Here is a 57,671-nt window from a genome sequence, read left to right as displayed (position 1 = left end):
TGCATGCGGATCACGACGCGTCCGCGCGTGCCGGCGGCGACTGCCTCGTAGGCTTCGCGTGCGCGGGCGAGCGCAAACTCCTGTGCGATCGCCGGGCCGCTCAGCTTGCCGTTGTCGAAACCTTCGACGAGCGCGGTCATCAGCGGTGCCGATTCCGCGACGCCGAGCTTCGCGCTATCGACGCCGAGCAATTGTGTCTCGTTGTGATAGAAATCGATCAGATCGAACTCGACGCGGCGCTTGCCGGTCCCGCTGATTTCGAGCACGCGGCCGCGCCGCTTCGCAAGGCTCAGCGCGGTCTCGAACGCCACGCCGCCGACCGCGTCGTAGACGACTTGCGCGCCCGCGCCACCGGTCAGCTCGCGCACTCGTTCGGCCGCATGTTCGTCGAACGGCACGTAGGCGTCGATCAGGCGCCCCGCGGGCGTGGCGGGATCGAGCGGCCGACGGTCGACCGCGATCACGCGCGCTCCGCGCGCTTTCGCGATCTGCACGACCGCGCCGCCGACACCGCCGCCCGCGCCAAGCACGGCAATGGTCTCGGTGGCCTGCAACTGCGCGTATTCGACCGTGCCGAGCCACGCGACCACGAAGTTCACGCCGATCGCCGCCGCCTCGGCATGGCTCAACGCAGCCGGCTTGCGCGACAGCGCCGCGACCGGAATCTGAATATATTCGGCGTGCGTGCCGTCGCGCGTGAAACCGATGTCACCGCCGGTGCCCCACACGTCGGCGTTGAGCCACGCGGCCGGCCCGTCCACCACCACGCCGCTGAAATCGCGCCCTGGCGTGCGCGGCAGCACCGTGTGTTCGAAATGGCCGGCGACGTTCTTCACGTCGCTCGGATTGACCGAGGCCGCCAAAACCCGCACGACCGCATGGCCCGCGTCGGCCTGCGGCATCGGCAGATCGACGTATTCGAGTACTTCGGGGCTGCCGAAGGATTTGAACTGGATCGCTTTCATCGTGCTTCGCTCCGATAGGTTTTACGCCGCGCTACGCGGCGAACGCATACAACCAGGGCCTAAACTGCCTGTCCCGCCTCATCCGCCTTCGGCGCCTGGGCATGCCGCTGATGATCGGCGGCCAGAAACATATACATCGCCGGCACGACGAACAACGTGAACAGTGTGCCGATCGACATCCCCGTGAAGATCACGAGCCCCATCGCGTTGCGGCCCGCGGCGCCCGCGCCCGACGCGATGACGAGCGGCACCACGCCGAGCACCATCGCCGCGGTCGTCATCAGAATCGGGCGCAGCCGCACGCCCGCGGCTTCCTCGACCGCTTCGCGCTTGTTGCGGCCCGCGCGCTGCAATTCGTTGGCGAACTGCACGATCAGGATGCCATGCTTGCTGACGAGCCCCATCAGCGTAACGAGGCCGACCTGCGTGTAGATGTTCAGCGTCGTCAGGCCGATGTTGATGAAGATCAGCGCGCCGAACAGCGCCATCGGCACCGAGATCAGGATCACGATCGGATCGCGGAAACTCTCGAATTGCGCGGCGAGCGCGAGGAACACGATGATCGTCGCGAGCATCAGCGTGATGACGAAGCCGCCCGACTCCTGCACGAACTGGCGCGACTCTCCCGAGTAATCGGCCGAATAGCCGGCCGGCGCGACCTGAGCGGTCGCCTGGCGCAGAAAATCGAGCACCTGGCCTTGCGACACGCCTGGCACGATCACCCCGGAGATCGTCGCCGAGTTCAACTGCTGGAAGTGATTGATCGATTCGGGCACGACACTGCGCTGCAAGTGCGCGACCGTCGACGCCTGAATCACGCTGCCGTCCGGCGTGCGCAGATAGTAGTCGAGCACCTGCGACGGATTGAGCCGGTCGGTCTGCAGCACCTGCGGAATCACCTTGTACGATCGCCCGGCAATCGAAAAGTAGTTGACGTAGCCGCCGCCCAGCGCCGAACCGAGCGCCTGTCCGACGTCGCTCTCGGACAGCCCGAGCGAGGCCACCTTGTCGCGGTCCACGACGAGCACCGCTTCCGGCTTGTCGATCTTCAGGTCGCTATCGACGAAAAAGAACATGCCGCTCTCGCGCGCTTTTTCCAGCACCGCTTGCGACACCTCGTTGAGATTTTCAAACGGCTCGGTCGTGCTGATCACGAACTGCACGGGCAAGCCCTGCGAGCCGGGCAGGGACGGAAACTGGAACGCCGCGACGCGCGCGCCCGCGATCTCATTCCACTTCTGCTGCAACTCCTGCTGCAGCACGGTCGCGTTCTTGCCGCGCTGATCCCAGGTCTTGAACAGCACGCCGCCGATGCCCTGGTTGATGGTCGGCGAGCCCGTGAGCTGGAACATCTGCGCGTATTCGGGCAGCGTCTTCGACGCGTCGAACACCTGGTCCGCGTAGGTCTGCATCTGCTGGATCGTCGCGTTCGGCGGCCCGATGATCTGCGAGAGCACGACGCCCTGGTCCTCCTGCGGCGCGAGCTCCGAGTTCGAGGTCATGAACAGATACACCGTGCCGCACAGCAGCAGCGCGCCCATGATCACGAACACGGGCCAGGTGTCGAGCGTCGCGTGCAACAGGCGGCCGTAGCCGCGATGCACGCGCTCGAACTGGCGATCGACGAAACGCGTGAAGCGCCCCGACTCCTGCTCGGCGCGAAAGAAGCGCGAGCACATCATCGGCGACAGCGTGAGTGCGATCACGCCCGACACCGTCACCGCCCCCGCAAGCGTGAACGCGAACTCGGTGAAGAGCGCGCCGGTCAGTCCGCCCTGGAAGCCGATCGGCGCGTACACGGCGATCAGCACGACGGTCATCGCGACGATCGGGCCGCCGAGTTCGCGCGCGGCGATCAAAGCGGCGTCGAACGGCGTCCTGCCTTCGTGCTTCATATGACGGTCGACGTTCTCGACGACGATGATCGCGTCGTCCACGACAAGCCCGATCGCGAGCACGAGCGCGAGCAGCGTGAGCAGATTGATCGAATAGCCGAGCACCTGCATCACGAAGAACGTGCCGATCAGCGACAGCGGCATCGCGATCAACGGCACGATCACCGCGCGGAAGGTGCCGAGAAACAGGAAGATCACGATGGTGACGATCACGAGTGCTTCGACGAGCGTCTTGATCACTTCCGTGATCGCGGTGTTGACGAAGTCGGTCGCGTCATAAACGATGTCCCCCGTCATGCCGGTCGGAAACTGCTTTTGCAGATCCGGAAACACGGCCTTCACGCGCTTCGCCACGTCGAGGATGTTCGCGTCCGGCGCGACCTTGATGCCGATGAACACCGACCGCTTGCCGCTGAACGCGACGTTGAAGTCGTAGCTGTCGGCACCGAGCACGACGTTCGCGACGTCCTCGAGACGCACGATCGAGCCGTTCTTCTGCTTGACGACGAGCTGCTTGAAGTCATCGACGGTATGCAGGTCGGTGCCCGCTTCCAGGTCGACGCTGACCATTTGCCCTTTCGTCGTGCCGAGCGTCGCGAGATAGTTGTTGTTGCCGAGCGCGGTGAACACGTCGCTCGCGCTCACGCCATGCGCGGCGAGCCGCGCCGAATCGAGCCACGCGCGCATGGCGAACTGGCGGCCGCCGAGCACTTCGGCGGTCTGCACGCCCTGGATCGAATCGAGCTTCGGCTTGACCACGCGCAGCAGGTAATCGGTGACGTTGTTGCTCGGCAGTACGCTGCTGTAGAAGCCCATGTACATCGCGTCGGTGGTCTGCCCGGTCTGCACCGTGAGCACCGGCTGCTGCGCCTGCGGCGGCAACTGGTTGCGCACCGAGCCGATCTGCGTGTTGATTTCGGTCAGTGCGCGGTTCGCGTCGTAGTTCAGGCGCAGCGTCGCGACGATCGTCGACACGCCCGTGGTGCTCGTCGACGACATGTAATCGATGCCCTGCGCCTGCGCGATTGCCGCTTCGAGCGGCTGCGTGATGAAGCCGGCGATGGTGTCAGAGTTCGCGCCATAGTAGTCCGTCTTGATCGTGACGACCGCGTTCTCGGTTTGCGGATACTGGCTGACCTTCAGCACCGCGAGCGCGCGCAGCCCGAGCACGAGAATCAGCAGGCTCACGACCGAAGCGAGTACCGGCCGGCGGATGAAGATGTCCGTGAACATGAGCGGGCGGCCTCGCTTACTGTTCCTGTGGCGCAGGATTCGGGCTGTCCGACGGCTGGACGCGGTTGTCGATGATGAGCGGCGTGCCGTTCTTCAGCTTGATCTGGCCGCTCGTCACGACCTGCGTTCCTTCGCCGACGCCCTTGAGAATCGCCACCTGGTCGCCGCGCGTCGGTCCCGGCGTCACGAACACCTGCTGCGCGACGGGCAGCGTCTTGCCCTGCGCGTTAGGCTGCGTGCCGGGCTTTACGATGAACACGGTCGCGCCGTACGGGTTGTAGGTGATCGCCGTTTGCGGCAGCGTCAGATAGCGTGCCGCGGCGCCCGAGTCGATCTTCACGTTCGCGTACATGCCGGGCAGCAGCTTGCGCTCGCGATTGTCGACGCTCGCTTCGATCTGCACGTTGCGCGTCGCGCTGTCGACTTTCGGGCTCACCGACTGGATCTTGCCGGTGAAGCTTTGCCCGCTATACGCGTTGGTATCGACGCTGACGGTCGCGCCGATCGCGAGCTGGCCGAGCTGCTGTTGCGGCACCGAGAAGTCGGCGTAGATCGGATCGATCGCTTGCAGCGTGACGATCGCATCGCCCGGATTCAGGTATTGCCCCGGGTTGATCGTCGTGATGCCGAGGCGCCCCGCGAACGGCGCGCGAATGGTCTTCTTGTCGACGAGCGCCTGCTGTTGCGCGACCTGTGCCTTCTTGCCCTTGAGGTCGGCGGCGTCCGCGTCGAGCTGCGCCTTCGCGATCGCCTTGATGTCGTACTGCGCGCGGTCGCGCTCGTAGACCGTCTGCGCGAGTTGGGCCGCGGCTTGCAGCGATTGCAGGAGCGCGACGTCGCTGTCGGCATTGAGCCGCACGAGGATCTGCCCGGCCTTCGCTTCCTGCCCCGACACGAACGCGACTTCGCGCACGAGGCCCGCGACTTCGGTCGTCACGTCGACGCCGCGCACCGCGCGCAGGCTACCGACCGCCGCGAGCTGCGGCTGCCACGACTGATAGTGGACCATCATCGCCGAGACCGTCGCGGGCGGCGCGGTGTTGGCCGCCATGAACTTCGCGAACATGTGCGCGCGGAACAGGTTGAAGCCGACCAGCAAGGCGAGCAGCAGGCCGACGCTGATCAGCATGATCACCATGCGCTTCGTCATCGGTTTTCTTTCGGTCATCGTGACGTCCTTGCTCGGCGTGGGGCGCGGTCAATGCGGCGCAGCCGCGGACTCGGGCACGGCGGCATTCCACCAGCCGCCGCCGAGCGCCTGGAACAGCGCCGCCGTGTCGGCGTAGCGCGCTGCCTGCGCCTGCGCGAGGCTCACCACTGTTTGCTGATATTGGCGTTGGGCATCGAGCAGCGCGAGGTAACTCACGCCGCCGACGCGATACTGCCCGCGCGTCAGTTCGAGCGAATCGCTCGCGGCGCGCGACGCGTCGGTCTGCGCCCGGAGGCCGGTCGCGTCGTGTTCGAGCGCGCGCAGCGTGTCCGCGACGTTCTGGAACGCGAGCAGCACGGTCTCGCGGTATTGCGCGCCGGCCTGCTCGTAGGCGGCCTCGGCCGAACGCCTCTGCGCGTTCAGCTGGCCGCCGTGAAAGACCGGTTGCAGCAAGCCCGCGCCGATGCTCCAGATCGTGCTGCCGGCCCTGAGCACCTCGGCGGGCGTCAACGCCTCGGCGCCGTAGCTTGCGGACAGCGTGATCTGCGGATACATCGCCGCGGTCGCGACGCCGACCTGCGCGCTCGCCTGATGCAGCGTGGCGTCGGCGGCGAGGATATCGGGGCGCTGGCGCACCAGCGACGACGGCAGGCTCACGGGCAGCGTGTCGGGCAGCGAGAACATGTCGAGCGAGAAGTCGGGGACCGTGGTGTCGCTCGGCAGCTTGCCGGCAAGCACCGCAAGCTGATGGCGGGCCTGATCGAGCTGCTGGTGCAGCGGCGGCAGCGTCGCGCGGGTCTGGGCGAGCAGCGTTTCCTGCGCGAGGACGGCCGCGCGGCTGACGCCGCCGAGTCCGAACTGCTGATTGAGCACGCTCAACTCCTGTTCTTCCTCGGTGGCGATGCGCTCGGTCGCGTCGATCTGCGCGCGCACTGACGCCTCCTTGACGGCCGCGGTCACGATGTTGGCCGATATGGCGAGCCAGGCGGCCTGCAACTGGAAGCGCTGATAGTCGATCTGCGCGTGTAGCGCTTCGAGTTCGCGCCGCGCGCCGCCGAACACGTCGAGCTTGTACGAGACGTTGACCGACGCGTTGTAGAGATTGAATTCCTCCACGAAGCCGGGCTGGCCGAACGCGATGCCGTTCACTTTCTCGCGCGCGGCGCTCAGTTGCGCGTCGACGCTCGGCAGCAAGGTGCCGCCCGCCTGTGCGCTGTAATTTTCGCGGGCTTGTCGCAACGCGGCCTGCGCCGAGGCCATGTTGGGACTGTTGGCGATGGCCTCGCGGATCAGCGCGTCGAGTGGCTCGCAATGAAAGAGCGTCCACCACGCGGCGGGGATGTCCTGGGCCGGAGCGAAACGTTGCGGCAGGCCGGCGGGACCGGGTGCGGAGGCGGTCTGCCCGGGCAGCGGCGTGGCGGTGAAGGTGTTGGTGGCCGGCGCGGGCGGGGAGTGGTAGTCGGGGCCGACCATGCAGCCGGTCAGCGCGACGCAGCCCCACAGTGCAATGTAGAGGCGTTGCCAGACAATACGCTGACTCACGTCGCTCATCGATCTACCTTGTATCGCCAGTGGCGGGTGGACCGGACAAAGATGTTCAGGTCGCCCGAACGTTCCTGGAGTTGTTGTCTTGCCGACGCTGGAATTTACCATGCACGACGTGAATCGCGCTTGGCCGGGAACTCGCTGGCAGACGAAGGTGGATACGAGATCACGTAGGAGGGTCTTCACCCGGCACCGCCGAGCGCGCCAGGTAGAACATCAGCGGCTTACGGAGCGCGAGCGACACCAGAAACGCGATGCCGACAAAGCCGGACGCCTTCGGTTCTTCGATCGCCTGGTGTTACCGGGCCGCGTCCGCCGCTCGCCGCTGCGCGATCAGATCCGCGAGCCGCGCGATCTGCTGCCCTTTCGCATCGAAGTTACCAGCGTCGAGCCACTGCTGATAACACGAGCGCAACGCCGGCCATTCGCTGTCGATGATCGAATGCCACGCCGTGTCGCGATTGCGCTCGCGGTAGACGATCGCCTGGCGGAAGATCCCCTCGAATGTGAATCCATAGCGCAGCGCGGCCTTGCGTGATGGCTCGTTCAGCGAATCGCACTTCCATTCGAAGCGTCGATAACCGAGCTTGTCGAACACTTCGCGGAGCAGCACGAACATCGCATCGGTCGCGATGCGCGTGCGCTTGAGCCGTGGCGAATAAGTCACGTTGCCGACTTCGATCACGCCGTTGGCGGGATCGATCCGCATCAGCGAGAGCGTGCCGACCGGCTTGGCCGTAGCGAGGTCGATCACCGTGTAGTGCAGCGGGTCGTTCGATGCCGCCATCTGCGTCAGACGCTCACGATAGGCCGCGAGGCTGTCGAATGGGCCGACCGCAAGATAGGTCCAGTCGCTGTCGTTGGGGGCCGAGCGGTACGCGTCGAAGAGGTCCGCCGCGTGGCGCTCGACGTCGACCGCTTCGAGCCGGCAATAGCGGCCGGTCATCGGCTCACGGCCCGGCAGTTGCGCGCCGTGCCAGCCGGGCACGGGCGCCCCGATCGGCTGGCCGTAGGCGTTACGTCTGGGTTCCATGTCTGTTCTCCTGTCGATGAATGGGCGATGCGGACGATACGGATGCAGGTCGATGGGGAACGATACGGCAAACGTGGTATGTTCAAAAGATCCACGACACGCTTATCCGATAGGTCCAGCCATCATGATTGAAATCATTGGACCCCTCGTCCACGCGGACGAGGCCATCGCCGCGTGCGGCGTCGCCCGGCCCGCGCCATTGCAAAAGCAGCTGATCGAGCGTCTGCAGCAGGCGATTCTCGCGGGCCGTTTGCCGGCCGGGTCGCGGCTGCCGTCGTCGCGGCTGCTCGCGGCCGAAATGGGCGTGTCGCGCAACACGGTGGTGATCGCCTACGAGCATCTCGCGGCGGTCGGCTATGTGATCGCCGATCGCCAGGGCACGCGCGTGAGCCGGCTGTCGAGTCCCGCCGCGCGTGGCGAGTCGGCGGCGGCCTCGGCCTCGCCGCAGGTCGCGTACGCGGCGCGCGTCGGCCAGTTCGCGGCATCGCACCCTCACGCCGGCAACGCGTATGCGCTAACCCCCGGCACGCCTGCACTCGACCGCTTCCCGCTTGCCGCATGGCGCCGCGCACTCGAACGGGCCATGGAGCGCTCGCTACCGCGCGCGCTCGGCTACGGCCCGCCCGCCGGCGAGCCCGCGTTGCGCGACGCGATCGCCGCGCATCTCCGCATGGCGCGCGGCGTGCGCTGCGACGGCTCGCAAGTCGTCATCACCGAGGGCGCGCAGGAAGCGCTGAACCTGTGCGTTCGTCTGCTGACCGATCCCGGCGATATCGCGTGGATCGAGGACCCCGGCTATCGCGGCGCGAAGGCCGCGTTCAACGCGGGCGACTTGCGCATGCAGCCGATTCCCGTCGACGACGAAGGCATGGCCGTGCCGGCCGGCGCGTGGGCCGCGAATCCGCCGAAGCTGATCTACACATCGCCCGCGCATCAGTATCCGACGGGCGCGGTGCTGTCGGTGGCGCGCCGGCTCGCGCTAATCGCGCAGGCGCGGCGCTGCGGCGCGTGGCTCATCGAGGACGATTACGACGGCGAGGTGCGCCACACCGGCGAGCCGATCGCGAGCATGCAGGGCCTCGTCGCCGAGGCACCGGTGCTGTACGTCGGCTCGTTCAGCAAGACGATGTTTCCGGCTTTGCGCGTTGGCTTTGTCGTGCTGCCGCGCACGATCGCCGCGCATGCCGCTGTTGCGCTGCAGGAAATGCTGCGCGGCGGGCATCGGCTGGAGCAGCTGGCGCTGGCGCATTTCATCGAAAGCGGCGAATTCGGGCGGCATCTCGGGCGGATGCGGCGGCTGTACCGCGAGCGCCAGCAGGCGCTGCGCGAGGCGCTGGCCGAGCATTTCCCGGCGGCGACGATTCTCGGTGGAGATTGCGGCATGCATCTGACGCTGCGGCTGCCCGCCTCGCTCGACGATCGCGCGCTCGCGGCGCGCGCTCACGCGCGGGGGCTCAGTCCGCGCGCGCTGTCGGGGTTCGCGCTCGGGGCGTCGGCGCAGACGAATGGGCTCGTGATCGGGTATGGCAACACCGACGCCGAGCGCTTGGGGCCTGCGGTGAAGGCGCTAGCGGAGTTGGTGCGGGAGATGGCGGGCGACGGGTGTGCCACCTTGGGCATATAAGTTTTACGTCTGTCCGCCCAGTCCATGTCGCGCTATCGTGTCGTATGCGCGGCGACTTCACCGTAGCGACGTGCTGGTTTGCCCGCATGTGCCGCGGTTGCCCGGCCGGCGGGCGGCGCGCTCGCGCGGCAGGCGATGGGCACGAACAATGCATGGAATGTGGTTATCGATGACGATTTATCCGACCGGAGACGACATGAAGGAAATCGAACCGACCCCGTGGTTTGACCTGACCATTCATACACCCGTCCGCGAAGGCTGGTACGAGGTGCAGTTGACGAGCGGGGACACAGCGTTTGCGAAATATGGCGACGGCGCGTGGACCGAAAAACCGTTGCTCGTGTTCACGCACTGGCGCGGACTGTCCGCCGATCCGACGAAAGCCGCCGATGGCGCGGCCGAGTCGATCAGCGCCGAGGCCACCGCCGCGCAGGGCGTGCGCGCCGCCTGGAATGCATTCTTCCCGGGACTCGGCGACGAACAGCACAAGCCGCTCGATGTCACACCGAACGGCAAAGCGCCTCATTGAAGATCCCCTGATATTCGTTTGACGCCTTGCTCCTGATCCGCGCAAAGGCCACTACGGCGCCGGCGGCACTTGCTTCGCTACGCGAGATGCGTTCGCGGCGGCGCCGGCGGCGGGATCCGCGCAGAGACGGGCTTAGGCGTTCCGTGCGGTCTCGCCTTCAGCGAATGCCTTGAGCGCATCGCCCGCCAGACGGTACCGCACCCATTCGCTTTGCGGATTCGCGCCGATCGACTTGTAGAAGCCGATGGCCGGTTCGTTCCAGTCGAGCACGCTCCATTCGAAGCGGCCACAGCCGGTTTCGCAGGCGATCTGCGCGAGATGGCGCAGCATTCGTTTGCCCGCGCCGCTGCCGCGCGATGCCGGCGACACGTACAGGTCTTCCAGATAAAGCCCCTGCTTGCCGAGCCACGTCGAATACGAAAAGAAGTACACGCAAAAACCGACGGGCTCGCCGTTCATTTCGCAGATCAGCGCTTTCGCGGGCGCACCCGCGGAAAACAGGCTTTTCTCGATGTCTTTGACGCCGGCGACGACTTCGTGCTCGGCTTTCTCGTAGACCGCTAGTTCGGTGATGAAGCGCAGGATCAGGGGGGCGTCGGAAGCGATGGCGGGGCGGATGTGGATCGTCAAGGTTCAGTGCTCGATGTGTTCGGGGGTGAATCGCGTCCGGCTGACGGCACGCGCCAAACGCGCCGGCGCCGGAATAGACTCATATCCTAGCAAAGAGCCCAAGGCCCCGCCTAAGAAGGACGGGACCTTTGACGTTTCCTACAGACCGAACGCGAAGAATTTCAGCGGCCCGGGTCCGCTGGTCGGGCCGGAACCCCAAAACACCACGCCGTCCGCGATGGCCGGTCCGGCATTGCACGCACCGCCGCTCTTGTGTGACCACAGTACCTTTCCGTTGGAAGCATCGAGGGCGTACATCGTGCCATTCAAGTAGTCGAGATTGCATCCGAAGACCACGCCATTGGCAACGCTCACAGCTGCTTCGGCGCGGCTTCCTAACTGATCCGGAGTGGTCCAGATTACTTCGCCGGAGTTTGCGTTAAGCGCTGCCCAGCCGCCAGCCGTCGTGGTGCCACCGCCGTTTGCCAATTGCCAAACGCCTGGCGTCGTACCCGCGCCGGTCATCCCGCTGTTCGATGCCGCAACGTAAACGAAATGGCCATCATTGGCCGATCCCCACTGGAGACCGCCCGTCAGTCCACCAGGGGCAACTTGCGTGGACCAGCGCACAACGCCCGTGTCTTCATCGAATGCCCAGAACATCCCGCTTTTCTGACCCGCGCCGACCAGTCTGCCGGCGTTGCCCTTACCCCCGAAGAGCATCGGTCCTTGTGCAAAGTCCCAATCCGGACCCTTGGGATTGGGGCAGTTGGCGTTGGGCGGAAGGGTAAAGACGCCCGGGACATTGAGACCGCAGCCTACATTCCATGTGTCGTATGGCAGGCCACGTGCCGACCATTTGATCGCGCCGGTGGTCATGTCTAGCGCAAGGATCGAGTCGAAGTGATCCTTCGGATCGATGCACGCTGTCGGCGTGCCACCGTTGTTCAGGCAGTCGAGCACGGTCTGCGGCACGGCCCAGTTGTTCCCGGAGCCCATGAACACAGTATTGCGCTGAACGTCCACGGCGCCCGTGCTACCCCAGACGGAACCGCCGTAATAACCCTCCGGCATCGTGAAGGTCTGCCACTTGATCGCGCCGGTCGCGACATCGAGCGCGACGATGCTGCCGCGGAAAGTCCACTGCCACACAGGCGGGGGGACATAGGCAGCATTCAATTCTTCGTTCGATGCAATCCCGACGAAAGCCGTACCGTTCGCGATAACGGCCGACTGCGTGACCATTGAATACACCGTTTTGTCGACCTGGGTGTTCCAAAGTAGGGCGCCCGTGTTCTTGTCAACGGCAAAGACATGGGCTGATTGTGGGTTCGACAGTTTGCCGCTCTGATTGCCGAGTATCAGTGCGTTTCCAGAGATAGCGGGAGTTGCGCGCGCGTAGTCGTTGGGGATGCCGGTATAGGACGATACGAGGTTCTGCCAGATAGTGTGACCGGTTTTCCTGTCGACCTTGTAAAGATATCCCGCGGAATCCGGGAAATAAGCATAGTTGTCATCGAGGGCAGGGGTCGCGGTCACGTTTCCGGCTGTACTGATTTCCCACAGCTCGTGAAGGGAACCAGCAGTCTTCGGACTGATCGTCGATTCGTTTTCCTGATTTCGGGAGTTCGTCAAGCCGTTACCCGAAGTCGGCCAATCAGTTGCATATGCGACGCTACCCGTTATCAAGCCAAGCAGCAGCGCACACGTTGAACACAACGTTTTAGTTCTCATGTCATCTCCTCCGGACTCTTTTGTAGGTTATGCGTTCACGCTTTTGCGAAGCGTCAGTTTTGGTAGTTCGGACAACCACGTAAATAATCTGTAGCGGCGGGACGGAGAGATTCGAGAATATAGTGAGCGTCTATTCGGTGCATTGGCGTAATGTACGCAATCGCACAGAACGAGTCATATCAGCACGGCTTGCCAGTGCTGCTTGACGCATTGCGAACATCATTTCGATGTATTTGTTCGATTGGCAAAAGCGAGTTCGCGAAATGGTTGCGATTGCAAGAACGTCGAACCGCCTTAACTCTTCGGCAACCCAGACTTGCCACGCGGCTTTCGCGGCTTGGGCTCCACCCCCACACGCGGATCACGCTCGAGCACAAGCGCCGTCAGCTGCTCGACAGTGTCTTCAAACGCGGGGTCCTCTTGCGGCACATAGAGCCATTTCCGAATCACCGGATGAAGCCGCAATGCAGGCATATCGGCAATCAACGCAGCATGGCGTTCCTGCGACGTGCAGACGAGCAGTCCATTCCACGGCTTATCGCGATCGGCGGCAATCAGGCACAACAGCCCATCGATATACGCAGCGTCACAACCAAACATCCGCCTACGTACATAAGTCGGATCGCGTTCGAACGCGTCGAAGATCCAGAGGAGTGAATTGCTGATCGAAGAGGGCATCGGCGGAAAATCCCGGCAAGCGGAGAGGAAAGAAGCTAAGTCTACGCAAGTTCCCCGGACACGCCAGAAAAGCCGATTGAAGATCAGCAAGCGCGCGGCATCGGTATCAATTGCATTGAAACGGGCAATGCCAGATTGTCGGTTCAGTAAAAAATGCAATATCGAAACGTGAATCCGGTTAAAGCCCTGGTCTATACGAATAGGGGTTCAAGGAACCACGCAATACACCAAGGTGTCCAAATGATTGTCACCCTTCTATTTGCATTTTGGGGAGATATCAAATGGCTGCCACGCAATCAGAGGCGCTGCCTCTCTCCGGTGAGGAGGCTCGGCGCCAATTGCGCCGCGCTGTCATTGCCAGCACGATTGGTACCACCATCGAGTGGTATGACTTCTTCCTGTATAGCATCGTGACAGGTCTCGTATTCGCGAAGCTGTTTTTTCCGGAATCAGACCCGCTCGTCGGCACCCTCCAGGCTTTTCTGATTTACGCTGTCGGCTTTATCGCGCGACCGATTGGCGCGGCGATTTTCGGCCACTATGGCGATCGCATCGGGCGTAAAGCCACGTTGATCGCGACGCTATTGCTGATGGGACTCGCGACGTTTGCCGTGGGCTTCGTTCCGACCTACGCGACAATCGGCATCTGGGGTGCAATCGTGCTCACGGTGCTGCGCTTCATTCAGGGTGTGGGCGTTGGCGGCGAGTGGGGCGGCTCGGTGCTGATGTCGATGGAATGGGCACGCACCAACAAGCATCGCGGCTTCGTCGCGTCCTGGCCGCAGTTCGGGGTACCGGCGGGATTGTTCATCGCGAATCTGGTGGTGCTGGCCACAAGCCAGATCTCCGGCAGCGCATTTGCCACGTGGGGTTGGCGGGTACCGTTTTTCCTCAGTATCGTGCTGGTTGCGATTGGCCTTTATATTCGCTTGAGTATTCTCGAGACGCCGATCTTCGCGAAACTCCTCGCTGAACGCAGGATCGAAAAGGCGCCGATGCGCGAAGTATTGCGCCGGCAGCCAAAAGACATTCTTCTCTCGGCGTTTGCGCGCATGGCGGAACAGGCGCCGTTTTATATCTTCACGGCCTTTATATTCACCTATGGCGTGATCAGGCTGGGCGTCTCGCGCGACCTGTTGCTCATGGCGGTGTTGGCCGCAGCGGTACTGGAATTATTTACGATCCCGTTCTTTGGTCACATGTCTGATCTGATCGGACGGCGACGCATGTACGTGATCGGCGCCGCTGCTGCCGGGCTATTCGGTTTTTTGTACTTTTTCATGCTCGGCACCCGTAACCCGGTATGGATCTTTGTGGCCATCGTGCTTTCGCTGGTGCCGCATGCAATGATGTATGGTCCTCAGGCCGCGTTGATCGCGGAATCGTTCACGGGGCGTCTGCGTTACAGCGGTGCGTCGATGGGTTATCAGTTGGCGTCGGTCATTGCCGGCGGTCCGGCACCGTTGATTGCGACTGCGCTGTACGCTTACTTCCACTCGGGCTTTGCGGTGGCGTGGTATGTCTTCGCGTGCGCGGTGATGAGTGTGGCCGCCGCTTTGCAATTGGGCGATCGCACGAATAAGGACATTTCGCGGGAATACGACGACGCGCATGCGATGCATGACAAGGGACGCGCCACTCCGTGATCGATCAGGCGGATGGCCGGCCACAGCGGCCATCCGCTGAATCAGCCATCAACTCTTCAGCGGCAACCAGACTTCGAGTCCACCCATTCCCGTCACCGGATCGAACTGTTCGCCATACCGTTCGAAATGCGGTGCATCGGCAGGCACATGCCCCGATGCGGGCAGCCACTGATTCCAGATCGTATTCATCGTGCGGCGAATGCCCGAAATGTGCTCGCGATGACTGAACACCGCATACCGTTGCGCTGCGATACGGACACGACTCAATTCGGACGGCAATGCCGAAAAATCGCCGACTTCGACGCCGCACATGTAGTCGAAGTTACCGAGTTCATCGGCGTTATAGCTGACGCCATAGGCCACCATGCCGACCTGTCCCGGCACTTTGCCGTACCAGGCGCCGAAGCGTTGCCATTGCGACGGAATCGCCTTGCTGGTCTCGCACGTATAGCGCTCGCTCAGTCCGGCGACGAGAAACGGCTTGCCGTCTTCGAAACGCGGCGGTTCCAGATGAGTCAGAAGAGTTTCGTCCATTTTGATCGGCTCCACGATGCTCAGGTTGTCGAGATGACCCCGCGCGCGCAGTGCGTCGGGCGTGAGCCCGAACTGCTCGCGAAACGCGCGCGTGAATGCTTCGTGAGAGCCGTAACCGGCATCGATGGCGAGCGCGAGAATATCGGGTGCGCCGCCGGCGAGCCGCCGCGCGGCCACGCTCAAGCGACGCGCGCGCACGTAGCGCATGACCGAAAGGCCGGTTGCCGCTTCGAACGCGCGCGCCAGATGAAAGCGGGACACGCACGCGCAGCGGGCGATGTCGTCGAGCGTCAGTTCGCCGGCGAAATGGCTTTCGATAAACCAGAGCGCTTTTCCAACCGGATTCATCTCGGCTCTCAGGTCAGCATGAGGCCAGCATAATCAGAGGCGAACTCACGCATTTGATCGCGCTTGCGGTTTTGCAGCGGCGGCGGAGGGCGAAGTCGAATCCGCCACGTTACGATGCGCGCCTGCGGCAGCACTGGCCTGCCCCGGCCTCAACAACACGCCACCCAGCACGCCGGCCGCCGCCGCAAAAATCGCTCCAGACAGAAACGCGATGTGATACCCGCTGGTCAGCGCGGCTGCCACACTCGACGACGCCTGCATCGCCTCGCTGCGCGCCTCGGCAAGGCTCGCGAGCACTGCGAGCCCGAGCGCTCCGCCCATCATGAACGACGTGTTGACGATGCCCGACGCGAGACCCGAATCGGCGGGATCGACGTCGCTCATCGCGGCGAGCAGCAGCGGATTGAACGCGATGCCCGCGCCGACGCCAAGCAGGATCATGCCGGGCAACACGTCGGGCACGAAGCTGCCGTCAACGGGTGCGCGCGCGAACAACGCCAGCCCGCATGCCGCGAGCAGCAGGCCCGCCGCGAGCGGTCGACGCAGCCCGAAGCGCATCACCACACGCGCCGACACGCCCAGCGAAAAGAGTCCCATGATGAGGTTCGCGGGCAGAAACGCGAGCCCGACCTGCAACGGCGGATAGCCGAGCACGCGCTGCAGATACAGCGCCGAAATAAAGAACCACGCGAACATTGCCGCCGCCCACAACACGCCGACCACGTTCGCGGTCGCGACATTACGCGAACGCAGCAAACCGAGCGGCATCAACGGATGCTCGACTCGCGCCTCGATCGTGAGGAACGCGGCAAGAAGCGCGAGCGCGGCAAACAGCAGACCGAGCGTTTGCGCCGAAGTCCAGCCCGCCTCGTTGCCGTTGACGACCGCATAGACCGCGAGCATCAGCGACGCAGTCACGCTGAGCGCGCCGGCCACGTCGAGCCGTTCGCCGTGCGCGTGGCCGCGCGCGGCGGGCAGCAGCGCGAGGCACAGCGCGTACACCGCAATGCCGATCGGCAGATTGACCAGAAAGATCCAGTGCCAGCTCAGCAGGTTCGTCAGCAGTCCGCCGAGCAGCACGCCGATGCTGCCGCCGCCCGCGCAGACGAAGCCGTATACGCCCATCGCTTTGGCCCGTTCGCCCGGTTCAGTGAACAGATTCATGATCAGCGACAGCGACACCGCCGAGACGATCGCACCGCCCAGGCCCTGCACGGCGCGCGCGGCGACCAGAAGTACTTGCGAATTCGCGAGTCCGCAGGCGAGGGAGGCGAGCGTGAACAGCGTTATGCCGAAGAGAAATAGCCTGCGGTGTCCGTACAGGTCGCCAAGCCGTCCACCGAGGAGCAGGAAGCCGCCGAACGTCAGCATGTATGCGTTGACGACCCAGACGAGCGAGGTTTGGCTGAAGCCGAGATCGGCTGCGATGGACGGCAGCGCGACGTTCACGATGGTCGTGTCGAGCACGATCATCAGCACGCCGAGGCAGAGCACGATGAGCGCGAGCCAGCGCTGTTTCTCGTGGACGGGATGAGCCATGCGGACGCCCCTTTTACGTGGATTCTGACGATTGCCGCCGATGGGCATTCGAGTCTAGCACCCCCACGTATCGCGCCCAACTACGAAATCCTGGGCGGCGGCTCGGCGCGTCGATAGGCATTGGCTACGTCGTATTTGCCACCGTGCTCGAGTGCGCACTGATACGCCCGCTGGGATCACCTTCGTGGCGAAGAAAGAACTCCATCGTTGTAGTTGCAAATAGTCTTCTGCATGCAGTATGTTCGACCGTCGGGATTCTATTTCGAACCGCTCGAAGACACTGCACGCTCAGACCTTCGCCCTGTCCTCCTCTGCTGGGTCAGCATCGTACAACCACACCTGCCCGTCGCATCGGGCGCAAACGGCCAGCGCTCGCGCACGTGACGCATCCGGCCGCAATACGGTGCCACGGTATTCGCAAGCAGCGCACACGTACGTGTAACGCACCTCATTGAGTATCTTCATCAACAGTCTCCTGGCCGGAATGGTTGGCATCGCGGCCATGACGATGCTGTGATTCTAGGAAAGTCAAGCCTTCTCGATGCTTTCAGCAGGGGTAGCTTCTGATGGGGGTTTTCCTGAGTCCCCTCATGGAAATCCCTTGCTCGCAATGGTTCGGCTTGAAAGCCGCAGGAAGGATTCGCGCTTCCACAATCGGTCCGTCGATGCATAGAGGCAGCACTTCGCTGCCGACAACAATGGAGACTATCGATGCGACAGAGATTGAAGGCGTTTCGTCAGATTACCGGCGCTTGCTGCCTGCTGTTCGGACTTGCTGCCCAGCAGCACGCGATGGCTGCGGGCACTGAGAAGATCACCATCATGGTCGGCGGCATCACCAAGCTGATCTATCTGCCCGCGCGCCTGACCGAGCAGCTCGGCTACTTCAAGGACGAAGGACTCGATGTCGAGTTGCTGTCGCAACCTGCCGGCGTCGACGCTGAGAACGAACTGCTGGCCGGTGCCGTCCAGGCTGTCGTAGGTTTCTACGATCACACGATCGATCTGCAAGCCAAGGGCAAGGATGTCAAAGCGATTGTCGTGTTCGGCCAGGTGCCGGGTGAAGTCGAAATGGTCTCGACCAAAGCGGCCGACACGATCAAATCGATGGCCGACGTCAAGGGCAAGACTCTGGGCGTGACGGGTCTCGGTTCGTCAACCAGCTTTCTGACGCAGTACCTTGCCGGCCAGCACGGCATCCAGTCGACCGAATACACGATGCTGCCGGTCGGCGCTGACGCCAGCTTCATTGCTGCAATCAAACAAGGCCGTATCGACGCCGGTATGACAACGGAGCCTACCGTCTCGGCGCTGCAGAAAGCCGGCGACGCGAAGGTGCTCGTCGACATGCGCTCGGTGGAGGGCACGAAAGCCGCGCTGGGTGGCACCTATCCCGCGTCGAGTCTGTACGTGCAGGCGGCGTGGGCTGATTCGCACAAGACGGAAGCCGCGAAGCTCGCCCATGCGTTCGTGCGCACGATGCAATTCATCCACACGCACAGCGCCGAGGAGATCGCGGCGAAGATGCCCGACGACTATCAGAAAGACAAGCCGCTCTACGTGAGCGCGCTGAAGGCCTCTTTGCCGATGTACACGGCAGACGGAAAGATGCCCGCCGACGGTCCGGCAACCGTACTCAAGGTTCTGTCGGCGTTCAACCCGTCGGTCAAGGGCAAGCACGTCGAGCTGACAAAGACCTACACGAACGAGTTTGTCAGCTCGAAATAGGTGACTGGCGCGTTAGGCGCCGGGTTACCACTCCAGAGCGTCCCGGTCAAATCCATCGATGAACGGAATCACAAACGAGGCCGGCGCCTCATCGCGTATCAGTGGATTCACTGAGTTGTACAAAAGATACGGGAAAGGAACGTGAAGGATTGGGGTCCCTAGGATTGCGCCACTGGAGATGACGGACGGGTTGTCACAGCAGCGGCCAGCAGCAAAGGCCCTGATCAGGATAGGCAAGATTTCAACGCAGCAACTTGAGGAGACGGACTTGAAAACAAGATACCTTGCGCTCGCGGTCGCAGCCACCGCATTCGGGGCAAGCGGCGCATATGCCCAATCGAGCGTTCAGCTCTACGGCCTGATGGACCTGAGCGTGCCGACTTACCAGTCGCACGCGGACGCGAACGGCAATCATGTCATCGGCATGGGTATCGGCGGTGAACCGTGGTTCAGCGGCAGCCGCTGGGGCATGAGGGGCGCGGAGGACATCGGCGCCGGCACGAAGATCATCTTCCGGCTGGAAAGCGAATTCGTCGTTGCCAACGGTCAAATGGAAGACCCGGGTCAGCTTTTCGACCGCGACGCATGGGTCGGCGTTGAAAACGAGACGTTCGGCAAGTTTACGGCGGGCTTCCAGAACACCATTGCCCGCGATGCAGCGGCGATCTACGGCGACCCGTATGGCAACGCGCGCCTGACGACGGAAGAGGGCGGCTGGACGAACGCAAACAACTTCAAGCAGATGATTTTCTACGCGGCCAGCGCAACCGGCACGCGTTATGAAAACGGCCTCGCGTGGAAGAAGCTGTTCGACAACGGCATCTTCGCGAGTGCGGGTTACGCGTTCGGCAACCAGACGAGCTTCGGCACCAACGCGAACTATCAGGTTGCACTGGGCTATAACGGCGGCCCGTTCAGCGCGTCCGGCTTCTATAGCCACGTGAACCGCGAGGGCAACACGAACCAGTCGTTCTCGGTCGGTGGCAACTACACGTTCGGCATTCTGCGCGCGAACGCCGGTTACTTCCGTTACCTCGGGAATCAGGGCGCGCTGGGTCAGCGTCAGGATAATGCGTGGACCGTGTCGCTCAAGCTGTCGCCGAAGGGTCCGCTCGATTACCAACTCGGCTATCAGCAGATGCGCGTGAAGAACGCCGCGTACAACGCCGACGGCAATATTCCGAACGCGAACATCGGCGCCTTCGATCCGACCTCGGGCTTGCACAACGGTTGGAAGGAAACGCTGTACTGGTCCGCGTTTTATCACCTGTCCAAGCGCACCGAAGTGTATCTGGCCGGCGACTACATGAGGTTGCATGGCGGCTACACGGTCGGCACCACGTTCGGCGCGACGAACCAGCTCGAACTGACCACGGGTGTGCGTACCCGGTTCTGATCGGGAACCAGCCTCGCAGCGCATCCGTTTCGATTGTGTTCTCCAGCTTGCGGCCGCGGACCTTTCCGCGGCCGCATTTTCGCTTCTGCAGGCGAGGCAGAGGCATGTTCGGAAATACAACTATCCGAACCGCGCTCACGGTCACGATCGCCGGCTGCACAGCCGCGTTGATATTCGTGATTTCACTATCCGTCTCTGGTTTGAAGACCGTGGCAGCGCAACCTGTGTAGCGATCGAAGGTCCAAGCGGAGGAGAGTGGCGTGCCAGGAGGTGCGATATGGACACTCGAGCGATGCTGCGCGCGGTTGCGACCGTGTTGCTGGCAGGAATGGTTCTCTTTGGCCTCGGTGGTTGCGAGGCGTTGAGCGGGCCGCCCGCGGCAGAATGGCCGGGTCCACACGCACCGTATCCTTTTCCTGACGATGTTCCGCATCGAACGCAGTGATCCCAACGACGCCCTCGGGCAAAGAGCCCACTCCCTCGACGCTGACTGGCGTTCTCAAGTTTGCGGAGATCGATACGGTTACGTGACATGACATCGGTATTCGCGCAAACTACGATCGACTACAACTGACAACGCATGACAGTCATATCGAATGCAAAGCGAACCGCAAGTCAGTGTTGTCCGGCAGATTCCGCGTAGCGTGTGGGTCCTCGGTTGGGTCAGTCTATTCATGGACATCTCATCCGAAATCATTCACAGCCTGTTGCCGATGTTTCTGCTGACGACCCTTGGCGCGAGCGCTGGCGCGATCGGCCTCATCGAGGGTATCGCGGAGGCCACCGCGCCCATCGTCAAAGTATTTTCGGGCACGCTCAGTGACTATCTGGGCAACCGTAAATGGCTGGCTGTAGCGGGGTACTCTCTGGGTGCACTGAGCAAGCCGCTATTTGCCATTGCGCCGACGCTCGGAATCGTGGTGATGGCGCGCATCATGGACCGGATAGGCAAGGGTATCCGGGGTGCGCCGCGCGACGCGCTGGTCGCGGATATTACCCCGCAGCACTTGCGCGGTGCGGCCTTCGGGCTACGCCAGGCGCTCGACACAGTGGGGGCGTTCCTCGGACCGCTGCTGGCGGTTCTCATCATGCAGATGGGGGCAGACAACTTCCGGCTTGCCTTCTGGATGGCGGTCGTTCCAGGGCTGCTCGCCGTTGGCTTGTTGACAGTTGGTGTCAAGGAGCCCGTGCATGAGCGTCACGCCGAGAGGAGCAATCCTGTGCGCTGGGCGAGCCTCAGAGACCTCGATCTGAAGTACTGGTGGGTGGTCGGAATCGGCGCCGTTTTTTCGCTGGCGCGGTTCAGCGAGGCATTTCTGGTTCTGCGTGCCATGGGAAGCGGCGTACCGATTGCCCTGGTGCCGCTCGTCATGGTCGTCATGAATGTCGTCTATGCAGTGTCCGCTTATCCGTTCGGCAAGCTCGCGGACACCATGAGCCATTCGCGGCTATTGGTAGCAGGTCTGGTCGTGTTGATCGCCGCCGACGTCGTTCTCGCGCACGGCACCCACTGGAGCATCGTAATGGTGGGAGTCGCGCTTTGGGGACTGCACATGGGCTTGACCCAGGGCCTGTTAGCGACGATGGTTGCACACACTGCGCCACCACATCTGCGCGGCACCGGGTTCGGCTTCTTCAATCTGCTGAGCGGCATCGTGACGTTGGCTGCGAGCGTCATCGCGGGGCAGTTGTGGGAACGTTTGGGCGCAGCCACTACGTTTTACGCGGGTGCGGTCTTCAGTGTCGCGACCGTCGTGCTGCTTCTGTTCTACCCGACACCTGCCGCCGGCGAAGCGCGCTGAGGCGCGAGGTCGGGGCGTGGCCGATCAGTTGCCGCCTCACGCACGCGGATTGTGGCTACGCCCCCGGCGACCTCCGACACCTGCACCCCGCCGGCAAACCGTGCCATCATGTCGACGATTCAGCAGATGTTTTCGGGCGGACAGAAGTCACGTTTGTTGCACGCGCTTCAGTACCGCTATGTCCGCCAGGCCGAGCCGCTCGGTCTCGGTCACGCGGTTTTGTGCGCACAAAAGCTGATTGGCGAAGAACCTTTCGCGGTCGTTCTCGCCGACGACCTGCTCGAAGGTCAGCCGCCTGTTCTCGAACAGATGGTGCACATCTTCAGCCATTACGACTCGTCGGTAATCGCGGTCGAAGAATTCGGCGCGGAGGGGGCGTGCTCGCACGGCGTGATTGGCGGACGGCATTGGGACGAGCATGTGATCAACGTGTCGAGCATCGTCGAAAAGCCAGCGCCGGAACAGGCGCCGTCGTCATTCGGCGTCGCGGGGCGCTATGTGCTGATGCCTGCGGTGTTCGAACATTTGCGCGCGGTGCGGCCCGACGCAAATGGCGAGATTCAACTGACCCCCGCCATTCACTCGATGCTCGGAAGCGAGCAGGTGCTCGCCTATGAGTTCATCGGCAGGCGGTATGACTGCGGGACGAAACTCGGTTATCTCCAGGCAACCGTCGATTTTGCTTTGCAACATAACGAAGTGCACGATGCATTCGATGCGTGGTTGCGTAAGCGTGTGGATGGCGGGACGGGTGCGTCACGGAAGGCGCGTTAGCCGGAGCGAACGCTCTGACCGGATCAGGGTCCGGTAAATTCGTACGCTATCGAACACACGCCTTCGCGCTGAATCCCCATGATTTGCCGGTCAACGCTTGTCCCCGAAGCGGTTGTCCGAGTGTGGCGATGGAGAGCCCGGAGCGATTCCGACGGGTGTCAATATGGGTTCGCGCGTAACGCGCTATATTTAAAGTCTCACTGTATTGGTGATTTTCAATCCCCGAGAGTTTCGCGGCCCGTGTTGGAGCGTTGCAGACAGGCCTCGCTCGGGTCTTCCGCTTAACCACGACTTGTCAGGAAGGCAATATGTCACTCCGTATCAATGACGTCGCGCCTAACTTCACCGCGCGAACCACGCAAGGCACCATCGATTTCCACGACTGGATCGGCGACCAATGGGCGGTCCTGTTTTCTCACCCGAAAGACTTCACGCCAGTTTGCACGACCGAACTGGGCTATATGGCGAAGATCGAGCCGGAGTTCACCAAGCGCAACGCCAAGCTGATCGGGCTGTCGGTCGATCCGGTCGAAGACCACGAAAAATGGGCCGCGGACATCGAGGAAACGCAGGGCGCCGCCGTCAAGTACCCGATGATCGGCGACACCGATCTCGCGGTCGCCAAGCTGTACAACATGCTGCCGGCCGATGCCGGCGACACCAGTGAGGGCCGCACCGCCGCGACCAATGCGACCGTGCGCTCGGTCTTCATCATCGGGCCCGACAAGAAGATCAAGCTGACGCTGACCTACCCGATGAGTACTGGGCGCAACTTCGACGAGATCCTGCGCGTGCTCGATTCGATTCAGCTCACCGCGAAACACAGGGTCGCGACGCCGGTCAACTGGAAGCAGGGCGAAGACGTGATCATCACGTCCGCTGTCAGCAACGAAGAGGCGGAACAGGTGTTCCCGGGCTTCAAGACGATCAAACCGTATCTGCGCACCACCAAGCAGCCGGGCTAAAATCGGGGCACGGCGGCCGCTACCGGGCCGTCGTGCCTTTGGTTCCTAAGGGATGAAGATGATTTTTCGCCAACTGTTCGATCCGGTTTCGTCGACCTACACGTACCTGCTTGGCGACAATGGCGAGGCGCTGCTGATCGACCCCGTCTACGAGCAGGTGCCGCGTGATCAGGCGCTGCTGCGCGAGCTTGGCCTGTGGCTGCTGACCACGCTCGATACCCACGTGCACGCCGATCACGTGACCGGCGCATGGCGCATGCGTCAGCGTTGCGGCAGCGAAATCGCGCTTGCCGCGGTCGTCGAAGCGGAAGGTGTGACGCGGCCATTGCGGCACGGCGATCGGATCGACTTCGGCACGCGTCATCTGACCGTGCGCGCCACACCTGGTCACACGAACGGCTGCCTGACCTACGTGCTCGACGATCAAAGCATGGCCTTCACCGGCGACAGCCTGCTGATTCGTGGCTGTGGCCGCACCGATTTCCAGCAAGGCAGTCCGCAGCAGTTGTTCGTGTCCGTGCGCGAGCAGATTTTGTCGCTGCCGGAGCACTGTCTGCTTTATCCCGCGCACGACTATCGTGGCATCACGGTGACGAGCGTGGCCGAAGAGCGGCGCTTCAATCCGCGCCTGGGCGGCGACGTCGACATCGGCGATTTCACCGGGCATATGAATAACCTGAATTTGCCGCATCCGAAGCTGATGGCGGTGGCGGTGCCCGCGAACCTGCGTTGCGGGCAGCCGGAAAGCGGCGCCGAAGTGGCGACGGAAACGCCGGATTGGGCGCCATTGACCTTGCGCTTTAGCGGCGTATGGGAAATCGAGCCGATGGCGCTGCTCGAACATGGCGCGGCGTTTCAGATCGTCGATGTGCGGGAGGCGCCCGAATTCATCGATCGTTTGGGTCATCTTCCGGGCGCCAAACTGGTGCCCCTGTCGCAATTGACAGGGCGGCTCGAGGAACTGGATCGCGAGCGGCCGGTGGTCGCTGTGTGCCGCTCCGGCGTGCGCTCCGCGCAGGCGAGCGTATTGCTGACCAAGGCAGGATTCGGCAAGGTCGCGAACCTTGCCGGCGGGATGCTGCGGTGGAGGACGGAGGGATTGCCGGTGGCGTCGGATAGTGTTTGAGGGAATCGACCCTATCTGAAACGGCCCGCGAATTCAGCCTCGGCCACGACCCAATACGGCGCCCGCATTCGAATAAGCGGCATTGCTCTGCGCCGAGCGCGTAACCAGCCAGATCCCCGCGCAAACGAACATCAGCGCGACGAGATTCTTCAATTCCATGATGTTCTCATTCAGACATATGGCCGAGAGCACGGTGCCGAACACCGGCACCAGAAAATTGAAAACGGTGACTTTGCCAACCTGGTTATATTTCAGCAGAAGACTCCACAACGTAAATGCCACTGCGGACAGCAATGCCAGATAGGCGAGCAAGCCCATCGATCCGAGCGTGAAGGCGTGCAGCGAACCGCCGGTGGCGTAACCGGCTGCAAGCAGAACGGCGCCGCCAAACCCAAGTTGATAACCCGTCATGACCATGACGTCCATGCTCTGCGAAATGCGCTTTCCGTAAATCGACGCGGCAGAGAGCGCGAACGCGGCAATCACGATAAAGCCTTCGCCGAGCAAGGTGAACGAAAATTCGAACAGGCCGTCGCCGAAATTCACGACCATGACCCCGACGAATCCCAGCAGGCACCCAAGCGCCTTGCGAGGCGAAACTTTGTCGTTCTTATAGATGAAATGGGCAAGCAGCACGCTGAAGAAGGTCGTGGTCGAGTTCAGGATCGAACCGCGAACGCCGCTCGTGTAGGCGAGACCGACATAGAAGAATAAGTACTGAATAGCCGTTTGCGAAAAGCCCAGCAACATCAGTTGACCGCTGTTGCGGCGATTCAAATCGAAAACAGGCTTTTTCGACAAGACAGCGAGTATCAACAGCAAGAGTCCCGCGAGTACGAACCGGTAGCCTGCGAAGATCAGCTTTGAAGGAATATCGTTTTGCGTGATTCCGAGCAGAGTGTAGCCAATTTTGATTGCCGGGTACGAACTACCCCAGAGCAGGCAGCATACCGTGGCTACGATGACGAGCGCTTTCGGTTGGGTGAAAAATCGCGCGGAATCGCGCAATCCGATTGTTGCTGAAGACACGGGCATATTTCGAGTGATGTTGTCTTTGTGCACTGTGTGGGCAGTCCACACGAGTGCCCTTTTATTGCCGTATCGCTTTTGTGCTTTTCAGTGATACTGCATGAAGGCTTTGCGAAATTATACGCACATGCAAATGTAATGTCAGGGCGCATTCACTGACACCCATCGGCCATCGAAAGGGAATGCCACGGGCGACCGGACGTTACGCCGGCTGCTATGTCCGCACCACTGTGTCGGGCGATCTTCCGACCATGCGCTGGCGAGTGGTGCGCACCTTCACACCTGCGGCGCAGGCACCCGTGGGTTCATTCATTCTGCGCCAATTCCGTTCGCCCGGGTGCCTGCCTGCCGTTCAGCCCTGCGAGTCGGTGGCTCAGGTGTTGCGCGGCGGTAGTACCCGGTCGGCTAACTGAACGTATTGTCGGGAGCAGGGACTATTTCTTCCGCGCGTTTTTCGGCCGCCGACCACTCGTTACCGTGTCCGCAAACAGATCGATCACCACTTCGCGCAGCCAGCGATTGCCTTCGTCGTGCTGCACCCGCTCGTGCCACAGCAAATGGATCGGTGCGGCGGGCAACGTCATCGGCAACGCGCGCATGCTGAGCGAGAACGGCGCGGCCAATTCGAGAGCGAGGCGCTCCGGCACCGTGGCGATCAGATCGGTGCGTTGCAGGATGTAGCCCACGCTCATGAAGTGCGGCACCGTCAGTCGCACCTGACGCCGCACGCCGCGCCGCTTGAGCCATTCATCCACCTGACCGTGGCCGGTGCCGGCCGACACGACCACCAGATGTTCGGCCCCACGCCAAGCGGGAAGCGTCAACACCGCGTCTTCGAGCGGATGGCCGCGTCTGAACAGACAGACGTAACGCTGATCGAACAGACGCCGTTGATAGAAACCACCCTTTAACTGCGGCAGCAAACCGATTGCCAGATCGACGCGGCCGCCGGCCATCTCGTTGCTGAGATTGACGCTCGTATTGCGGACCGTATTCAGGGCAACACCGGGCGCGATGCGCGACAGTCGTTCGATCAGTGCGGGCAGAAACACGACTTCGCCGATATCGGTCATACCGATCGTCATCGTTCGCATCGCACGCAGCGGATCGAAACCCGTCACCGGATTGAGCGCGGCGTGCAAGGTGGCGAGCGCCTGCGAGACCGGCTCCGCGAGACGCAGCGCGAACGGCGTCGGAACGACCCCGCCCGGCGCGCGCACGAACAGCGGATCGCCCAGCCGGCGGCGTAGCTTCGCGAGTGCATTGCTGACGCCCGGCTGACTCATGTTCATCTGCTCGGCGACGCTTGCCACGCGACGCTCCTGCATCAGCCGCTGGAAGAGCAGCAGCAGATTGAGGTCGAGATCGTTCAGTTCCATGACATTGGCTTGACCTTTTGGTCATTCGATTCAGTGATGATGGAGATTCATTTCATCTTATTGAGCAATGAAGGTCCAGTGCTGAAAATACCGACACGGTATTCGCATGCGACGCGCTGCGCACGCGCCTCCGCGACCCGAACCAATGAACCTGCATTTCGGAGACACAATCATGAGTATGCTGGATCTGAGAATCGCGATCGTCGGCGCCGGCATCGGCGGCCTGACGCTGGCGCTGGCACTGCGCGAACATGGCATCGATGCGCAGCTTTACGAACAGACCGAAGAACTGCGCGAGGTGGGCGCGGCCGTCGCGCTGTCGGCGAACGCGACGCGCTTTTACGAGCGCATGGGACTGCGTTCCGCGTTTGAAAACGTGTGCGCTGAAGTACCCGGGCTTATCTATCGTGACGGACGCAGCGGCGCCGTCATTGGCCATCATCGCGGCATGCCGAGCTATCGCGAGCAGTTCGGCGGTTCGTACTGGGGCGTACATCGCGCCGATCTGCAGGCGGTGCTGTCGAAGGCGGTCGGTCTCGAGCGCATCGAGCTCAGCCATCGGCTGGTTGATCTCGTGCAGCACCCGGATCGCGTGAGTCTCGCGTTCGACAACGGTCAGCGCGTCGATGCCGATCTCGTGATCGGTGCCGACGGCGCACGCTCGACCACGCGACGCTGGATGCTCGGCTATGACGACGTGCTCTATTCAGGTTGCTCGGGTTTTCGTGGCGTCGTACCGGCCGGGCGCATGGACCTGCTGCCTGATCCGGAGACGATCCAGTTCTGGGTCGGGCCCGGCGGCCATCTGCTGCACTACCCGATCGGCGACAAGGGCGATCAGAACTTCCTGCTGGTCGAGCGTCATCCTTCGCCGTGGCCGTCACGCGACTGGGTCATGCCGTCAAGCGAAGGCGAGCAACTGCGCCTGTTCAAGGACTGGCATCCGGCCGTCGTGCAGATGATCACGGCCGTGCCGATCAGTCAGCGCTGGGGTCTGTTCCACCGTCCTCCGCTCGGCCGCTGGAGCAAGGGGCGCGTGACGCTGATCGGCGATGCCGCACATGCGCTCGTGCCGCATCACGGCCAGGGCGCCAACCAGTCGATCGAGGATGCGGTGGTGCTGGCCGCACAACTGGCCACGGCCGGCCCGGGCAATTGGCGGGAGGCGCAGGAAGCCTACGAGCGTCTGCGGCGAGGCCGCACGCGCAAGGTGCAGTACGCGTCGATATCCGCCGCGGACGTGCTGCATTTGCCGGACGGTCCGGCCGCGCAGGAACGCCACGCGCGGCTCGGTGCTCGCGACAGCATGCTGCATCACCTCGACTGGATTCACGATTTCGACGCGCTTGCGCAGGAACCGAGCGAACGGCAGGGCGGCACGTGGCTTTGAGCCTTCCTGTGAGTCGGCGATACGCGTGCGGTCCGCCGCGCTCTTACGCGAGGCGCTCGCGATGACGAAAGCGTCTATTTGAACGCATTGAGGAAGCGAGGCTCCACCGTTCTTGCAAGCATTTCGCTTCCTACTCATGGCGGCCCTTTTCCAGCATGACATCGGCTGGCATGAAGCAGTCACGGTAACTATTATTCTGATTGTGAATACGCCACGGTTCGCGTGACTCCGGTCGGACTGCGGGGCCGGTGGCATCCACCCTCTGCGCAAGGGGGATATATGGAACCTCCGTCATTAAGTTATCCGATACTACGCGCACGGCATCGCCGGCAACCGTCTCAAGGTATCGCGCCTCTCATCGTTCTCTCTCTGACCGGACTGTCACTGGCACACGCAGTGTATGCCGGTGGCGTCCTCCCGCAAGGCGGGCACTACGTGGCCGGCACGGGAACCATCGCCAACCAGGGCAACGTGCTCACCGTCACTCAGCCCGGCTCAAGTCGCGGTGTAATCGACTGGAATAGCTTCTCGATCGGCAAGTGCAACAGCGTCATGTTCGACAACGGTTCGGGCGCGACGCTCAGTCGCGTGACGGGCTTCTCGCCATCGGCGATTCTTGGCAGCCTCAAAGCAACGGGCGGTGTGTATCTGATCAACCCGCAAGGCATTGTGGTGGGCCGCAGCGGCGTCATCAGCACCGGCGGTCGCTTCGTCGCCTCGACGCTCGATCTGCCCGATACCGCCTTCGTGAACGGCGGCACGCTCACGCTTTCCGGCACGTCGGGCGGCAAGGTGGCGAATCTCGGCAAGATCAGTTCCAGCGGCGGCGACGTCTTTCTCATCGCGCACGATGCCGCGGTAAACGCCGGTTCGATCAGTGCACCGAACGGCACGGCAGAATACGTCGTTGGGCAGCAGGTCGTGTTGTACGAGTCTTCGAGCAACAGGCAGGTGTTCGTGCAGATCGGCAGTAAGGGCCAGGTGCTCGATCGCGGCGCCACGCAGGCCGCGCAGATCAATCTCGAAGCGGCCGACGGCAACATCTATGCGCTCGCCGGCGGCGGCTCGCGCATCCGCGCGACCGGCACGGCGATGCGTGACGGTCACATCTGGCTGGTTGCCGACACAGGTCACGTCACGCAACGAGGGACGATAGAAGCAACGAATGCCGATGGTAGCGGCGGCACCGTCGATACGCTCGCCGACTCGCTCACGTTGGCGCACGGCGCAAGAGTGCGAGCGGGGCTTTGGAATGTGTCGACGCCGAACTTCACCGTCGATACCCCTACGGCGCATGCCTTCGCGCGTAGCCTGAACGTCGGCACATCGATCGATGCAAGCGCGACCGGCACGAATGGCGCAAGTGGCGATATGACCGTTGCATCCAGTCTTGAGTGGAAAGGTTCGGCGTCGTTATCGCTCGTGGCTTATCGCAATGTGACGATTGCACCCGCGACCACGATCCGGAACTCCGGCAGCGGCAATCTTAGTTTGAGGGGCGACGCCGCAAGCATCGACAACGCAAGCAGCGTGTCAAACCAGGGCGTGATCGACTGGTCGGGTAGTACCGGCACCGTCAGCGCGCTGTACGACATGAACGGCAGCTACAGCCCGGGAACGATCCGCTCGAATAGCGCGTGGACCGGCGCCCCTTACAGTGGCCTGGTCACGCAAGTGACCGGTTATAAGCTCGTGAATTCGCTGACCGATCTGCAGAACGTATCGCTGGATCTGTCCGGCAACTACGCGCTTGGCAAGGATATCGATGCGAGCGCGACGGCTTCGAATCCAGGCACCGGCGCAGGTCCCAGCGTCGAGTTCCTTTCGCTTGGCAGCGCCGCCACTCCGTTCAGCGGCCAGTTCGACGGAATGGGACATGTGATTGACGGTTTCGGCCAGAATGGCTCTTACATGCCGCCGGGTAGCCGGCCGCTCGGCCTGTTCGGCGAGATCGGGACGACGGGTGTGGTGCGCAATGTCGGCATGACGAACAGCGCACTCTACGACCTCTACGACGACATCATCGACAACCAGCCCATTGTTGTCACGCTCGGCATTCTTGCGGGCCGTAACCGGGGATTGATCACTTACGCGTACGCGACTGGCTTCCGCGGGGCTCCCCACTATGGGAATGCACCAGTCGGCGGTCTGGTGGGCACCAACGACGGATTGATCGAGCGCTCATGGAGCAGCGCTAACGTAGGCGACGCAGGAGAGGCAGGCGGGCTCGTTGGCGCGAATCTCGGACGGATCGCTCAGTCGTACGCGACCGGCGTAGTGAGTACGGATATATTCGGCTCGCCAGGCGGCCTGGTTGGCGTCAACTCCGGTACCGTGTCGCAATCCTATGCGACGGGCACCGCGTTCGGCGACTTGAGCGCGGGCGGCCTCGTCTATGCCAACACCGGCGTGATCGAGCAGTCGTTTGCGACGGGACTGGTCCGAGGCTATTGTTGCCCGCCTCCGGGGACGCCCACGTTTTACGGCGGCATCGCTGCCGTCGGCAACGGGACGATCGCAAACAATGTCTACTGGGACAAAGAGACGACGACGCGGGCAGTGAGCACGGGAGACGGCACCCAGTTGCCCGCGTCGAACGGCCTGACCACCGCGCAGATGAGCAACCCGGCCAGCTTCGACACCTCGTGGGACATCAGTCCAACCGGCGTGTGGATCATTGCGGCCGGCGCGACGCACCCGATCCTGCGCTGGCAACCGGGCCACTGACCGCGCAGCGGGTCGTAACACATCGAGCTCGTCAGAAACGTCACGCCGCGAGTGGAGAGGCAAGACTCATAGGTTGCTTGCAGTTACCTGTCGCGTCGATGGACAGGGTAGGGACTGCGTTCTTTCCGCTGCCCGGTTGCGGCGTTCATACAGACGGAATTTCGTCTGTCGATTGGTGCTCAGCCTTCGCGCGGCGTTTTCTGACCATCGCGGGATCGCGCACGATTGTGACAGCGCATGGTGCATAGGCGAGCACCTGACGGGCAACCGAGCCGATCAGCCAGCGATCGAACGGCGTATGACCGCGATGCCCAACGACAAGATGATCGATCTGATGCTGCTCTGCGTAGAGTACGATTTCCTTCGCGGGCTGCCCTACGACGAGATCGAAGTCGGGGTGTTCGCCATCGGCGGCGAGCGTCGCCTTGAGGTCGGCGAGGACCTTGTTGGCATGGCGCAACTCGTGCTGGACCAGTTCGTGTCTTTCCAGTTCTATCGCGCCCCAATCCGGCGCGCGGGCCACGACGAGCACATGGAGGCGCGCGTCAAAACGTTTGGCGAGATCGACTGCAAAAGCAACCGCCTGTCGCGCAGAAGGCGACCCGTCATAACCTGCCAGGACGTTCTGCATGATCTGCTCCTGTCCGGTTCGGACCGGAATATGCCTTGATCGAACCCTAACCGTTCTTCCGCTTCGTAGTGTCGGCGCGAAGTCAGTTGTCGTCGCTTCGGACTGGCAGATGCTCGTGAGGGACAGGCTCCGCGGAGGCGGCGTCGGGAAGTTCTTCTTTGCCAGGTTTTGCCGGCCCTCGTGAGCCGGTCTTGGCGCCCGTCCTGGACGGGGAATGCGCCGGGTCGCGAGAAGGTCTGTCAGTCGGCGCAGCAGATGGATGGGAGGGCACGATATGCTCCTGCGCATGCTAGTGCTTCCATCATAGACCCAATCCGGGCAGCCCCATTCAAAAACCTAGGCAGCTCGCTGGGACAGCCAGGAAAATTGGGTGCTGATGCTGGTTTCACGCTTTCGACGCCTCCGTTGATGTACGTCAAGTCGCTTTGCCCCAGGACGCGAATACTGGCAGCACTGCCAACGCCCAAGGAGACTCTCTCATGGCTCAGTCGATGAAAGCGGCCGTCGTGCATGCCTTTAGGGAACCGCTTCGCATTGAAGAAGTGCCCGTACCCACGCCAGGGCCGGGACAAATTCTGGTCAGTATCAAGGCGTCCGGCGTGTGCCACACGGACCTGCACGCTGCCGACGGCGACTGGCCCGTCAAGCCGACGCTGCCATTCATCCCCGGCCACGAAGGTGTGGGCTTCGTCGCGGCGGCAGGCAGCGGCGTCACGAACGTCAAGGAAGGCGACCGAGTTGGCGTGCCGTGGCTCTATACCGCTTGCGGTTACTGCGAACATTGCCAGAGCGGCTGGGAAACGCTTTGCCATAGGCAACAGAACACCGGCTATTCCGTAAACGGCGCGTATGCCGAATACGTGCTTGCCGATCCCAACTACGTCGGACACCTGCCGCAGCAGATCGCCTTCGACGAAATCGCGCCGATTCTCTGCGCGGGCGTTACGGTCTACAAAGGTATCCGCGTGACCGATACGCGGCCAGGGCAATGGCTGGCGATTTCAGGCATTGGCGGTCTCGGCCACGTGGCTGTGCAATATGCGATCGCGATGGGACTTCACGTGGTCGCTGTCGACGTGAGCGAGGACAAGCTCGCGCTCGCGCGCGAACTCGGCGCGCATCTCGCTATCGACGCGTCCAAGGCCGATCCCGCCGCCATCATCCAGAAGGAAATTGGCGGCGCGCACGGCGTGCTCGTCACCGCGGTCTCGCGCAGCGCCTTCGCGCAGGCCCTCGGCATGGTGCGCCGCGGTGGGACAGTTTCCCTTAACGGCCTGCCGCCGGGCGATTTTCCTCTGCCTATCTTCTCGACGGTGCTGAACGGCATCACCGTGCGCGGTTCGATCGTGGGAACGCGGCGAGATTTGCAGGAGTCGCTGGACTTCGCCGCGGAAGGCAAGGTGCGCGCCCATATCCAGCGCGAGCGGCTCGACAACATCAACACGGTCTTCACCGACCTGCGCAATGGAAATGTCAACGGCAGAATGGTTTTGACGTTCGATTGACCTCGCGTCACTAAACTCCCCCGCGTTTGCCAGGTCGCTGTGTCGGAGCAAAAATGCCGACAGACTGCGCTTGATCGAGCTCTGCATGACCCGTTACGCGCCCGTCGATTCACCCCGGGCCTTTTTACCAGCGCTGGTGGACGTGAGGCGCTATAAGGCGCTGGTAGATTTCCCGCACGCGTTGCATGACCTCATCGGACAGCGGCGCGAGGTTTGCGGCCGAGGCGTTTGACGCCGACTGGGCAGCGTTTTTACTGCCAGGGATGATGACGGAGACGGCCTCCTCCATCAGGATCCAGCGCAGCGCCAGTTGCGCCATGGAGGCGTCCGCCGGCACGAGGGCGCGCAGTTCGTCGACCGCTTTCAACGCGATGTCGTAGGGCACGCCGGAAAACGTCTCGCCGACGTCGAACGCCTCGCCATGCCGATTGAACGCGCGATGGTCGTCCGACGCGAAAGTCGAATCAGCGGACATCTTGCCCGTGAGCATGCCGCTCGCCAGAGGCACGCGCGCGATGACCGCCACGTCTTTCTTTTGCGCCTCTTTGAAGAACAGATCGGCGGGACGTTGACGGAACATGTTGTAGATGATCTGCACCGAAACCACGTTCGGAAATTCGATCGCCTTTAGCGCCTCTTCCACCTTTTCGACCGACACGCCGTAGTAGCGGATCTTGCCGTCGGCGACGAATTCGTCCATGGCCTCGAACACTTCGGGACGGTAATAAACCTCCGTCGGCGGGCAATGCAGTTGAACGAGGTCGAGCGTATCGACACCGAGGTTCGAGCGACTCCGGTCGATGAAACCTTCGAGCTCACGCTTGTTCAGGTAACCGCTGGTCACATGCGGATCGAGTCGGCGCCCAAGCTTGGTTGCGACGATGGGACGCTCGCCGCCTCGTTGCCGCAGCACGTCCCGGATGATCCGTTCCGAGCGACCGTCTCCGTAGACGTCGGCCGTGTCAATGAACGTGACGCCGCCATCGAGCGCGGCGTTCAGCGCGGCCTTGGCGTCGTCTTCCGCGACACTGCCCCACGCACCGCCGATTGCCCACGCCCCAAAACCGATCTCCGACACGTTCCAGCCGGTACGGCCAAATTTTCTCGTCGAAAGCGTCATGTGCTTGCTTGTCCTCTCTTTTGCAAAGTTACGTCGCGGGCGCTTCAATGCGCCCCGCGCAAGTGCCGGCGGCCTCTGTACGTAGTGTAGCAAGCGGGAGGTGCGTAGATGTCCGCTTTGCGAGCAGCGCTACATGCCCATGCCCATTCCTCCGCCCGAGCTTGTGCCAGAACCCGAACCCGAGCCGGGGTTCGTCCCGGCGCTCGTCGTCGTATTCAGATCGATTCTTCCGTAAACACCATCGGCTTCGGCATTCGGACCCGCAGCGAAGAACAGCGTATTGGATGGCTGATTGCTGAGGTCGTTTCCGAACGCGATGCCCCATACGCCGGGTTCGACGATCGTCGCGCCGTTCGCTCCAGTGAGCGGTCCCATCGAATGACCGCTCGCTGCGTCGAGCGCATTGATCGTGCCATCGCCGAAGTTGGCGATCAGTATCGCCCCGCTCATCGAGCCGAAGTTAGCGGGTGCCTGCGCTATGCCCCAAGGCGCGTTTAGCGGGGCACCGGTCGCGAAGCGTTGCTTCAGGTTGCCCGCCGTGTCGTAGACATCCACCATGCCGAGTCCCGCGCCCGCGACGTCGTCGTGCTTCGCCGCGTCCTGCATCGCGTAGGTGACGAACAGATTCGAGCCGATCGCCCGAATGCCGAATGGCGCGAACCCGGCCGGAATCGCCGGGTCTTTGAAAGCGCCCGGCATTGCAACCTTGGTAAAGGTGGTGTCGAAGACGTCGATCTTGTTGTTATGGAAGTCGGTCGCGTAAAGAAAGTTGTTGCCGTTCATCGCGGCGAGCGCGAGACCCTTGTACACCGCGCCTCCCGCGCCGTCGTCGTACATGACGAACGCATTGGTCGGCCCGACGGTGGGCGCCCATGCGGTGATGGTGCCGCCCTCGCCCGCGAAGATGAATGCAGCGGTGCCGGAATTGCCGTTTTTCTTGACGGTGAAGCTTTGTGTGCCGTTGAAGACGATGCCCGTGGGCGATGCCGCACCGTTCCTGCCGGGAGGGATCGTGACGATCAGCGATTGGGGCACACCGTTGCCGTCATAGAGCGTCGCGACATTGGTGCCGTTGTCCGCAACCCAGACGAAGCCTTGCGGATTGAAGACGACGCCCCAAGGGTTTTTCAGGTTCGCGTCAGCGTGCGCGGCGGCCACTGCGCCATCCGAGACGAGGGCCGTCACATTGAACGACGACACGGCGGGCGGGCTCGGATTGCTCGAACCGCCGCCGCTATCGCCACCACCGCCGCCGCACGAAGCGAGAATCGCGATTGCCGCGCCGGATGTCACGGCGCCGAACCCAGCGAGGAGAGACTTCATGGCCGTACTCCTTGTTCAGAGCCGATATGCCCATTGAACGCGGAGGGTGCGGCGGTTATTCCTGCGTCGAAGAGTTTATTTCGCGGCGCCGTCGTGCGATACGTCAAGTTCGTGCGCGGTAAGCCGATCGTGGTCGCCAAGCACTTCGGCAAGACTACCGTGCTGGAAGGCGCGAACGGCTGATTTCGGCGTTGAATCTCGAATCATGAGGCGCTTAGTCGGCATCGCCTAACGCCTCGAACTTTCCGATCGGAACTGAAATGCGCTGAAGAGATCGTCGAGCGCCGGTGCGTTGACGGGCACATACGGATTGGACGACAGCTGAACCGGATCGGGAAGATTGTCGCGGCTGCGCGAGGTAATCGGTCCCAGCGACCAGTTGCGTTCAATGAATTTGAGGAGCGACACGTGATCCGAATATTCATGTACGACGTGACCTCCGCGGGAATACGGTGAAACGACGATCAACGGAATGCGCGGCCCATCGCCGAAGAAGTCGAGCGGCTGAATATAGCCGGAATCATAGTAGCCGCCTCCCTCGTCGGTCGTAATGAAGATCGCGGTCGACGCCCATAGCGCAGGGTTCGCCTGAACGGAATCGACGATCTTGCGGACAAAGCCCTCGTAAAGACCGAACTTCGAGGACGCCGGGTGTCCATCGAGCAAGCCGCCGGGCTTCACAAAAGAGACCGCGGGCAAAGTGCCGTTTGCGATATCGGAATACAGGTTAGGCGTGTCCTGCAGATGCGCCGCGACCAGCGCCGGATCGGTCATGATTGCCGTTTCGTACAGAAACGGATTGCAGATATTGCAGTAGACGCTGGTTGGTGAATTGGCCGCGAACGTGGTCCACCCTTCGCCGTAGTACTTCCATGAGATGTCCCTTGCGAGCAGAGTATCGGCGATTGTGCGCACGGGCGAGGGAGGAATGGTGAAGGAACTCTTATTGACGGAGCCGTCCCCGTTGTAGCCCGGGTTGTAATTGTTCAGGAGATAGTACGTATTGGCCGCACAATTCGGATCGGGGTGATATGGCAGTGTGCCTAGATAGTGGCGAATTGCTCCCACACCGGGTTGTTTCGAGTCGGAACAATTGCTATATGTGCCGCCCGAATAGCCGTCCTGCGTATACCAGTTGTTGGTGCCTCGCAGCGGCCGCGGGTTCTCGATCTCGTTTTGAGGCGGCGTTGCCGCATTGCCGTTGCCGTCGGTGTAATAGAGCGCGTCCGCCGTACCGATCATGATGCTATTCGCGCCCGTACCACCCATTACCGGCTGGTGATAGTTGTCGCTGATGGTGAAATGCCGCGCCAGTGCCGTGAAATACCGCATGTCGCCGCTGTTGACGTTATAGAACCCCAGGGCCGTCGCGCCCTCGTTGGTCGACTGATCGTTGAAGTTGGCCGGTTGCGGCTTACCGTTCGACCCGGCGCCTACGGTGACCTCGACCCATGCGAACAGATCCATTTTGCAACCGCTCGGATTATCGAACGTCGCATGACTCATGTTGCAGTCGGCCTGCTGCCAATTCTGGTAGAAGCGATGCACGGGGCTATTCATATACTGGTCGTAGTTCGGTCCGACCCGCGAGATCTGATAAGGCCCGTTAGGCAAGTTGTAGAGGTTCGACCCGAAACGAGTGTCGGGCACGTCGTTCGGGAGCCCCGTTGCCCCTGTTGTCAAATGAAAAAGATCGCGCGGATCGAGAGCGGAGCCTTCGGCCGCCTGCGCGGCTGCGAGTGTCGCGAATGGGGGCGGGCTCGCATCGCTGGCAGCGGACGGTGCCGAGCCCGTGTTCGGCGCGGGCAATACCGGGTAGGGCTGCTTCGATCCGGGACTCGGCTCGAACCGTGACGGATTGTTCGCCTTCGCCGTGTATTGCGCGGCGAGCCAAAAGTTTGGTCCGGGCGCGCCATCCGCCTTGATGATGCCTTTGGATAACAGGTTCGAGACGGTCTCGTGTCCTCGCGGTTGATAGGCGCCGAACACGTGATCGAACGTTCGGTTCTCGCCAACGATAATGATGACGTGCTGGATCGGCGTCGCTGTCGCCGAAGAGGGATCCTTTGGCGGTTGTGACTGGCTGTCTGCAACAGCGCAATAGAACGTCGTTCCAAACGCCAGTGCAATCGCAGCACATAGGGTTGGAATCGGCGGCAGGTGAAGGCTCGATCTCGATCGCTGGCTCATGGCGCTCTCCAATGACATGGTTCACTTCCTTGCTCGTTCGCATAGCGGAACGAGTGCCTCCGCAATTGCTTACCGCGTGTTACAAGGAAGGAACGTAGAGCGTCACGATGACGATTCCGAGGCGCTGATAAGAATAATTCTTGCCGGTCACATGACGAAACATACAATCCGATACGACAATCTTTCAATTGCGTAGGGCCAGTGATAGCGAGTCGCCAGCTCTCGCCCGCTCAACTGGCAATGGCTCGTACTCGACGTGATGCTGCGCGCATTCGCAGGCATTTCTGTTCTTCTAACCATTGAAGCGATTTCTGCACGACCTCGGGCGGAACCGCATCGAACGACGCGCTACGGATAAGGTTCGCGCTTGCCACAATGTCGTTGAATTGGCCCAACTCGTTCTGCACGGACGTCAACTCCCTGAGGATGCGACTGCGTCCGCCTTTGATAATGGGTTGAAAAAATTCGAGAAGGTACCGAAGCTTTTTGCCCGCCTTTCGAACGTCGTGCAGATCTTCTTCGTGAATGGCTTCGCCGCGTGTTGCACGCCTGCTTCGTTTTCGGAGCGCGCGCTGCGCAAGAAGTACGCGGCTTCTCGCGAACGGCCGAATAGGAAGGTCGTCGCAACGCGACTGCAGCGTGGTTTGCGCGCGAAGCAAGACGTCGTTGAGGAACGCTTCGACGTCGTCGCTCCTGATCATCGTCTGGCTATGCATCACCGCCTGTGCGCGCTTCTCGCGTGCGGCGGTCACGAGCATCTCGACCGAGGCGTCCGAATCCTGAGCTTTCTTCAGCAAGTCGCCTGCGATATCCCAGTCACGTGTTCCGCCTGCCACTGCCGCGAGATGTTTGAACCCTTCGATTGCTTGCGCCGTTGCTTCTTTTTCAAGGTAGGGTGAATACGCCCAATACAGCGCTCGAAGTTTTCTGAACGCGACGCGAAGCTGGTGAAAATGTTCAGCATCGCCGTTCGCGGAGAGTTCCCGGGCCTTTTGCACTGTCTCGGCTACGACCGGCGTCACCAGGGATGCGAAGGTACTTGCAACAGAGCCCGTCTTCAAAAGTGATAAACCCGGGGGCCGGTGGTCGATTTTGAAGAGAGCGATTGGCCGCGGCAAGCGCCAGTCATCATCCATATCCATTTCAGCCTCGGGTCGGACAAGTAATGTTTTACCCAGACCTTAGCACACGAACCTTCACGCAATATTCGCCAATTGCGTGAACAGCAGGGTGTCGCAGCACTGCCGGAAAATCCTCGTGGATTGTGACAATTCGATGAAGTGCGTCTTTTCGGTGTTGCGTCCACGCTCTCCTGACGTCACGACATTGACGACTTCGCGCGTTTGTGTATTAAGATAGCCAGCTATGTCTGTGCTGGTACTGCCCGAAAGGCTGGCGCATCGAGCGCGCCACGGAAATTGCCTGTGAACGGAGTGGGAGTTCGATTTGAAGAAGCGCGCCACCGTAGTCTGTCGCAGAGGTAAGCGAATTCTCCTGGTCGCACGTAGTCAGTCGAAGTGGACGCTGCCCGGTGGGATTCTCAAGCGCGGGGAGCATCTCCTCGATGCGGCACTTCGCGAACTCAAGGAAGAAACGCGACTCTCCGGGAAGTCAGCCAAGTACCTCTTCAACGTCCGTGGAAAACAGAAGCACCATCATGTGTTCGCCTGCGAGATCTCGAATCGCGCCAAAGCTCGCCCGAGCAACGAGATATCCAGATGCCGATGGTTTCATCTCGACGACATTCCCCGCCTGACGACCAGCACGCCGACGATCGACATCGTGAATCTCATGAGTCAACGGCGCAAAAAGTAGCCCCGTCGGCTGTCGAGCGAGGCCAGCAAACCAGCCTCGCTCGAAATTTCAAAGCCTGAAAAACTACGCCGCGAGCTTCAGCGCTTGCGCGAAATCCGCGATCAGGTCGTCGATATCCTCAATGCCCGCGGACAGCCGCAGCATGCCGTCGGAAATTCCCATTGCCTTGCGCGTTTGCGGCCCGGCTTCGAAAAAGATCGTCGGCGCGACGGGAATGATCAGCGTGCGCGTGTCGCCGAGACCGGTTGCCTTGACCGGTAGCTGGAGCGCGTTGACGACTTCGATCATGCGATCCGCGTTGAGCAATTCGAACGACAACAGCCACGACGCACCCTTGAACAGCGCCTGTGCAACCTCGTATTGCGGATGGCTCTTCAGGCCAGGATAGAACACCTTGCCGATCGCTTGGTGCCCTTCGAGAAACTGTGCGAGGGCGAGCGCATTGTCGCTGCTTTGCTTCATGCGCAAGGCGAGCGTCTCCGCGCCCATCGAGATGGAGTGCGCCTGCTCGGACGACAATGACGCACCCATGTCGCGCAGGCCTTTCTTGCGGATCTGCAGAAGCCCCTGTTCCTTCGCCGCCGAACGCCGATAGTCGTCGGCGATATTCGGATATGCGCTCCAGTCGAACAGGCCCGTATCCGTCACCGCGCCGCCGAGTGCAGCGCCATGACCCGCGATGGTCTTCGTCAACGAGTTGATGACGAGGCTCGCGCCGACCGCCTTGGGCTTGAACAAGGCGGGCGAGGTGATCGTGTTATCGACGACGTACGCGATGCCGCGCTCACGGCATACTTCACCGATCCCTTGCAGGTCGGGAATCTGCGTGCCCGGATTCGCAATGGTTTCGACGAACACCATGCGCGTATTCGGCCGGATTGCGTTCTTCACGTCGTCGGCATTGCACGCATCGACGGTCGTGACTTCGATGCCGAGCGCCCGCAAGGTGCCGAACAGACTGTTGGTGTTGCCGAACACGTAGCGGCTCGACACGAGATGATCGCCCGCGCGCAGGAGCGTGAGGAACGTCGCGGTGATGGCCGCCATGCCGGTGCTGAAGCAGACCGTGCCGACGCCTTCTTCGAGGCTGGTGAGCTTGCGCTCGAGCGCGGCGGTCGTGGGAGTGCCCTGCCGTGCGTAATTGAATCCGCCTTTCTTCGTGCCCTGGAACACGCCGATCAGGTCCTCGACGCGCTCGAAACCATATTGCACGGACGTATGCACTGACTGACGCAAGGCGCCGTGCTCAGTGCCCGCGATTCTGTCGCCGTGAACGATACCAGTGGTGAAACCCTGCTTGTCCATTCCTTCTCCGCCTTTCAGGTCGATGACTTTCAGCCAATTATCGCCTGTAACCGCCAGCCCGCGAAGTCTTTGGCGTCCAGCCCGGCGGCGCGGATACCCGGGATTGGCCGATGCCCAGGCGTCCCGGCGAAATCGGCCATTGCGCATGGTGCAACTAACCGTCCGGGCCAGGAAGCGTCCACCGGTTCGAGGGTTGACTAGCCTCGCTGGCGCGCACAGGCTGTGGTCATCATCGATCAGCAAGGGAGCGGAATTGGCCAACCCGGAACATCCCGATAGCAGGCGCAAGGCGGCGCGCCCCTTCGCCGCGCAGGCAAGCCCGTGCGACGAACTCGTCATCCGCGCGCAGCCCGCCACGATCGACCGCCCATGCCGCAGCAAGCGGCTCGCGCTCGCCGCGACGATCAGTGGTTCGAGCATGGCGTTCATCGATGGCTCCGTCGTCAACGTCGCGCTGCCGTCCATTCAGAGCGAACTCGGCGCGAGCGTTGCGGCGATGCAGTGGGTCGTCAACGCGTATTTGCTCTTTCTCGGCTCGCTCGTGCTGGTCGGCGGATCAATGGGCGACAAGCTCGGCCGGCGCACGGTGTTCATCGCGGGCATCGCGCTCTTCACACTGGCGTCGGTCGCGTGCGGATTTGCACCGAATGCATTTGCGCTGATCGCAGCGCGCGCGATTCAAGGCATCGGCGCGGCATTGCTCGTGCCCAGCAGCCTCGCGATCATCGGCGCGGTGTTCGACGACGAAGCGCGCGGACAGGCGATCGGCACCTGGGCGGGCGTCGGTGCGATCACGTCGGCAGTGGGGCCGGTGGCGGGCGGCTGGCTTGTCGACGCGTTGTCGTGGCGCGCGATCTTCTTCCTGAACGTCCCGCTCGCGGCGCTCACGATCGCGCTGGCCATATCGTCGGTGCCCAACAGCCACAGGCTCGATGCGCCTGATCAGATCGACTGGCCCGGCGCGCTGAGCGCGGCCGCGGGGCTCGCCGGACTCACTTTCGGCCTGACCGAGGCATCGGCGCGCGGCTTCGCGCATCCGCTCGTCTTTTGTGCGATTGGCGCCGGCGTGCTCACGCTCGGCGCATTCGTGTTGATTGAAGCGAACAGTCCTAACCCCATGGTGCCGCTCGACCTGTTCCGTTCGCGCGACTTCGTCGGCGCCAACCTTGTCACGCTGCTGCTTTATTTCGGCCTTGGCGGCGCGTTCTTCTTCCTGCCGTTCACGCTGATCCGCGCGCATGGCTACACCGCGACCGAAGCGGGTGCGGCGCTGTTGCCCGTGCCTTTCATCATCGGCTTGCTATCGCGCTTCACCGGCGGCCTGACTAGCCGCTTCGGTTCGCGCGCGCTTCTGACCGTTGGGCCCGGCGTCGCCGGAGTCGGGTTCACGTTGCTGACTCTGCCGTCCGCGCGAGGTAGCTATTGGGCGGGACTCTTCCCTGCGCTCGCCGTGCTCGGGCTCGGCATGACGATCACCGTCGCCCCGCTTACGACGACCGTGATGGGCGCGGTGCCGAGCGACCGCACAGGCGTGGCATCCGGCATCAACAACGCTGTCGCACGCGTGGCGAGCCTGCTGGCCATTGCGGTGCTCGGCATCGTATTCGTGTGGTCGCATCACGCGGCGCTATCGGCGCGTTTCGACGAACTGCGCATACCGCAGGAGGCGCGTCAGACTGGGCGCTTGCTGGAGCCCGTCACGCAAGCCGAAACGGCAGCGGGCGCCGCTGACACGCCGCGCGAGACGCTCGTCGCGCGCGCACAAGCCGATGCGATCACCGATTCGCTGCGCGCCGTGGCGCTCGTCTGCGCGGCGTGCGCGTTCGCTGGAGCGGGTCTCGCGATGGCGACCATTCAGCCCCTGAAACGCCCGGCGCCAGCGCGCCCGGAGTGAGCGATCAAAACGACCGCTGCGTTATACCGATGAAACACCCCATGTGAATCGCCCGCTCGTGCGCGTGATCGCACATTCTGAACCCGGCTACCCCGATTCCCGCGCTGCCGTACACTAGCTGTTGGCCGCATCACCTGTTTTCCGCCGGCCCCGCCCATGACCACCCCACACAATCCCACCAACTGGCTAACCGCCCGCCGCGATGCCGAAACCGGCATCGAAAGCCTGCGCGCGCATTTCAGTGGCCACGCCTACGATCCGCACGATCACGACGACATGTTGGTCGGCTACACGGAGCAGGGCGTGCAGCGCTTCCAGTGCCATCGGTCGTTGCACACGAGCGTGCCGGGCCGCGCCATCCTGATCGAGCCCGGCGCGCTGCACGACGGCCACGCGCCTGAGGCGGACGGCTTCACCTACGCGATGCTGTATCTGCCGCAAGCCTGGGTCGAGCACGCGGCGCGCCGGCTCGAGCTGCCGGGGATGGCCGGCGTCGAGGCGGCGTTTTGCCGTACGCTCGTCGATGACCGCGCGCTCGTCGCTGCGATCCGCGAGGCCTTTGTCGCGATTCACGGCGGCGAGGGCAGGCTCGCACGCGACCAGTCGCTCGATCGATTGCTGCTGCAACTTGGCGCCCAGCCGCGCGGCGCGCCGCCTACCGGCGGTCCCGTTGCGTCGCCCGCGATCGCGCGGGTGCGCGATCTGTTGCACGCGCGTATGGACGGCAACCTCGGGCTCGACGAACTCGCGGAGGCCGCCGGCATCGACCGCTTCCGGCTGACGCGCCTGTTCCAGCGCGCGTTCGGCGCGTCGCCGCACGCGTACCTGGTGCGCTTGCGCCTGCGCGCCGCGCGGCGCCTGCTCGCGTCTGGCCATACACCCGCGCAGGTCGCCGCGGAAGTCGGGTTCGCCGACCAGAGCCATCTCGGCCGCTGGTTTCGTCGCGCGTACCGGATGACGCCGGCGGCCTACCGGCAGATGTGCACAAACGTTCCAGACTGATCGCGCCGCGTCATCGATCATGAGCGGCTCAACGAGGAGTCATCATGTTCGATACCAAAGTGGCGCTGATCGTGCGCACTGATCTCGCGGTTTGGCAGAAGCTCAATGTGGTCGCGTTTCTCGCAACCGGCGTCGCGGCCGCGGCGCCCGAAGCGCTGGGCGAGCCCTACGAGGATGCCGCCGGGCACCGCTACGGCCGCATGCTCGGCCAGCGAATGATGGTGTTCGCCGCCGATCGGTCCGGTTTGCAGAGCGCGCATCGGCAGGCGCTCTCGCGCGAACTGAGGATCGTGCCGTATGTGCACGCGATGTTTTCGACCGGGCATGACGCGGCGAATCGCGAGGTCTTTCGCGCCGACGACGCGGCCAATCTCGACCTCGTCGGTCTCGCACTGCACGGACCGAAGAAAGCCGTCGATAAGGCCCTGAAAGGCCTAACCTTGCACGAATGAGTCGACGAGTGCGCGAGCCGCTCGATGGCCGAGCGGTACTCGCGACCAGGCACAGAGAGAAATATGTCCGATGCGCCCGACGTGAATTGCTCTAATACAAAAGAAAATCATTCGGCAAATGCACGGGGCATTAAATTCGAGTCGCTAATCTTATTCAATTGGCATGCGCCCAGGAGGCATACGCATCGCGACTCATTAATAGCGAATTCTGTTGCAAGCTTGGCAGTGCGACTGCAAGTCTTTGTCGAGAAACGAATTGCTGGCGGATTGCGCGCGCGGTCGCGCATGCGTTTCAAATGGTTATTTGCAAAAGAGGCTTTCTACAGCACGGACATGCTCGCAAGTAAAGCATGCGCATATGTTTGATCCTGAATTTAACCTCGGTCAGAATTGAAGCTGTTGATGTTACACTTCGATCCGCTGGAGCCATTCTGACAAATGGCGTCGGTGTTTCCGGCTCAACTGCGCTTTGAAACCCGTCCACGACTTATCGCTGGCGTCGTGCGTGCGGCAGCCATTCGCTAGACATCTCCAACACCCTGCTGCGTGCCCGGATTCCTCAGGTACTTGTACCGTGTACTCTCAAACGCAAATCGACCCGGTGGTCAGCTTCCGCAACTCGCAGCGCGAGCATGTGCGTGGGAAGATCGTTAACCTCCAGAGAAAGTCTTTGGTCATGGAGGTCTATAACCCCTACTCGATCGTGCAGGTCAGCGAGGTGTTGAGCGAGCTGAGCGTGCGCATGGGCACCAGGAATGCCTATCTCGGCAAGGCGGTGGTAATGAGCATGGTCAACACCGGTCTCACCGCGGTGGTTTCTCTGGCACTGCTCGACGAGTGGCGCGAGCTTAGCGTTCTGTCCAATGAAGAGAAGTCCGTCGGCCGGGAAGCTGAACTCTTTATTAGCGACTGGGACGCGCGCTTCAATATCAGGCGCGACTATCAGATCGTCGTGAACGAGATGCGCGCGTTCCTCTCGGAAGTATCTCGCTGGGTCGAGCAGGTCGATCTGACCGAGAGCTTGCCGAAAACCGAAGGAGGCAGGCTGCGCGAAGATTTGTTCTACGAGCTCGCCACGCCGATCATGCTCAAGATCAAGTTCTTCCTCGACCGCCTCGAGGAAGAGGCCGAACGCGTCGACGCCGAGATCGCGCCCGTGCATCGCACGTATGCGCAATCGGCATTGCATCCGTTAATGCTGCGCGCGCCGTTCGTCTATCGCACCTTCACGAAGCCTCTCGGCTATGCCGGCGACTACGAGATGGTCAACCAGATCCTCGGCGATCCGCAACAGGGACCGACCACCTACTTCCAGATCGTCAACACCGCGTTCCTGCGAGCGGCGGTCGCGACCGCGCACCGCAACCGCATCACGCTGCTGACCGACTTTCTGACGCGTCAGGCCGAAGCGGCACGCGCGGCCGACAGGCCGTTCCGCATCCTCAATGTCGGTTGCGGGCCCGCTTTCGAGATCCAGCGCTTCATGCGCGAATATCCGCATCCGGAGCTGCTGTCGTTCGAGCTGGTCGACTTCAGCGAAGAAACGCTGGCGTTTACGAAGAACGCGATTGAAAGGTCGGCGCGCGCCGCGGGCCATAAAGCCTCGGTGGTCATGGTGCATCAGTCGGTGCACGACCTGCTCAAGCGTAAGATTTCAACCGACCCCTCCGCGCGGGAATTCGACGCGGTGTACTGCGCGGGCCTGTTCGACTATCTGTCGGACAAGGTCTGCGCGCGCCTGCTGAGTTACTTTGCCGCTCGCACGCGAGCTGGCGGCCAGTTGCTGGTCACCAACGTTCATTCGGCGAATCCGGAGAAGTACGGGATGGAGCATCTGCTCGAGTGGTATCTGATCTATCGGAACGAGAGCGGCATGAACTCGCTGCTTCCCCCCAACTCCACTGACCAGAAGCTCTACGTCGACGAGACCGGAGTGAATGTGTTCGCGGAAGCCACGATCCTCTGATACCGTGTCGACCTCCCTGTCATGACCATCAGTTTCCTGCAGACCGGCTATCAGACCGAGCTCGCCGACTTCCGCGTCACGTTCAGCCGTGGCGGCGCGTACACGGCGATTGCGCTCGTGCTGCTCGGCGTGGGGCTGGATTACGCGCAGTATCCGCAGTATCAGACGTCGTTCGCGCTCGCGCGCCTGCTGGTGTCGTTGATGATCGGCGGTATCGTGGCCCTGCTCGATACCGACATGGGGCGGCGGCTGTCGTCATGGCTGACGCTGGCCTGGCTGCTGCTGCCGCAGATGATGATTTCCTGGATGATCTGGCGCACCGATGGCGTGCTGTCGCCCTATTACATGGGCCTGTACCTGGCCATTTTCGCGTCCGGCATTGCATTGCCATTTGGCTTGTGGCAAAACATCGTGTTCGGCGTCCTGTCGTGCTTTCTGTACCTGCTCGCCTGCCTGCTGCCTCCGCATGGCGGCGTGCCGCTCGGCACGATGATCCTCAATGTCCTGCTGCTTCTGTTCGCTGCCGCCGCGAGTGCCGTCTACACGTTCTTCAACGAGCGCGTGCGCTTCACGCTGTTTCGCCTGAAGGCCGAAGTGTCCGAGAAAAACGCGGAGGTCTCCGCGAAGAATGCCGAGCTGGAAGTGATCAATCGTCAGTTGGTCGAAATCAAGGGCCAACTGCTGCAACAGGAAAAAATGGCGGCGATCGGTACGCTTGCGGCGGGCCTGCTGCATGAAGTGAATAACCCGGTGAACTTCTGCCTGATGGCGATCGAGGTCGCGCTGGAAGAGCCGATCACGAAGCAGGAGCCGACGCTGCAGGAATGTTTGGTCGACGCGCGGCAGGGCATGCAGCGCGTCCAGCACATCGTGTCGGATCTGAAGACGTTCGCGTATCGCAAGCCCGGCGCCGAAGCAGATCTGGACACGCCGTTCCTGTTCGAAAAGGCGCTCGATTCGGCGATCCGGCTCGTCAGTCATGAATTGCGCGGCGTCGCCGTGACGCGCGAATTGCCTGCGGATACGCTGGTGCTGGGCGACGAGGCGGCCATCATCGGTGTGCTGATCAACCTGCTGTCGAATGCGGTGCTGGCGATGCGCAAGGCGGGCACGCCCGCGCCGGCGATTCACATCAACGTGAGATGGACGGACAATCGCCTGCATGTGAAAGTAAAAGACAACGGGCCGGGCATCGCGCCGGAGAATCTCGCGCGCGTGTTCGAGCCGTTCTTTACCACCCGCGAAGTGGGCCAGGGCCTGGGCCTTGGTTTGTCGATCAGCTACGCGGTGATCGAGCGTCACGGCGGCCTGCTGTTCGCCGAGAGCGAGCTGGGTAGTTGGGCGGCGTTCAGTTTCGATCTGTCGGCCTCCACCTGAGAAACATCATGAATGACATCCGACAGACACAGCCCACGCTTCTCTACGTCGATGACGAAGAGTTGGCGTGCAAATATTTCGCGCGCACCGTCGGTGCGGACTACGAGGTCCTGCTCGCGACGAGCAGCGACGAAGCAATCGCTATCCTCGAGCAGGACAATGCCCGCATCTCGGTGCTGGTCACGGACTTTCGCATGCCGGGGCGCGACGGCGGCGATCTGCTGCGCCAGGTGGCGCTCGAATATCCGCACATCGTGCGCATTCTGGTGACCGCGTATGCGGACGTCGAGATGCTATTGCGCACGGTCAACACCGGCGAGGTGTTCCGCATCCTCGAAAAGCCGCTGAAGCCGGCGGCGGTGCGCGATACGCTGCAACTGGCGTTCGAGCGCTACCACGAACGCGCGATGCAGAATCAACGCCTGATCGCCATCGACGAAACCCTGGCGTTTCTCGCGCACGAATTGAATACGCCGCTCGCGGCGATCGCGTTGAACGCGCACAGCATCGAAGATCGCACGGACGCGCAGCGCGACGCGGACGGCGAAATTCTCGGCGCCGCCAAATCGATGCGCGAGAGCGCGCAGTACTGCATGGCGGTGGTGTCGTCGTTCTGGCGCTCGGTCCACAACGGGCGCCGGCAACTGGAGGACAACGAGGCACGTATCGAGAGCACCGCGCATGGGCTGATCTCGGCGTTGCTCGACACGTATCCGTTTACGACGGCGCAGCGCTCCTGGGTGCAGGTCGAGGTCGACAGCGACTTTCCGGTGGTCACGCAACCGAATTGCGTGGCGCTCGTGCTGTCGTCGCTGTTGTCCAACGCGTTGCGCGCGCTTGCGGAGGTGCCGTCGCCGTCGGTGCGCTTTAGCGTGACAACGGAACCTCATCCGACTATATGCATCTGCGACAACGGGCCCGGGATTCCGCTCGAGATCAAAGACCGCCTGTTGACGGACCCCATTACAACGCACGCGAAATCCGGGGGAAACGGCTTGGGCCTGATTCTCTGCAACCGTGTCATGCAGTCCTGTGGCGGCGGACTCAGGATCGAGTCCACGCCGGGAGGAGGCACCGCCGTAATCCTGGATTTCCCCCATATCAAAGGCCAAAAGCACAGGAGTTGTTGATGGAAGAAGCGAAAGCCACAGAGGAGTTGGCGCCTGCGATCATCTTCGTCGATGACGAAGCTACCGCCCTGAAGTACTTCCAGCGTGCCATCGGAAGCCTGGCGCCGGTCCTGACCGGCGGCTCGGTGGAAGAGGGCAAGGCGCTGCTCGACCAGCATGGCGACAGGGTAGGGGTCCTCGTCTCCGACCAGCGCATGCCGCGCGAATTCGGTAACGAGCTGCTGCGTTATGCGAGCGAGCGCTATCCGCACGTCGTACGGATCTTGACGACCGCGTATTCGGAGATCGATCAGACCGTCGAGGCTGTCAACCTTGGTCATATCCATCGCTACATCAAGAAGCCGTGGGACATCACGGCGTTGCGCATGGAAATGAAGCAGGCGCTCGAACTGGCCGTGCTGCGCAAGGAGCGCGACACGCTGGTGCGCGAGAAGCTGGGCGTGCTGCAAAAGCAGATCGTCGCCACGCGCGTTGGTCTGGTGCGCACGCTGTCGGCCACGCTGATCGGACCCGAGCGCTTCCAGCCAGTCGAAACCTACCTCGCCGCGGCGGTGCGCGCCGGCGTGCCGAACTCCGAGCCGGACTGGCTGCTGCAGGACTACTCCGATCTGGTCGCGGCAGAGAGTGCCCGCAGCGGCGCGTTCGGTCATACGGTAGCGGCGCACTTCGCCACGCTGCGTAATCGCCACGACGTTTCGAACCCGAGCGACGCGCTGACGGTGCTGGCCGCGACGCTTTCCGATGCAGGCATCAACGTGCGGCGCGAAGGCGATGGCCTTCTGTGGGAGCAGCCGGCCGCACTCGCGGAGTTTCTCGCGGAGCCGGGCGACCAGGCGGTGTCGAGCGGACACGCGGCATGGCTGGCGAGCCTTCTGTGGCTCGACGGCAACGGCGTTGCACTGCAACCGGTACGTGACGGCAACACGATCGCGTTGCGGCCGGCTCGGCGCGGCAGCGAGTTCGCCGCCGATCGCCTCGCCATGTGGATCGAACAGTTCTGATTGCCTGGCCACCAGCGCACAGCGTCTGGTGCGCCGATACTCGCATTGGCTTCGCGCTGCTGCCCCTTACGGCTAGCAGCGCGTCGCCGACAAAGGCTCACGCAAGCCGCCCCGACTTCAGTCGCTCCCCACTCAAGCTGCATCCGTCGCAGCGATCTCATTGACGGCAACCCGGCGTCGCCGGGTCCGCCAACCCCATCCCATCGCAGCACATTTCACTGCGATGCGACATTTCATTTCGCTCCAACACACCTTTTCCCTTCAAGGGGACCGGGCTTCACAAAGTTCATTAAAAGTTCCATGTCATAAAAAGGGAACATTGCCCCTCGATAATCCCGCTGCGTAAAAAACACGGATCTGTTCCATTCGCGCGGAAAAACCGCATTCAAGCCAACAGGGGACTCCCAATGCCGGTCAGTTCAATACCACGCACCAGTCTGATGCTCACTTCAATCGCGGCAGCCTGCGTTCTCACAGCCTGCGGCGGCTCCAATCACAACGACACGGCGAGCACGACGTACTCGGGCGTCGTGACCGCTTCCCACTTCGTGGCGAGCAGCACGTCGGGTAATCCGACGATCGCCGCGGGCTACTACGCTGGCGCGACCGTCTGCCTCGATACGAACGGCAACGGCAAGTGCGATTCCGGTGAGGCGAGCACGACGACCGACAGCAAAGGCCACTTCTCGCTGCAATCGAGCGCGAGCGGTCAGCTGATCGCCGACGTCAGCACGAAGGCAACCAACACGGCAAGCGGCTCGGCTGTCGCTAGCCACCTTATCCTGCGCGCTTCGGCTGCGCAGATCGCCGACCAGGGCGCGGCGAACATCGTGATCAGCCCGATGTCGACGGAAGTGCAGCGTCTCGTCGAAGCGAACGGCACGAGCTACGCCACCGAGAAGGCCAACCTCGCATCGCGCATGAGCGTGCCGGCACTCGGGGCATCGTCGGTGACCGTGAGCGCGGCTGACGCGCTCGGCGACGTGAACAAGCTGTCGGGTGCCGAGCAGCAGGCCGTGCTGTTCGAAGACAACCAGCTCGCGAACCGCTACACGTACGCGACGACGAAGTTCGATCGCGGCGACATGTATCCGGACAATCTCGCGATGGCGGGCGGTGATCCGTCGATCGTCGGCGCATCGGGCGTGACCGCCTTGACGGCCGTGAAGTCGACGCAGACGCAAGCGCCTATCACCTACGCACAGTCGCAGCAGGCCGCGTTCAACGTCGAAGGCATTCCGCGTTACGACAACGTGTTCGTGATCATGCTCGAAAACCACAGCGTGGGTGCGGTTACGGGTACGCCGGGTATTCTCGGTTCGTCGAGCGCGCCGTATATCAACACGTTCCTGAGCAGCAACGCTCAGTTCACGACCTACTACGCGACCGGCAACCCGAGCGAGCCGAACTACACGGCACTCGGCGGCGCGGATGACTGGGGCATCGTCGACGACAACTGGTGGGGCTGCGGCGCGGGCACGACCGGCGCGAACGCACCGACCGACGTGGCATTCACGGGCGGTACCGCTTCGGATGGCGCACCGCTCGCTGCGACCGGCGCACTGCCGCCGCAGGACGCCACCCATCTGTCGAACTTCACGAGCGCGGCCTGCTCCTCGACTGGCTCGATCGCCAATCACAACATAAAGAGCCAGCCGAGCCTGTTCACGCTGCTGTCACAGGCCGGCATGACCTGGCGGACTTATAGCGAATCGATGAACCCGGGGCAGGACCCGCGCTCCGACAGCATCGCGGACACAGCGGTCAGCGCTACCTACACTGGCCCTGGCGCCAGCGGCACCGCTTTCACCATCCCGAACGGTCTGTACAAGACCAAGCATCACCCGGGCATGGCCTACCAGGATGTGCGCAACCTGCCGGAGTTTCACGCCGACAACCGTACGATCTTCGGTACGCAATACGACGCGACCGCCCTCGCACAGTCGAAGGCCTATCCGATTCCGGCCGGCTACAACTATGACCAGTTCAGCACCGACCTCGCAAACGGCGACGTGGGTAACCTGAACTTCATCATGCCGGACCAGTGCGACGACATGCACGGTGTCGGCTCCGATCCGTCGTGCGCGAGCGGCAGCACCGCGATCGTGCAGCGCGGCGACGACTACGTGCGTCAGGTGGTCGCCAAGATCCAGGCTTCGCCGATCTGGACCAACCCGAACCGCAAGGTCGCGATCGTCGTGATGTTCGACGAAGGTGAAGGCAGCTCGACTTCGTGCTGCGGCTGGAACCCGGTCACGTCGAACGTGAACCAGGCACCGCTGTCGTATGCGAACGGCAAGTACACGCCGGTCACGACGACGCTGTACAACCAGGGCAACCATGGTCACGGCAACTCGATCTTCGGTGTCGCGACGAACCAGGCGAACCCGAACGTGGTGGACAGCGACGCGTATAGCCACTTCTCGTTCGTGCGTACGCTGCAGGACATGTTCCAGATCGCCGACCCGCAGCAGCCGAACACGTACCTCGCTCGTGCGAAGTACACGGAGTCGTTCATCGCGGCGAACATCGCGAACCTGCCGGAACTCGCGGGCAGCGCTGATACGCACTTTGATTCGGTCCGTCCGATGAACCACGCGTACATCACGCCGGCCACCTACACGCAGAAGCTGAACGCGGTCGACGTGACGAGCACGTCGCTGGCATCGCGTGGCCCCGGCCCCGATCCGACCCAGATCAACATCTGGTCGCTGAAGTCGGCGAAGTAAGGAGCCGATAGGTATGCGATACAAGCCGGTTCGCCGCCTTGTATCGCAGCCAGATGCGAGAAGCGCCTGCTGCCGAGCCACGTTTCGAGTGGCCCGGCAGTTTTCCATTCCGTTCGTCCCATTGCCACGCGGCCTTAGCGGTACGCGCAGTTAGCCAGGCCTTGCACGGGGCCGAGCCAGGACCGCCCGCCAATTGGACTGACGTACCAAGACATCGTCATGCGAACACTTACCCTGGGCGTGCTGTGCGCGCTCTCCCTGATGTTGACCGCGTGCGGCGGCGGTGGCAGCGACGGCGGCAGCGGCCCGAGCCAGACGTCGTCGGGCAGCAGCGGCGCGACGGTCACGCTGAGCGCCGCGGCGCAGGTCGGCCAGCAGCTGTTCTTCGACAAGAACCTGTCGGGCAACAAGAACATGGCCTGCGCGACATGCCACAACCCGCAATACGCATACGGGCCGCCCAACAGCCTCTCCGTGCAGCTCGGCTCCGATCCGTCGGTGGCGGCTCAGCGCGCGGTGCCGTCGCTGCGCTACAAGTCGATGACGCCGCCGTACAGCGACGTCGCCGAGAACCCCGACGGCGTCACGCGGAGCGCGCCCGGCGGCGGCTTCATGTGGGACGGCCGCGCGACGACGCTCGCCACCCAGGCATCGTTGCCGCTGCTCAATCCGCTCGAAATGAACAACGCGTCGGCGGCCGATGTCGTCAAGGTCGTGCAGAGCGCATCGTATGCATCGCTGTTCAAGCAGGCGTTCGGCGCGGGCGTGTTCGCCGATACCAACACCGCGTTCACCGACATCGGCCTTGCGATCCAGGCCTTCGAGACCGAAGACCCGAGCTTCGCGCCGTATTCGAGCAAGTTCGACCTGTACGAGTCCAACAAGGTGGGCGGCACGCTGACGGCGGCCGAGCTGCGCGGTCTCGAACTCTTCAACGACACCGGCAAGGGCGCCGGCTGCGTGGCCTGCCACTACGCGGGCGCGAACTTCAACGGCTCGGTGGGTCTCATGACCGACTTCACGTACCAGGCGATCGGTGCGCCGCGCAATGACACGTCGATTCCGGACAACCCGGACCCGATTCCGAGCAACGCCAACGCCGCGTACTACGACCTGGGTCTGTGCGGCCCGCTGAACACGATCCACGCGCCCGGTACCGCGACGAGCGGCGCGGGTCCGGATTCATTCACCGGCGTCAACGTGCCCGATCCGTATTGCGGCCGCTTCAAGGTGCCGACGCTGCGCAACGTCGCGACGCGCACGGCGTTCTTCCACAACGGCGTATTCCATTCGCTCGTGCAGGTGCTCAACTTCTACAACACGCGCGACACCAACCCGGAGTACTGGTATCCGAGCACCGGCGGCGATAGCAGCAACATGGTCCAGAACCCGTCGTACGCGCTGTTCCCGAGCGCCGCGTCCGGTGCCACGGCCACGCCGTTCAACGATCTGCCCGCTGCCTACCGGGGCAACATCGACGAAGAACTGCCGATGGGCCAGGGCCAGACCCATGCGGGCGGCACGACGGCGGCCGATGGCGCGCAGGCGCGCCCGGTTCACTCGGCACCGCAACTGACGCAGCAGAACATCGCGGATCTGGTCTGTTTCCTGAACACGCTGACGGACGGTTATCAACCGCCTGCCACGACGCCGACGAGCGGCGCCTGCGTGAACTGACGTCATTCAATCAAGCCACTCAACCTGAGCAACAACGACATGATGCGACGCTCCACCGCCGCCCGCCTCGCAGGCGGCGCGCTTTCCCTGATCGCCCTGACGCTCTTCGCGGGCTGCCACGACAAGAGCCAGGACGCGAATCAGGAAAACTTCACGGCTACGATCAACGACTACCTGAGCAAGCGCGGCCATCTGTGCCTCGCCAAGTACGACTGGCCGATCTACACGACGACCGAAGACCGCGCCAACGGCACGCGCGATGCGATCCAGATGCCGGTGCTCGAAAAGCTCGGTCTGGTGGAAGGCAAAGACATGCTGGTCGAGCGCGTCGATGCGGACGGCAAGAAGATCACCGCATCCGCGCGGCAGTATCAGCTGACGCCGGAAGGTCAAAAGTACTATCTGCACATTCCGGAAGTGGTGGCGACCGCGACGTCGCGCGTCACGCATCCGGCCGATTTTTGTGCCGCCACACTGTCGCTGGACAAAGTGGTCGGATGGGAACGGCCGATGAAGGTGGACGGCAAGATGGTGACGTCGGTGATCTACACGTACAGGATCGACCCGGCGCCGTGGGCGAAGGACGCCGACGCGCAACGCGTTTTCCCGATGGTCAAGCGTGTGATCGAAGGGGCGGGGACGATGCAATTGCGTGAGGGCGTGCATCTGACCGATCAGGGTTGGGTTGCTGATGAGGTCTTCCAGCGCTGAAATTGGTGGCGGGTTAGCCGGCTTTCCTCTGCAAATCGATGAAGTCGGTTAAAAAAAACACCCCAAAGGTTGGATCGGTGTCCAACGTTTGGGGTGTAGTTCAGCCGGGACGTACTGCCGCGTCGGCCTTTTTGCGACGTGGCTCGCCTACTTGGTCTGGTCGAACGCCGGCTCCGAGAACCGCTCGATCCAGACCGCCAGGCGATCGGCCGCAAAACTGTTTGCGCGTGTGCCTGCGCGGCAAACGATGACGTCACCTTCACGCACGAACTGCAGGGCGCCGCCGGCTTCTTCCAGCCAAAGCAGGCCGGCCAGCCAGGCAGCGTGTTCGTCCGAGACGGCCTGACCCACCGGCCGGGTAAGGAACTCGCTCAGCGTGGCCGGCGAAGTCCAGATCAGCGCGTCGCCACCGCTGCTTACCGAGGAGCCGAGGACTTCCGTCAAGACCTGCACCGCATCGGCAGCGCTGCGCCCTGCATTTCGCGTACGCAAGTGCATCAGGCGCGTGCTGACAGCGTGGCCGAAGCTGCCGCTGCATTCGCTCTCGGCGTGCACAAGGTCGGCGTAGTCCATACGCTGCCAGTCCGGCTCCACGTTGCGCGTACCAGCCAGTTCGTTGCCGACCAGCCAGGTTTCCACCGGCTGGAAGCGGCCCGGGCCGATCAGGCTGGCGCACAGCGTATGCACTATGCCGATGCGGGTGACCACAGTCTGCGTCTGCAGCACGCCCAGTTTCTCGCGCACGAGTTGATCGCGTTCCTTGCGCAGTCCCGCCAGCTCGAGCGCCTGCTTCATCTCCATGCGCAGCGCGGTGATGTCCCATGGCTTCTTGATATAGCGATGTATCTGGCCTTGATTGACGGCCTCGACGGTCTGGTCCAGCTCCGAATAGGCCGTCGTCAGAATCCGGACGATGTGAGGATAGCGCTCGCGCGCATAGCGCAGAAGTTCGTTGCCATGTTCGCCCGGCATGCGCTGGTCGGACACCAGCACGGCCAGGCTGGCGGCGTGGGCGTCCAGCATTGCCTTGCCCTCTTCGACGGAGGCGCCCGTCACCACCGGCGCGATCGCGCCGATGGCGCGCTCGAAGTACTTGACCGCGGTGGCTTCGTCATCAACGAACAGAATCGCCGGGGGCGGCGTCTGGCTGGCAATCGTATTGCTCATTGGTAACTCCTGTGCATTCGATCCTTGAAATTGGGGAATTCCAGCGTCACGGTCGTGCCGGCGCCGGGCGCGGATGCAATCCTGACACTTCCGCCAAAGGACTGCATAACGCGGTTGTAGAAAATCATGCTGAAGCCACCAACGCTGGCGTTCGTGAGAACTGGGTCGACCAGCAAGCGCTGCTTCACCTCGGGCTCAATACTGGGACCGTTGTCGCAGACGCCAGCGCCTCATAGGCGCTGCCGGCCGAGCGCGCAAAGTACTTGCGGGCCAACTTCACGTCGTCGACATAAGCGACGGTCGGTCGCGCTTGCTGGGTATCGCTCATCTCGACGTCACTCGGCGCGCGGCAGGTCAAAGTTGAACGCGGTCCACTCGCCAAACTGGCTTTCTGCGAACAGTGTGCCGCCGTGCCGCTCCACTACCGCATAACTGATGGACAGACCAAGGCCGAGGCCCTGACCGACTTCGCGGGTAGTGAAGAATGGTTCGAACACGCGCGCCAGATTCTCCGGGGCAATCCCCGGGCCGTTGTCGCGCACGTTCACGTGCAGTCGGTCGTCGCGCCATTGCGCCGCGACATGGACCTGCCGCGATATCGTGCCGGCCTTGTGCATGGCCAGAGCCGCATTCGAGAACAGGTTGATGAGCACACCGATGATGGCGGCTTCGTCGCCCAGCACAAGGGTATCGCCGGGCAGCTCGCGCGTGACCGTCACGCCGCGAAGTTCATGCGCGCTCAGTCGGACCGACGATTCAAGCGCCTTCTCGAACAGGAACGGCACGTCGTCTGCCGTCGCGCCGGGCTTGCGGTAGGCAAAGGTTTTCAGGTCCGACACGATATGCTGGATGCGTTGCATGCCCTGCTTGACATCCACCAGACACTCCTGCAGCGACGGGCTCTGCTTGACCTCCGATTCCTCCATGGCCAATTCGATAGCCATCAGGCAGAAGTTCACCGGGTTGTTGACCTCGTGGAGCAGTCCCGCGGACAACGTGCCAATAGCAGCCATCTTCTCCTGCTGCAGCAACTGGCCCTTGATCTGCGCCAGGCTTTCATTGATGCGGGCGAGCTCGTCGTTTTTTTGCGCCACCTCGTTCTTTAGCCGGAAAAGCTGAAAACGGCCCTTCTCGTTAAAGTAGGTATATATGGAGCTGGCCAAAGCGCAGAAGAAGATCAGGATGAGCTGGAACTCAAACTTGCCGGGGTCCTGTACGCCGCCGGGATGCGCCACGCAGGCGATGTAGTAGAGCGCGACCGTGGCCAGGCCGAATGCCAGCGTCTGCGAGTAGCCATA

42 protein-coding genes and 2 pseudogenes (2 of these 44 only partly in view) are annotated in these 57,671 nt (G+C 62.5%); 23 read left to right on the top strand and 21 right to left on the bottom strand.

The window, feature by feature from the left end; genetic code table 11:
- The 5 genes from LJ655_RS13545 to LJ655_RS13525 form a co-directional block, all read right to left on the bottom strand.
- Positions 1-965: the 5' portion of a quinone oxidoreductase family protein gene (locus tag LJ655_RS13545; RefSeq protein WP_230561747.1), read on the bottom strand. 4 nt of this gene lie to the left of the window's left edge; 965 of the gene's 969 nt are visible here — the first part of the coding sequence; it begins with the start codon at positions 963-965; its stop codon lies beyond the left edge, outside the window.
- A 59-nt stretch (positions 966-1,024) separates the two neighbouring features.
- Positions 1,025-4,093 carry an efflux RND transporter permease subunit gene (locus LJ655_RS13540; RefSeq protein WP_230561746.1) on the bottom strand — a complete coding sequence of 1,023 codons (3,069 nt, stop codon included), beginning with the start codon at positions 4,091-4,093 and terminating at the stop codon, positions 1,025-1,027.
- 16 nt (positions 4,094-4,109) lie between these two features.
- The gene (locus tag LJ655_RS13535; RefSeq protein ID WP_230561745.1) at positions 4,110-5,261 is read right to left on the bottom strand and encodes an efflux RND transporter periplasmic adaptor subunit; all 1,152 of its coding nucleotides are present in this window, start codon (positions 5,259-5,261) and stop codon (positions 4,110-4,112) included.
- A gap of 30 nt (positions 5,262-5,291) precedes the next feature.
- The gene (locus LJ655_RS13530) at positions 5,292-6,794 is read right to left on the bottom strand and encodes an efflux transporter outer membrane subunit (RefSeq protein ID WP_230561744.1); all 1,503 of its coding nucleotides are present in this window, start codon (positions 6,792-6,794) and stop codon (positions 5,292-5,294) included.
- A gap of 292 nt (positions 6,795-7,086) precedes the next feature.
- Positions 7,087-7,821 carry a GNAT family N-acetyltransferase gene (locus LJ655_RS13525; RefSeq protein ID WP_230561743.1) on the bottom strand — a complete coding sequence of 245 codons (735 nt, stop codon included), beginning with the start codon at positions 7,819-7,821 and terminating at the stop codon, positions 7,087-7,089.
- A gap of 124 nt (positions 7,822-7,945) precedes the next feature.
- Here LJ655_RS13525 and pdxR point away from each other — a divergent pair, with 124 nt between their 5' ends.
- Positions 7,946-9,445 carry a MocR-like pyridoxine biosynthesis transcription factor PdxR gene (gene pdxR, locus LJ655_RS13520; protein ID WP_230561742.1) on the top strand — a complete coding sequence of 500 codons (1,500 nt, stop codon included), beginning with the start codon at positions 7,946-7,948 and terminating at the stop codon, positions 9,443-9,445.
- Between the two features lie 196 nt (positions 9,446-9,641).
- On the top strand, positions 9,642-9,974 hold the full coding sequence (locus LJ655_RS13515) for a hypothetical protein (RefSeq protein ID WP_230561914.1): 333 nt from the start codon (positions 9,642-9,644) through the stop codon (positions 9,972-9,974).
- Between the two features lie 132 nt (positions 9,975-10,106).
- On the opposite strand, the gene LJ655_RS13510 is transcribed toward LJ655_RS13515, so the two are convergent.
- The 3 genes from LJ655_RS13510 to LJ655_RS13500 all read right to left on the bottom strand — a co-directional run bounded on the left by LJ655_RS13510 (position 10,107) and on the right by LJ655_RS13500 (position 12,995).
- On the bottom strand, positions 10,107-10,604 hold the full coding sequence (locus LJ655_RS13510) for a GNAT family N-acetyltransferase (RefSeq protein ID WP_230561741.1): 498 nt from the start codon (positions 10,602-10,604) through the stop codon (positions 10,107-10,109).
- Between the two features lie 138 nt (positions 10,605-10,742).
- Positions 10,743-12,317 (bottom strand): outer membrane protein assembly factor BamB family protein, encoded by a 1,575-nt coding sequence (locus tag LJ655_RS13505; protein WP_230561740.1) that lies wholly within the window; start codon positions 12,315-12,317, stop codon positions 10,743-10,745.
- A gap of 294 nt (positions 12,318-12,611) precedes the next feature.
- Positions 12,612-12,995, bottom strand: a complete 384-nt coding sequence (locus LJ655_RS13500) for a hypothetical protein (protein ID WP_230561913.1) — start codon at positions 12,993-12,995, stop codon at positions 12,612-12,614.
- Positions 12,996-13,276: 281 nt separating this feature from the next.
- Here LJ655_RS13500 and LJ655_RS13495 point away from each other — a divergent pair, with 281 nt between their 5' ends.
- Entirely contained in the window at positions 13,277-14,641 is a 1,365-nt protein-coding gene (locus LJ655_RS13495; RefSeq protein ID WP_230561739.1) for an MFS transporter, read from the top strand.
- A 48-nt stretch (positions 14,642-14,689) separates the two neighbouring features.
- Here LJ655_RS13495 and LJ655_RS13490 read toward each other — a convergent pair whose 3' ends face one another.
- Positions 14,690-15,523: an AraC family transcriptional regulator gene (locus tag LJ655_RS13490; protein WP_230561738.1), complete on the bottom strand. Its 834-nt coding sequence runs from the start codon at positions 15,521-15,523 to the stop codon at positions 14,690-14,692.
- 45 nt (positions 15,524-15,568) lie between these two features.
- The gene (locus LJ655_RS13485; RefSeq protein WP_230561737.1) at positions 15,569-17,062 is read right to left on the bottom strand and encodes a DHA2 family efflux MFS transporter permease subunit; all 1,494 of its coding nucleotides are present in this window, start codon (positions 17,060-17,062) and stop codon (positions 15,569-15,571) included.
- A 711-nt stretch (positions 17,063-17,773) separates the two neighbouring features.
- Between LJ655_RS13485 and LJ655_RS13480 the strand changes: the two genes are divergently transcribed.
- The 6 genes and pseudogenes from LJ655_RS13480 to LJ655_RS13455 all read left to right on the top strand — a co-directional run bounded on the left by LJ655_RS13480 (position 17,774) and on the right by LJ655_RS13455 (position 24,853).
- The gene (locus LJ655_RS13480; RefSeq protein WP_230561736.1) at positions 17,774-18,790 is read left to right on the top strand and encodes an ABC transporter substrate-binding protein; all 1,017 of its coding nucleotides are present in this window, start codon (positions 17,774-17,776) and stop codon (positions 18,788-18,790) included.
- Positions 18,791-19,013: 223 nt separating this feature from the next.
- Positions 19,014-20,186 carry a porin gene (locus LJ655_RS13475; protein ID WP_486644371.1) on the top strand — a complete coding sequence of 391 codons (1,173 nt, stop codon included), beginning with the start codon at positions 19,014-19,016 and terminating at the stop codon, positions 20,184-20,186.
- A gap of 596 nt (positions 20,187-20,782) precedes the next feature.
- On the top strand, positions 20,783-21,988 hold the full coding sequence (locus LJ655_RS13470; protein ID WP_230561734.1) for an MFS transporter: 1,206 nt from the start codon (positions 20,783-20,785) through the stop codon (positions 21,986-21,988).
- A 177-nt stretch (positions 21,989-22,165) separates the two neighbouring features.
- A pseudogene (locus LJ655_RS13465) lies at positions 22,166-22,762 on the top strand (UTP--glucose-1-phosphate uridylyltransferase); the annotation flags it as partial.
- Positions 22,763-23,070: 308 nt separating this feature from the next.
- Positions 23,071-23,727 carry a peroxiredoxin gene (locus tag LJ655_RS13460; RefSeq protein ID WP_230561733.1) on the top strand — a complete coding sequence of 219 codons (657 nt, stop codon included), beginning with the start codon at positions 23,071-23,073 and terminating at the stop codon, positions 23,725-23,727.
- Between the two features lie 58 nt (positions 23,728-23,785).
- Complete coding sequence (locus LJ655_RS13455; protein ID WP_230561732.1) at positions 23,786-24,853, top strand: rhodanese-like domain-containing protein; 1,068 nt, start codon at positions 23,786-23,788, stop codon at positions 24,851-24,853.
- Positions 24,854-24,886: 33 nt separating this feature from the next.
- Here the strand turns inward: LJ655_RS13455 and LJ655_RS13450 are convergent, their stop codons facing one another.
- The gene (locus LJ655_RS13450; protein WP_230561912.1) at positions 24,887-25,888 is read right to left on the bottom strand and encodes a DMT family transporter; all 1,002 of its coding nucleotides are present in this window, start codon (positions 25,886-25,888) and stop codon (positions 24,887-24,889) included.
- Positions 25,889-26,316: 428 nt separating this feature from the next.
- Positions 26,317-27,261 (bottom strand): LysR family transcriptional regulator, encoded by a 945-nt coding sequence (locus LJ655_RS13445; protein ID WP_230561731.1) that lies wholly within the window; start codon positions 27,259-27,261, stop codon positions 26,317-26,319.
- Positions 27,262-27,433: 172 nt separating this feature from the next.
- Here LJ655_RS13445 and LJ655_RS13440 point away from each other — a divergent pair, with 172 nt between their 5' ends.
- Positions 27,434-28,651, top strand: a complete 1,218-nt coding sequence (locus tag LJ655_RS13440) for an FAD-dependent monooxygenase (RefSeq protein ID WP_230561730.1) — start codon at positions 27,434-27,436, stop codon at positions 28,649-28,651.
- A 279-nt stretch (positions 28,652-28,930) separates the two neighbouring features.
- The gene (locus tag LJ655_RS13435; RefSeq protein WP_230561729.1) at positions 28,931-31,378 is read left to right on the top strand and encodes a two-partner secretion domain-containing protein; all 2,448 of its coding nucleotides are present in this window, start codon (positions 28,931-28,933) and stop codon (positions 31,376-31,378) included.
- Between the two features lie 145 nt (positions 31,379-31,523).
- On the opposite strand, the gene LJ655_RS13430 is transcribed toward LJ655_RS13435, so the two are convergent.
- Complete coding sequence (locus tag LJ655_RS13430; protein WP_230561728.1) at positions 31,524-32,009, bottom strand: universal stress protein; 486 nt, start codon at positions 32,007-32,009, stop codon at positions 31,524-31,526.
- A 479-nt stretch (positions 32,010-32,488) separates the two neighbouring features.
- On the opposite strand from LJ655_RS13430, the gene adhP reads away from it, so the two are divergent.
- Positions 32,489-33,514: an alcohol dehydrogenase AdhP gene (gene adhP, locus LJ655_RS13425; protein WP_230561727.1), complete on the top strand. Its 1,026-nt coding sequence runs from the start codon at positions 32,489-32,491 to the stop codon at positions 33,512-33,514.
- A gap of 124 nt (positions 33,515-33,638) precedes the next feature.
- On the opposite strand, the gene LJ655_RS13420 is transcribed toward adhP, so the two are convergent.
- From LJ655_RS13420 to LJ655_RS13405, 4 genes are all read right to left on the bottom strand, one after another.
- Entirely contained in the window at positions 33,639-34,634 is a 996-nt protein-coding gene (locus LJ655_RS13420) for an aldo/keto reductase (protein ID WP_230561726.1), read from the bottom strand.
- 129 nt (positions 34,635-34,763) lie between these two features.
- The gene (locus LJ655_RS13415; protein ID WP_230561725.1) at positions 34,764-35,957 is read right to left on the bottom strand and encodes a TIGR03118 family protein; all 1,194 of its coding nucleotides are present in this window, start codon (positions 35,955-35,957) and stop codon (positions 34,764-34,766) included.
- 228 nt (positions 35,958-36,185) lie between these two features.
- Entirely contained in the window at positions 36,186-38,165 is a 1,980-nt protein-coding gene (locus tag LJ655_RS13410) for an alkaline phosphatase family protein (protein WP_230561724.1), read from the bottom strand.
- A 212-nt stretch (positions 38,166-38,377) separates the two neighbouring features.
- Positions 38,378-39,289 (bottom strand): CHAD domain-containing protein, encoded by a 912-nt coding sequence (locus LJ655_RS13405; protein ID WP_230561723.1) that lies wholly within the window; start codon positions 39,287-39,289, stop codon positions 38,378-38,380.
- Positions 39,290-39,593: 304 nt separating this feature from the next.
- On the opposite strand from LJ655_RS13405, the gene LJ655_RS13400 reads away from it, so the two are divergent.
- Positions 39,594-39,962 carry an NUDIX hydrolase gene (locus LJ655_RS13400; RefSeq protein ID WP_230561722.1) on the top strand — a complete coding sequence of 123 codons (369 nt, stop codon included), beginning with the start codon at positions 39,594-39,596 and terminating at the stop codon, positions 39,960-39,962.
- 63 nt (positions 39,963-40,025) lie between these two features.
- Here the strand turns inward: LJ655_RS13400 and LJ655_RS13395 are convergent, their stop codons facing one another.
- On the bottom strand, positions 40,026-41,267 hold the full coding sequence (locus LJ655_RS13395) for a cystathionine gamma-synthase family protein (protein ID WP_230561721.1): 1,242 nt from the start codon (positions 41,265-41,267) through the stop codon (positions 40,026-40,028).
- 253 nt (positions 41,268-41,520) lie between these two features.
- On the opposite strand from LJ655_RS13395, the gene LJ655_RS13390 reads away from it, so the two are divergent.
- From LJ655_RS13390 to LJ655_RS13345, 10 genes are all read left to right on the top strand, one after another.
- Complete coding sequence (locus tag LJ655_RS13390; RefSeq protein WP_230561720.1) at positions 41,521-43,161, top strand: MFS transporter; 1,641 nt, start codon at positions 41,521-41,523, stop codon at positions 43,159-43,161.
- A 156-nt stretch (positions 43,162-43,317) separates the two neighbouring features.
- On the top strand, positions 43,318-44,163 hold the full coding sequence (locus tag LJ655_RS13385; RefSeq protein ID WP_230561719.1) for an AraC family transcriptional regulator: 846 nt from the start codon (positions 43,318-43,320) through the stop codon (positions 44,161-44,163).
- Between the two features lie 44 nt (positions 44,164-44,207).
- The gene (locus LJ655_RS13380) at positions 44,208-44,615 is read left to right on the top strand and encodes a DUF2000 domain-containing protein (protein WP_230561718.1); all 408 of its coding nucleotides are present in this window, start codon (positions 44,208-44,210) and stop codon (positions 44,613-44,615) included.
- Between the two features lie 574 nt (positions 44,616-45,189).
- Positions 45,190-46,581, top strand: coding sequence for a class I SAM-dependent methyltransferase (locus tag LJ655_RS13375; RefSeq protein ID WP_230561717.1), 1,392 nt, complete (start codon positions 45,190-45,192; stop codon positions 46,579-46,581).
- A gap of 21 nt (positions 46,582-46,602) precedes the next feature.
- Positions 46,603-47,958, top strand: coding sequence for a sensor histidine kinase (locus LJ655_RS13370; RefSeq protein WP_230561716.1), 1,356 nt, complete (start codon positions 46,603-46,605; stop codon positions 47,956-47,958).
- 8 nt (positions 47,959-47,966) lie between these two features.
- Positions 47,967-49,088 carry a hybrid sensor histidine kinase/response regulator gene (locus LJ655_RS13365; protein ID WP_230561715.1) on the top strand — a complete coding sequence of 374 codons (1,122 nt, stop codon included), beginning with the start codon at positions 47,967-47,969 and terminating at the stop codon, positions 49,086-49,088.
- Positions 49,088-50,089, top strand: coding sequence for a response regulator (locus LJ655_RS13360; RefSeq protein WP_230561714.1), 1,002 nt, complete (start codon positions 49,088-49,090; stop codon positions 50,087-50,089). Before LJ655_RS13365 ends, LJ655_RS13360 begins: the two co-directional genes overlap by 1 nt.
- 407 nt (positions 50,090-50,496) lie before the next feature.
- Positions 50,497-52,818 carry an alkaline phosphatase family protein gene (locus tag LJ655_RS13355; protein ID WP_230561713.1) on the top strand — a complete coding sequence of 774 codons (2,322 nt, stop codon included), beginning with the start codon at positions 50,497-50,499 and terminating at the stop codon, positions 52,816-52,818.
- A 219-nt stretch (positions 52,819-53,037) separates the two neighbouring features.
- Entirely contained in the window at positions 53,038-54,495 is a 1,458-nt protein-coding gene (locus LJ655_RS13350) for a cytochrome-c peroxidase (protein WP_230561712.1), read from the top strand.
- A 39-nt stretch (positions 54,496-54,534) separates the two neighbouring features.
- A complete protein-coding gene (locus LJ655_RS13345; protein WP_230561711.1) occupies positions 54,535-55,206 on the top strand; it encodes a hypothetical protein in 672 nt (223 codons plus the stop codon).
- 147 nt (positions 55,207-55,353) lie between these two features.
- On the opposite strand, the gene LJ655_RS13340 is transcribed toward LJ655_RS13345, so the two are convergent.
- From LJ655_RS13340 to LJ655_RS13330, 3 genes and pseudogenes are all read right to left on the bottom strand, one after another.
- Positions 55,354-56,373 (bottom strand): response regulator, encoded by a 1,020-nt coding sequence (locus LJ655_RS13340; RefSeq protein WP_230561710.1) that lies wholly within the window; start codon positions 56,371-56,373, stop codon positions 55,354-55,356.
- Positions 56,370-56,594, bottom strand: a pseudogene (locus LJ655_RS13335) (ATP-binding protein); the annotation flags it as partial. The pseudogene LJ655_RS13335 and the gene LJ655_RS13340, both read right to left, overlap by 4 nt.
- Before the next feature lie 114 nt (positions 56,595-56,708).
- Positions 56,709-57,671, bottom strand: partial view of a sensor histidine kinase gene (locus tag LJ655_RS13330; RefSeq protein ID WP_230561709.1) — the 3' portion only. 375 nt of this gene lie beyond the right edge of the window; the window shows 963 of its 1,338 coding nt (coding positions 376-1,338); the start codon falls outside the window, past its right edge; its stop codon occupies positions 56,709-56,711.

Origin of the sequence: Paraburkholderia translucens (assembly GCF_020881035.1) — a bacterium.
GTDB classification, from domain to species: domain Bacteria; phylum Pseudomonadota; class Gammaproteobacteria; order Burkholderiales; family Burkholderiaceae; genus Paraburkholderia; species Paraburkholderia translucens.
This window is presented reverse-complemented; position numbering and strand designations above follow the sequence as displayed.

Excerpts from the sequence above, each read along its gene's own strand:
- LJ655_RS13505 (WP_230561740.1), bottom strand. The coding sequence starts at position 12,317 with ATGAGAACTAAAACGTTGTGTTCAACGTGTGCGCTGCTGCTTGGCTTG.
- LJ655_RS13490 (WP_230561738.1), bottom strand. The coding sequence starts at position 15,523 with ATGAATCCGGTTGGAAAAGCGCTCTGGTTTATCGAAAGCCATTTCGCC.
- LJ655_RS13460 (WP_230561733.1), top strand. The coding sequence starts at position 23,071 with ATGTCACTCCGTATCAATGACGTCGCGCCTAACTTCACCGCGCGAACC.
- LJ655_RS13480 (WP_230561736.1), top strand. The coding sequence starts at position 17,774 with ATGCGACAGAGATTGAAGGCGTTTCGTCAGATTACCGGCGCTTGCTGC.
- LJ655_RS13415 (WP_230561725.1), bottom strand. The coding sequence starts at position 35,957 with ATGAAGTCTCTCCTCGCTGGGTTCGGCGCCGTGACATCCGGCGCGGCA.
- LJ655_RS13360 (WP_230561714.1), top strand. The coding sequence starts at position 49,088 with ATGGAAGAAGCGAAAGCCACAGAGGAGTTGGCGCCTGCGATCATCTTC.
- LJ655_RS13340 (WP_230561710.1), bottom strand. The coding sequence starts at position 56,373 with ATGAGCAATACGATTGCCAGCCAGACGCCGCCCCCGGCGATTCTGTTC.
- LJ655_RS13420 (WP_230561726.1), bottom strand. The coding sequence starts at position 34,634 with ATGACGCTTTCGACGAGAAAATTTGGCCGTACCGGCTGGAACGTGTCG.
- LJ655_RS13395 (WP_230561721.1), bottom strand. The coding sequence starts at position 41,267 with ATGGACAAGCAGGGTTTCACCACTGGTATCGTTCACGGCGACAGAATC.
- LJ655_RS13455 (WP_230561732.1), top strand. The coding sequence starts at position 23,786 with ATGATTTTTCGCCAACTGTTCGATCCGGTTTCGTCGACCTACACGTAC.
- LJ655_RS13500 (WP_230561913.1), bottom strand. The coding sequence starts at position 12,995 with ATGCCCTCTTCGATCAGCAATTCACTCCTCTGGATCTTCGACGCGTTC.
- adhP (WP_230561727.1), top strand. The coding sequence starts at position 32,489 with ATGGCTCAGTCGATGAAAGCGGCCGTCGTGCATGCCTTTAGGGAACCG.
- LJ655_RS13540 (WP_230561746.1), bottom strand. The coding sequence starts at position 4,093 with ATGTTCACGGACATCTTCATCCGCCGGCCGGTACTCGCTTCGGTCGTG.
- LJ655_RS13350 (WP_230561712.1), top strand. The coding sequence starts at position 53,038 with ATGCGAACACTTACCCTGGGCGTGCTGTGCGCGCTCTCCCTGATGTTG.
- LJ655_RS13525 (WP_230561743.1), bottom strand. The coding sequence starts at position 7,821 with ATGGAACCCAGACGTAACGCCTACGGCCAGCCGATCGGGGCGCCCGTG.
- pdxR (WP_230561742.1), top strand. The coding sequence starts at position 7,946 with ATGATTGAAATCATTGGACCCCTCGTCCACGCGGACGAGGCCATCGCC.
- LJ655_RS13405 (WP_230561723.1), bottom strand. The coding sequence starts at position 39,289 with ATGGATATGGATGATGACTGGCGCTTGCCGCGGCCAATCGCTCTCTTC.
- LJ655_RS13450 (WP_230561912.1), bottom strand. The coding sequence starts at position 25,888 with ATGCCCGTGTCTTCAGCAACAATCGGATTGCGCGATTCCGCGCGATTT.
- LJ655_RS13435 (WP_230561729.1), top strand. The coding sequence starts at position 28,931 with ATGGAACCTCCGTCATTAAGTTATCCGATACTACGCGCACGGCATCGC.
- LJ655_RS13345 (WP_230561711.1), top strand. The coding sequence starts at position 54,535 with ATGATGCGACGCTCCACCGCCGCCCGCCTCGCAGGCGGCGCGCTTTCC.
- LJ655_RS13515 (WP_230561914.1), top strand. The coding sequence starts at position 9,642 with ATGAAGGAAATCGAACCGACCCCGTGGTTTGACCTGACCATTCATACA.
- LJ655_RS13355 (WP_230561713.1), top strand. The coding sequence starts at position 50,497 with ATGCCGGTCAGTTCAATACCACGCACCAGTCTGATGCTCACTTCAATC.
- LJ655_RS13470 (WP_230561734.1), top strand. The coding sequence starts at position 20,783 with ATGCAAAGCGAACCGCAAGTCAGTGTTGTCCGGCAGATTCCGCGTAGC.
- LJ655_RS13380 (WP_230561718.1), top strand. The coding sequence starts at position 44,208 with ATGTTCGATACCAAAGTGGCGCTGATCGTGCGCACTGATCTCGCGGTT.
- LJ655_RS13410 (WP_230561724.1), bottom strand. The coding sequence starts at position 38,165 with ATGTCATTGGAGAGCGCCATGAGCCAGCGATCGAGATCGAGCCTTCAC.
- LJ655_RS13495 (WP_230561739.1), top strand. The coding sequence starts at position 13,277 with ATGGCTGCCACGCAATCAGAGGCGCTGCCTCTCTCCGGTGAGGAGGCT.
- LJ655_RS13535 (WP_230561745.1), bottom strand. The coding sequence starts at position 5,261 with ATGACCGAAAGAAAACCGATGACGAAGCGCATGGTGATCATGCTGATC.
- LJ655_RS13370 (WP_230561716.1), top strand. The coding sequence starts at position 46,603 with ATGACCATCAGTTTCCTGCAGACCGGCTATCAGACCGAGCTCGCCGAC.
- LJ655_RS13530 (WP_230561744.1), bottom strand. The coding sequence starts at position 6,794 with ATGAGCGACGTGAGTCAGCGTATTGTCTGGCAACGCCTCTACATTGCA.
- LJ655_RS13485 (WP_230561737.1), bottom strand. The coding sequence starts at position 17,062 with ATGGCTCATCCCGTCCACGAGAAACAGCGCTGGCTCGCGCTCATCGTG.
- LJ655_RS13385 (WP_230561719.1), top strand. The coding sequence starts at position 43,318 with ATGACCACCCCACACAATCCCACCAACTGGCTAACCGCCCGCCGCGAT.
- LJ655_RS13445 (WP_230561731.1), bottom strand. The coding sequence starts at position 27,261 with ATGGAACTGAACGATCTCGACCTCAATCTGCTGCTGCTCTTCCAGCGG.
- LJ655_RS13365 (WP_230561715.1), top strand. The coding sequence starts at position 47,967 with ATGAATGACATCCGACAGACACAGCCCACGCTTCTCTACGTCGATGAC.
- LJ655_RS13440 (WP_230561730.1), top strand. The coding sequence starts at position 27,434 with ATGAGTATGCTGGATCTGAGAATCGCGATCGTCGGCGCCGGCATCGGC.
- LJ655_RS13430 (WP_230561728.1), bottom strand. The coding sequence starts at position 32,009 with ATGCAGAACGTCCTGGCAGGTTATGACGGGTCGCCTTCTGCGCGACAG.